Source organism: Paenibacillus monticola, from assembly GCF_009664975.1.
GTDB classification, from domain to species: Bacteria; Bacillota; Bacilli; order Paenibacillales; family Paenibacillaceae; genus Paenibacillus_AQ; species Paenibacillus_AQ monticola.
Genome location: NZ_WJXB01000021.1, coordinates 1 through 57671 on the forward strand (window position 1 = coordinate 1; position 57671 = coordinate 57671).

Consider the following 57671-nt stretch of genomic DNA (forward strand, 5'->3'; position numbering starts at 1 on the left):
GAGTCAAGAAGGCAGCGGGTGCAGGAGCCAAGGGCATCAAGAGCTTGTTGAAATCCGGAGCAAAGCTTACATCCAAGAGCGGCAGCATGATAATACGCAATGGTAAAATCGTGATCAAGAGCCTGCAGAAAGGGCTCATGAAGGGGGCCTCAAAGCTCAAGGGTCTGGTTGACCGGATTCTGCAGAAGTTCAAGTTCAAGAAGTTCAAGCTGGAGCGCAAGGGTAAGCATATCCGTCTTTACGGCGAGGTGAATCCTTGGGTGCTGCTGATTGACGGGGAATTACGGGACATCAAGGAGCAGAATCTCGAAAAGGAATTGAAACAGCTAGAACTTGACGGCAAGAAGCCAATCAAGCTTAGCGATGCAGAATATAGTAAACTCAGTAAGCTGGAAGATACAGAGTTAAAGGCTATTGCTGAAAGTGCAGATGGAGCTAAGAGCAAGATTCAACTTGAAAGTCTTAATACAATTGAAAAAAATAGTAAGGCTCCAATTAAATATGGAGAACATATAGATCAAAACGGCAACAAAAAAATACTGAAACCAAATGTAAAGTATACTTCACCAGAAGGTTATTCGTATGAAACGGATGAATTGGGTCGCATTTTTAATGTTGAAGCTGATTTGCAACTCGGAAATGGCACAAGAAATCAATACGCTCAAAGTAATGTGGGAGGAAATGAAAGAATCCGTGGGCAGTATCCTGAGCGAGATGATGGCGGACACTTGATCGGTAGCCAATTTAAAGGTTCTGGGGGAATTGATAATTTAGTTGCTATGAATTCGCAAATTAATGAAGCTGGCGGAAGATGGCATAAGATGGAACAAGAATGGGCAGCAGCATTAAACGGAGGAGGAAATGTAAAAGTTAAAATAAAACCCCAATACTCCGATAATTCTGTTAGACCTATCAGCTTCAACATAGAATACTCAATAAATGGGGGAAGGACTCAAAGACCTAATATAAAAAATCAAGTTGGAGGTTAGAATAATATGGAAAAACAATTAGATCCGCTATACGCTCAGATTGCAGAGCATTTATTAAATATGCTGCCCGGTGATCAATGGTATGAGATTTTTTTGCATGCTGAGGTTCTGGACGACTCTACCAATGTATACTTCTATTTCAAAACTGCAGAGAATATGGACTTTAAATACTCTCATGATATTCCTAGCGAATACGGTGTTAGCGAAGAAATTTATGATAACTTATTAATGGGTCTGCAAGCGAAATTTGAAGAATTAAGACAAATATTTATTAATAATGATCAAGAGAAATGGACGAATTTAACTCTGATATTGAAATATCCCGGAAAAATCAACATTAATTATGGGTATGAAGATTTCTTAGCATCTAAAATAACCCTGACTCAACGACAAATGATTTTTGAATATAAGCATTTAGGTTTACTTCCGAGCGGAGAAAAAAACAGAAAGTTCATTGAGGATTATGTGGAAAATCAAGGGTAGTTTGAAGTCAAATCATTAGAGTATTACCCTTGACAGCTTTGCATAAAGGACAAACGGATTGTATTTATTAAGGTCACTGGTGCGATAAACACCATGTGACCTTTTTGCTATGGTTTCAACAAAACTGTATCGATGCATGGAAGTATGATTTTGTGAAAAGAGACTTGTTGGAACATTGAAAATTTTCCCACCCAGTTGTAATCCCCCTCCCCAAACTTACTTTATATATGAATGAGAAAATATAGAGTGAGGACCTAACAGGCGATGAAATTCAAAAAATTGGCCAGAACCTTTCGTCAGGAAATGCCGGAAGCCGAGTGTGCGGAAAGGGAAGCTGCAACAGCTCCTGATCCAGCGAATAATGTTTCTGATCCAAACGTAACAGCATCCTCATCAGTTACTCTTGCTTCAGAAGCGCCCGTACCCGCTCATACTTCAGCAAGCAAACCAGCCGCCGTCCATACGCCTGCTCCCAATGCCTTTCTACAACATGAAGGCAGCGGACCAGTCCAGCCCTATAGCTCCAACCACGAGCATCTAGCAGATGAACTGCAACTGCTGGAGCTCCGGCTTCAGCTCAGGTTGCTTGAGGCACCGCAGTCAGACCCCGAGCTGGCGCTTATAGACGAAGAGATCCGCAGTCTGCTCGATGTCCAGCCTGAAGATAGCCGTTACATAAATCTCCTAACAGCGGAAATAGCTCATCTGGAACGGCAAATTGCTGTCAGGTTGAAGGCCAGCTACGGGCAATCCCACGGGCAGTTCGCCAACCAAGCTCCCCGGCTTATGCTCCCGCTGGTAGCTTCCGTGTTGAACCTGACGGGACTGGAAGTAAGCATCCTTGTCGCTTGTCTGGCCCCTGAGCTGGACCGGAAGTATGAACGTATCTACGCCTACCTGCAGAATGACATGTCGGATAAGCGTCCTTCGGTTGATTTTGTCTTGGGATTGTTCACAGGGGCAGAGGAAGAGCGGCTTGCAGCCCGACTGCTATTCGATGCAAATGCGCCGCTGATGAAATTTCTGCTGGAGCGAAGGGGCGAATACGGCGACAGCCGTACGCCGTTGATTGCCCGGCCGCTGAAGCTGGAGGACTGGGTGGTGAACCTGCTGCTTGGCTATGAGGTGCTGGATGAGCGTTTGACGAAGATAGCCAGCCTGAATACTGTTCCGATTCCGCTGCAGACCCGCTTTCCTGATGAACTGGAGCAGAAGATGCTGCGGTTTGTGAAGCATTACAGCGGTGGCGAAGAACGCAGTTCCGGCAGCCTACTATACTGCTGCGGCCCGGATGAGGCCGGGAAACTAGGCGGTATCCGGGGTGTTTGCGGCAAGCTGGGATTATCTCTGCTGGTTGCCGATATGGACAAGCTGCTGCTTCCCGAGATTGATTTCGGTGAAATAGTTAGGCTGCTTGGACGGCATGCGCTGCTGGAGAATACAGCCCTCTGCTTAACCAGCTTCGACAGCATGGTGACAGAGGACGACCGCTACAGGCTGAAAATCCATCTTTTGATAGACATGCTGGCTGCCTATGCGCCTTTGACTTTTATCCTTGGTGAAGCGCAGTGGGGAATCAGTTTAACCGGGGTTAAGCTGAACTTCATGCAAATCGACTTGCCCTTTCCAGATGCAGCTGCACGCAAGGAGACGTGGGTTGCCTTGGGTCAAGACTACCGCTTGTCTTCGCAGATCGAGCTGGCGGATTTCAGCGGCAGCTTCCGCTTCACTTCCGGGCAGATCCGGTCCGCGCTGACCGGTGGCGAGAATATTGCCGTATGGAATGGTTCCGGAGGGACCGAGGTGGCTGCCAAAGACTTGTATCAGGCGTGTTACTTCCAGTCCAGCCGCAAAATCCAGGCGCTCGCGACGAAGATCCGGGCCATGTATACCTGGGACATGCTGGTGCTTCCCAATGATCAGCTGAGCCAGCTGGAGGAAATCTGCCGTCAGGTGAAATACCGCTCGCTGGTCTACGGGGAATGGGGCTTTGCGGGACGGCTGTCCCTCGGAAGAGGGTTGAACATTCTGTTTTCCGGCCCGCCGGGCTCCGGGAAGACGATGGCAGCTGAGGTCATTGCGACGGAGCTGAACCTGGAAATCTACAAGATCGATGTCTCGCAGATTGTGAGCAAGTATATCGGGGAGACGGAGAAGAACCTGTCGCGGATTTTTGACGAGGCAGAGACCTCCAACGCCATTCTCTTTTTTGATGAAGCAGATGCCTTATTCGGCAAACGCTCAGAGGTCAAGGACGCCCATGACCGGTATGCGAATGTGGAAATCAGCTATCTGCTGCAGAAGATGGAGGAGTATACGGGGATCGTGATTCTGGCGACCAATTTGAATCAGAATCTGGACGATGCCTTTGCACGCAGACTGCACTTCAAGCTGGAATTCCCGTTCCCGGAAAAACAGCAGCGCAGGCTGCTCTGGCGGGGGATGTTCCCGGCAGGAGCGCCGCTCGATCCGGATATGGATTACGATTTCATGGCGGAGAAGTTCATTCTTGCCGGAGGCAACATCAAGAACATTGCCTTGAACGCTGCCTTCTATGCCGCACATGAGAGCTGTCCCATCGGGATGAAGCAGATCATGCTGGCGGCCAAGCGGGAATATCTCAAGCTGGGCAAAACCTTTTTGCAATCGGATTATGCACCCTATCACAAACTGATCGAGGTGAAATAAGCATGGCCGTAGATACCGGTACGGTAATAAGAGATGTCAGCACCAGCCTGAAGGCGCTGCTGAAAGCAAATGTGCCAGAGCTGAATGATGACAGCTTCATCAGCTTCGGCTCTCCAAGCGACATTGACAGCTCAACCATGAAGCTCTCAATGTGTTTGTATTATCTGAGCCATAGCCCGAGCATGCGCAACAGTGAGAAGGAAGAGATCAGCGGCACGAATGAGTTCTTTTATCCGCCGGCTTATCTAGATTTGTACTATCTGCTCACACCGTATGCCAAGGACAGAGAAACGGAGCAGCTTATCCTGGGCAGAATCTTTCAGCTGTTCCATGAGCATCCGGTGCTCAGCGGCACCGACCTGACGGGCAACCTTGCGGAATGTGGCAATGAGAAGATCCGGATCTCCTATAATAATCTGACGATTCAGGATATCAAGCAGCTGTGGGAGGTTTTTCCCGGGAAGCCTGCCAAGGTGAGCCTGTCCTATCTGGTGTCACCGGTAAGGCTGCCTGCGGATAAGACGATCATGATTCCACGGGTTGAGGTTAAGGATCTGGGCATTCATCCCATTTAGATAGACAGGCCCAGGCTCTTTCTTTGAAAGGAGTGATTCATGGAGGGAACTCGTTGCAAGGCACCCATAGAAGCGGATTATCCGCAAAATCTAGCAGATGCTTCAATCGAAGCATAGGCTAACAAAACTTAAGTTTATGCTTTCGAAGTCAGTTTTGTCGAAGCAATCTCACTGAAGCATAAGCTTACAAAACTTAAGTTTATGCTTCCGAAGTCAGTTTTGTACGAAGCTCTGTCACTGATGCATAAGCTAACAAAACTTTTAGGAGGGTAAGAGATGGCAAATTATCTATCGCCAGGAGTGTACGTGGAGGAAGTCTCAAGCGGTGTCAAGCCGATTGCCGGCGTAGGCACATCTGTAGGGGCGTTCGTTGGGATCGCAGAAAAAGGTGTGATCGGCAAAGCGGTACTGGTCACGAACTGGAGCCAATTCGTCAATGAATTCGGCCAATTTATCCCGAATGGCTATCTGGCTTATGCCGTGTACAGCTTTTTCGCGGAAGGAGGAACCTCCTGCTACGTAGTAAGAGCAGCTTCCACCGACATCCGGCCTGCTTCGCTTACGGTCAGAGATACAGATAACCTGGATCTGTTCAAGGTGGTTGCGCGCTCGGAAGGGGATTGGGGCAACCGGATTTCGGTGAAGATCAGCCAGTCCTCCAACAAGCAGCAATTCGGCTTCAAAATGATTGTGCAGTATCTGCTGGACAGTGATTTTGATGATGAATATACCGGAGAAGACGAAGAGGGCAAAATCGTCGAGATTTTCGATAACATGCTGTTGATCAATTTCGAGGAGAAGGTGAATCAGGTTTCCGCTTTTGTTAGTGTGAAGCCGCTGGTCGATCTGACCATTCTGGAAAACATGGAAAAAACACCGGCCATTAACGTAACGGCTCTGTCGCTCAGCGGTGGTGTGAACGGGATGTCTCCGATCGATTTCCTGGGGGATTCGGCCAGCCGGGCGGGCATCCACGCCTTCGATACGATTGACGGCATCAACATTGTAGCTGCTCCAGACCTTGCGGATATGGCCTACAGCCGGGGCACATTCCTGGACATGCTTAATTACTGCAAGCTGAGAAAAGACTGCATCTTCATCGTTGATCCTCCGCATGGGCTGAGCCCGCTGGAAGTCAAGGATTTCAAGGAAGGCGCAGGAGAATACTCGGGCAATTCGTTCAATACCTCCTACGGTGCCCTCTACTATCCATGGGTTTACATTAACGATCCGCTCACAGGGAAGCAAAAGCTCGTGCCGCCATCAGGCGCTGTTGCCGGTACTTATGCTTATGTCGATTCCGTACGCGGTGTCCACAAAGCACCGGCTGGTACAACGGACGGGTACCTTGATTCCGTAGTCGGCATTGAGAAGATCATCACCAAGGCTGAGCAGGAGCTGCTCAATCCCGACGGTATCAACGTAATCCGCTCCTTGCCGGAAGGTATTTGCGTCTGGGGAGCCAGAACCCTGTCCTCCGACTCCGAATGGAATTACGTCAACGTCCGTCGTCTGATGATGTACATTGAGGAGTCGCTGGATGAAGGTAGCCAATGGGTTGTATTTGAACCCAATGACCCTAGCCTCTGGGGCAAGGTGAAGCGAAACCTCACAGCCTTCCTGACCCGTGTGTGGAGAGACGGCGCACTTTATGGAACCACGCAGGAAGAAGCCTTTTTCGTTAAGGTGGACGAGGAGAACAATCCTCCTGCCGTGCGGGATGCAGGCCAACTGATTATTGAAGTCGGCGTGGCCCCGGTCAAACCAGCTGAATTCGTAGTGATCCGGGTCAGCCAGAAGACCCTATCCAAATAAGAGATTGAGAGGAGATTTATCCTATGGCAACCGGCAAAAGATTGGATCCGTACCGCAATTACCGCTTCCGGGTCGTGATTGACGGTATTCAAACCGCAGCATTTGCAGACGCGACAATTCCGGATACTTCCACAGAAGCTGTAGATTACCGCGAGGGCATCGATGCTCCGCATGCACGCAAGCTGTCGGGACTGACCAAATTCGGGAATATCACCTTGAAAAAAGGTCTTACCGATTCCCTGGAGCTCTACAACTGGCGCAAGTCGATTGAAGACAAGGGTGCGCTGAAGAACCGCAAGAGCTTGTCGATCATCCTGGTGGATGAAGAAGGCAATGACAAGGCACAATGGGATATCCTCGAGGCCTGGCCAATTAAGTATGATGTCAGCGCACTCAGCGCTAAAGGGAATGAAGTCTCCGTCGAATCGATGGAGCTCGTGCATGAAGGTGTACGCAGAGTGAAATAGCTTTCCCGCTCATCGTCGCCCTAGAATTTGAGGCGATACTCCAAAACATGAGATGGACGGTATGGGAATCAAATTCACTGTTGGGGATGCTGGAGGGAAGCCAAGGCACAAAGAATTTTCTGAAGAAGAAGCGAGGGAGATCATGGAATTATTGCAAACCGAATTCAGCTTTACCCTTCCCAAGGGGTACGTGGATGAAGCAGGCACTCTGCATAAGCAGGGCACCATGCGTCTGGCAACTGCTGCGGATGAAATCACACCGCTCCGGGACTCCCGGGTTCAGCAGAACCCCGCCTATCTGACCGTGATCCTGCTCTCCAGAGTGGTAACCACCCTGGGCGGGCTTGGCATGATCACGCCGAGAGTGATTGAAGAATTGTATACCTCGGATTTTGCTTATTTGCAGGATATGTATAACCGGATCAACCAGAACGGTACTAATTCAATTCATGCGAAATGCCCCAAATGCGAGCAGCCGTTTGTGCTTGAACTGGAATCGCTGGGGGAATAGTCGGCTACCCCCTTGACCGCCTCTATGAGGAGGTAGCCTTTCTAACCTACTATCTGCACTGGGACTATGCAGCCGTGCTGAACCTGGAGCATACTGAACGGGATCGCTGGTGCAGCGAAGTCAGCAAAATCAACCAAAGGCTGAGTGGCGGGGAAGAGAAGAAGAACTTCTTTGAGGCTTAGGAGGATAACATGAAGGCAAATATTCTAAATATCGGTGCGAAAAGAAATTGGGTGCCCGGTTACAGGGAAGATCCCTATCTTGCCTTTAACTTCATTGTGGAGATTGATGGGATATCTGTCGCCGGCTTCTCCGAGGTCTCTGGCCTTAGTATTGAGACCCAGGTGGAGCGCAAAACCTTCGGCGGCGAGAATCATAAGGAATTTGTTTTCCTCGGACAGACCAAATACTCGGATCTGACGCTGAAAAACGGGGTCACGAACGATGAATATCTGTGGAACTGGTATCAGAATGTGGTCAATGGAGTGGTCAAACGGCGCAGTGGGTCCATCTGTCTGCTGGATCATTCCGGCACGCCAAAGGTGTGGTGGAACTTTATCGAAGCTTGCCCCATCAAATGGGAAGGCCCGGCGTTCAGCGCCAGCAGCAGCGCGGTGGCTGTGGAGAGTCTGGTTTTGACTCATAACGGGCTGTACAGGTACCGGTAATGAATCGGAGCATTCGGACAACAGCCTCCCCTGCGAACCTTAAGCAAATGGATTTCATCCAGGCCATTCTGGGGAAGTACGGCATGACCAGATGGCGGAGCAGTTTTCAGAACCTGATCCTGCGGCAATATTCTTTGCTGTTCGCGGAGCCGGAAGCTGTGCAGCCTGCACACATGGTTATTAACAGCATCCATCCTGTTAAGCAAACGCATATACACCATACTACCTATTATCCCGTAACGCAGGTTAGGACGGTTTCGGGGACGGTAAACCGCATGCTGCACATTGCTCAGAGTAGACATGGAGCTGGAATCAGCAATCCGCCTTCCTCTCCAGGACACTATGAGGGTGAACAGAGCGGAGGCCACTCTACTGCGGGGAGACTAAGCCCCATCCAGGTATTACAGGAGAGAGTCCGGAAGAGGCAAAGCCGTGAACATCTGGTAACAACGGTATATCGCACTGAAAATTTGGCGAAGAGTACCGTGGAACCTGTTGCCGCCCAGGCTGCCGAGAGCAATCAGGAGCGGACGGCGGCCCCGTTAAGGTTTTACCTTCCGCAGATGCCGGGAGTGGCTGCAGCGGGAAGGAATCTGGTAGAGCGGCGCACTGGAAGCGGGCTTCAGCCTGATTCCGGAGATTCACGGCAGCGTGAATCCATTACGGATAAGGCTGCTCAGTATTTGCCCACAGCTCGTCATCAGTTGCAGACGATGCGGTCCTATATGTTAACTCAAGGTGCTGACACCGGAACCATTGATCAGCCATTGAGGCAGAAGCCTGAGCCGGGAACATTTCCTTATGAGCAGGCTGGGCCTCCAACTATGGCACTGAAGAGTAATAGAGAGGCAGTCTCAGGCTCTGCCGGGACAGCTGTGGAAGCACAGTACAGCACTCCATCCTTGATCTTCAGGCCAAATTCGGGTCCGCGCTCCCTGGCAAGGCCCGTTCTTCACCTGGGCTTAGGACAGAAACTTGCGGCTGCGCTGGAGAAGCTGGAGAGCAGGCAGGAGCTCCTGAATCCGCTGCTTGCTGAACCTGGAGCGATTTATCGGGGGCTGCAGCCGCCTTCCCCGCGGTCCCTCCTGCCTCATGGTATTCTGTCAGATCTACTATCTATGGTTCAGCAGTATGACTCCGCACCATTAAGCGGAGCTGCGAAGCCAGGATATCCGGGAGGGCGGCTTTCAGTTGCGCCGAAGCCCGGCTTGCTCTACACCGCCAAGGGGCTGGCATTGCCGCTAGCACCGCAGGGAAGAAAGCCCGGAAGCAAGCTCCTGACAGCTGGCCTTGAGCATGAAGAGTACCTCCAGGACGCAGGCAGCTACAGCAATCTGATCCTGCGGAGGCCTGAAGCGCCTAAGACTGCCCGGCAGGAGCCGGTTCAGCAGCGCCTGGAGCCGGTTCTTCAGGCACAGGCAGCTCTGCTTCCATCCCAAGCCTTCGCCAAGGCGGCTCCAGTAGCAAAAATGGATTCTGCAGAACTGAATCAGCTGGCCGAAAGGGTCTATCAGGTGCTTGAAAAGAAGATGGCAATTCGCAAGGATCGGAGGGGGCTAAGATAATGGCGGAGAAAGCGAAGATTATTCCTCTGGATATGCCCGTGGGAGCCATTGAGGTCATGTTCAACCCCAATGAGTACACCGTTTCATTCGAAGGGAAATATACGGGGGAGAAGAACAATAAGCAATTTCAAATTACAGAAACACCAGAATTTAAGGTTTCCTTATTCTATGATACCTATGAGCAGCGGACGGATGTGCGCAAGAAGACCAAGCTGCTGACCTCGCTACTTGACCCCAAGGTCAGCGGAAAAAGCACGAAAAAGCCGCCGGTGTGTATGTTCGTCTGGGGTGGATTCACGTACCGTGGACTTCTCAGCAAAATTGAGCAGAAGTTCACAATGTTCATGGATAATGGCACACCTGTCCGCTCTCTGCTCGATGTTACCTTCATCACGGATGAGCCGGACAAAAGCGTGGAGGACAGCCAGGGCCTTAATGCCTGCCGGAAGCTATGGGTTGTCAAAAGCGGCGACCGGCTGGACCTCATTGCGAATGAGGCGCTGAAGGAGCCGCTGGCGTGGCGCCGGATCGCCGAGCTGAACAGGATTGTCAATCCAATCGGCTTTCCTGGAACAAACGATATCGGGAGAACCTTGGTTATCCCGGATTAAGGCGGGGATTGTATGGGCACCAGTGTAGCGAATTACAAGATTGAGCTGAATGGGAGCAAACTGTCCTCTGAGCTGACAGCTGCGGTGGAAGGAGTCACGCTGGAGGATGAAATCAATCTGCCGGCTTTATTTTCGATTCAGATGAATATGGTTAATTCCGGAAGCGGTATGTGGCGGGGAACAGATCTCAAGAGCATCAAGCCGGGAGACAAATTGAAGCTGTCGCTTGGACTCGACAAGCCTGAGCCGATGATCAGCGGGGAGATTACTTCGCTTGATCTTAATTTCGCGGAGCATTCCGTGCTGGACATTCGCGGATATGACCTGCTGCACAGGCTTCGTATGGGGACGAGAAGCAAAGCTTATCTGAAGAAAAAGGACAGCGACATTGCTTCGGAAATCGCCAAAGAGCATGGACTGACCCCTGTGGTAGATGATACTGGAACCGTGTATCCCTACATATTCCAGAATAATCAGAGCAATTATGAGTTTCTGCTGGAACGGGCGGCCATGCTCGATTATGAGCTATATGTGGACGACAAGAAGCTGTATTTCATCAAGTCACGGTCGGTGAAAGCTCCGGGGCTGCCGGAGATGAGCTTCAAGAAGGATTTTGAACGGCTGAATCTGGAACTGAGAGCACTTACCAGGGGGAGCAAGGTGAAGGTCAAGGGCTGGGACGTGAAGGAGAAGAAGGAGCTGGAGGCCATCGCTAAGAGCGGAGACGAGACGACCAAGATGGGCGGGAAGGAATCGGGGTTCTCCTTAAGCGCCAAAGCCTTTGAGGAATCGCCGATCGCCATTATGGCGGAGAACCTGCTTGATATGAACGAGGCTAAGAAACTGGCTTCTGCCGCTTACAACAGCCGGCTCCGCGATTTCATCGCCGGGGAGGGGATGTGCTGGGGGAACCCGCTGCTCCGGGCCGGCAAGACGGTGAAGCTGCTGGGCATGGGCGACCGCTTCAGCGGCATTTATTATATTGTAGCTACGGTTCACAAGATAGACAGCAAGGGCTACACAACGACTTTTAAGGTGAAGAGGACTGGCCTATGAATGAGGGACCCGGAATTACCAATTTTGTCGACAGCATGATTAACGAGGGGCGGATCTTCGGTGTAATGGTAGGAATAGTCATCAATAATGACTCTGCGAACCATGCGGATAAACCCGGGCCTGGACGGGTGAAGGTGAAGATCCCTCTGATGGGGATGCCGGAATCCAACTGGGCACGCATGGCTTCCTGGATGGCAGGGAAGGAGCGGGGGGCCTTTTGTCTGCCTGAGGTGGACGATGAGGTGCTGGTAGCTTTTGAGAATGGGGATGTCAACCGCCCCTATGTGATCGGGTCCTTGTGGAACGGAAAGGATACACCGCCGGAGACCAACAAGGACGGCAAAAATAATATCCGTATGTTCAAATCCCGCAGCGGACACATCCTGCAGTTTGCCGACACCAAAGGAGAAGAGAGCATAACACTATCTTCCGCCAAAGGCCATGTAATCAAGCTGGATGACAAAAACGGCGCGGAGCACATCCAGATCACCGACAAATCAGGCAAGAACAAAATCGTCATTGATACCAAAGCGAATAAGCTGTCGGTATTGTCCGGACAGGATATTGAAATTTCGGCCCCAAGCGGAAAGCTGTCCCTCTCTGCCAAATCGATTGAAATGAAATCATCGGCTGAGACCAAGATCGAAGCTTCGGCGGGGATGGATGTCAAAGCGGCAGCCAGCATGACCTTCAAAGGGGCTACAGTCAACATCAATTAGTGAGGGGGCTTCATTCATGGGACAGCCTGCAGCTAAGAAAGGCGACCGCATCCTGGCTACCGATACGCATATCGTGATGATTCCGGCCGGATCGGCGCTCGTTCCTACGCCTTTGCCCCATCCCTTTACGGGCATTCTGGACGGTGCTCTGAGCGCAAACGTCAAGATTATGGGGCAACCGGCTGCTACAGTGGATTCCACCGCCACGAATACGCCGGCGCATGTTCCGCAGGGAGGCCCGTTTCAAAAGCCTCCGGCAAATCAGGGGAAAATTATCGCCGGCAGCGCGACGGTAAAAATCAACGGAAAAATGGCTGCCAGAAACAGTGATCCGGCGCTGACATGCAATGATCCGGCCGACCTCCCGGCAGGCAAGGTGGTTGCGGCGGGAACGGTCTTAATAGGAGGCTGAAATATGGAAGTCGTAGATTTTTTGGGACGGGGCTGGAAATACCCCTTTGCTGTCCAGCGGGGCAGCATCAATTCTTCGGGTGGAGAGGACTCCATCAGAGAATCCATTATTATGATTCTTTCAACTGCCCGCGGCGAACGGGTGATGAGGCCGGATTTCGGCTGCAGGCTGAATGAGCTGGTGTTCTCGCCTAATACAATGAGCACTGCAACCTTGCTGAGAAGCTTCATTGAAGAGGCGCTGCAGAACTGGGAACCCCGGATTGAAGTGGACGACATTACGGTCACGCCACGCTCCGACCAGTCTGAGCTGGAAGTGTCCATTGACTATTCGATCAGGGCCAGCAACAGCAAATATAATCTGGTCTATCCATTCTTCCTTGAAAGTGTGGGGAAATAATGCCAAACATTGTGCCTACCATTGATAAGCGGAATCAGGAACAGCTGGTTCCGGAACTAAGACGCTTAATCTACCAATACTGCAGCAAGGAATGGACGGATTTGACGGAGGTGGAAGCAGACAAGAAGGTAGATGCTCTGGTCCATATCTTTACCGGTATGATGGGCAAAGTCATCAGCCGGCTGAACCAGGCGCCAGAGAAGAACTTTACCTCCTTTTTGAATCTGATCGGCATTCATCCAACACCGCCCAGAGCAGCCAAAGTACCGCTGCTCTTCAAGCTGAAGCCGGATGCTGACACCTTCAGCACGATTCCGGCAGGGACCCGGGTATCGGCCCAGCCCGAGAATCAGGCAGAGGTGATTTTTGAAACCGAGAAGGATTTGACGGTCATCCAGCCAAGGCCGGTCAGGGCCGTAAGTCTTGACCCCGAAGAGGACCAGTGGAGCAATCAGGATTATCTGTTTGCAGAGGAGCCTACCGGCCAGAGTGCCAGATTGTTCAGAGGCGATTCGACGGTGGTTCACAGGCTGTACCTGGGACACCCGGAGCTGCTCGGGTTCGAGGAGCCGGGCAGTCGCTTGTCGGTGTATTTCAACAAGCCGGATGCAGCGCTGACTACAGCTGCGGAAGGGCAGGACGGAACCGGAGATCTGCTGATGAATATGGACTGGTTCTGCTTCGATGAAGAAGGGAACGCTGTACAGCTGTCCCCTTCAATGGCCGAGTCTGTGGAGGATTCCGCCTGGAGGGCGGTGGTACAGTTCGACCGCCTGTCCGGAGTGAATTCGAAGACACTTGCCGGTTACGAGCAGGCGGAGGTGCTGCGGGAATGGCCGGGCAAGTGGATATTTGCCGAGCTGAAGACGCCCATAACCGTGGACACCCTGATGCCGGATATCGAGGATATCCGCTTAGAGCTAAACGTAGTCAGCCCGCTGCCGCTTGCACCGGATGTGACGGTGAACAACGGCACGCTGCTGGATATGGGCAAGGATTATTATCCCTTCGGGGATAAGCCCAAAGTGAACGACACCTTCTATATCGCCTGCAGCGAAGCCTTCTCGAAGCCGGGTTCCCGGATTACGCTGAAGCTTGAGCTGTCCGAACCGGAAATCAGCAAGCTGCCGGATACCCCGTATGTGAGACTCGGCTGGGAGTACTGGAACGGCAAGGAATGGCTCGGTATCAGCAGTATGGAAGAGATGCTGGACGAAGGGGTTGCGGCTTCAGGAGACGGGGCGGGCAGTGCGGCCTGCCTAACTGCCAGTGGAACGCTTAGCTTCGAGTGTCCGGGGATCAAGCTGCTGACGTTGGGTGGTGAAGAGCGCTACTGGATTCGTGCCCGCATCACGGGCGGCAATTATGGTGAGGATGCGAAATATGAATACCAGGATGAAGAGGTCAAGCTGGGAGAAGGGAGCATCAATATAGCTAAGCTGAAGGTTACGCAAGCGACCTATGCTCCCCCTTCCATCCGCAAGCTCGGTATTGCTTACAGCTACACACTGGAGGCGCATCCTCAAACCGTGCTTACAGAGAATAATTTCAGCTTTGCGGACAAGTCGGCTGCATGTCTGGCGGAAGGGGAGTATTTCAAGCCTTTCTATCCCTGTGCAGAGCTTGAGCCTACGTTCTATCTGGGCTTTGACCGTGATATCAGCAATCTGCCGGTTTCGCTCTTTTTTCCTTTAACTGGTGAACAACTGGGGCGTCCGGTAGTAGCCTGGGAGTACTGGGACGGTAGAAGATGGCTGACGCTAAGCGTAAATGACGAGATCAGGGGCTTCACACGCAGGGAAATCCTGCAGTTTGCCTTCCCGATGGATATTGAGAAGCGCCCGCTGTTCGGAACAGAGCAATATTGGATTCGTGCCCGGCTGGAGGAAGGACGTTTTGAGATTTCTCCCAAGGTCGATGCTATTCCCTTAAACGCAGTATGGGCCCGCAATTCGAATTCTGTAGCCGGTGAGATTCCGGGCTCCAGCAATGGTGAAGAGAACCAGAGCTTTCAGTTATCGAAGACGCCTGTGCTGCCTGGACAGAACCTCAGAATCCGCGAGGCGTCGGGGCAAGGCGAATGGGTACTCTGGGAGGAAGTCGACACCTTTTCGTTATCTGGCTCGGACGGAAGACACTACCTGCTGGACAGAAGCAGTGGAACGGTTATTTTCGGGGATGGAAGGAACGGTATGATCCCGCAGGCGGGAACCGATAACATCCTATGCGATTATAAGCATGGCGGCGGAGTATCCGGAAACGTTGCCGCAGGCGCGATATCCAAGATATGGGACAGCTTCAGCTGGCTGGATTCGGTGACGAATCCAGTGGCGGCGGACGGCGGATTTGACCAGGAGGAAGCGGAGCAGGCAAAAATCCGCGGACCGCATACGCTGAAGAGCTGGAACAGGGGCGTAACCGCCGAGGATATGGAATGGCTCGTGCGTGAGGCGATGCCCCAGATTGCCAAAGTGAAATGTCTCAGTGCCATGAACCGTGATCTGGAATTCGTCCCGGGCACAGCCACAATCATTGTGGTGCCGGAGACAGACGATCCGAAGCCTGTCCCCAGTCAGGAATTGCTAAGTGAAATTGAAGCCTATCTGTGTGAACGGACCTCGGCGATACTGAACACAAGCGAACCGGGAATTGAAGTGATCGGCCCGGATTACGTCCGGACCTCTGTGGAGGCAACAGTAGCGTTCACCTCGGCAGACCAACGGAAGGTGGCGGAGGGTCGGATCATAGACAACCTGAAGCAGTTTTTTCATCCGCTCTATGGCGGAGACGGTGATACGGGCTGGGATCTGGGTCAGAACCTTTATATATCCGAGGTCTATGCCGTGATCAAGAATACGCCGGGTGTTGATTATGTATCCGATATTGCCATCAAATCTTCGGTGCAGTGCTTTACGGTGAAGCTTGAACCCTTGGAGAACGGGCCATATAAGCCTCTGGCGGCATACCCGAAATACAGTGTGGTCCGCTCTGACGACAACTCCATTCAATTTGCGCTTGCAGAGCCGGTGGAAGCCGGAAGTGAAGTGAAATCGCTGGTGCTTAAGGGGTTCAAGGAGAATGGAATTATCAGGCTCCGCTACAGAACCTATGAGCCGGTAGAACTGATTGTCCTATCCATCGACGGCGATATTCTGGAATGTCAGACCCTTGATGAGGGGCCGCTGGAGCGGAGTTATCCCGAGGGCAGCGATCTTGAATTTGATATCACCGATGATCTAACGGTCCGCACCTATATTCTTAACGGACTGGACTCAGGTGCTGCATCGTTTTTTGTAAAGACCGCCGTGTTCGAGCAGAAGGATATTGTCTTCTTGAGCCGGACGGATGAGTATGTGAACACCACGCCGCTCAAGATCCATGGAATCAGCACGGAAAATATTTTCCTTGAAGAGGATGAGCTGATCTGCGGCGGGATGCATCTGGTGAACAAGCCGGAAGAGCATATCTTTCCATATCTTATGGATAAGCATTCGGGCCTGCTTCATGATGTGACCGGGACTACGGCAGACTGCAAGCTGGAAGCCATCCTCAAGGAGGACCGCAAGTATTTCACAGAATTGACTGCTGTTCCTGAAACAGCGGTACGTTGCCCTTATTGTTTTCCTATCGAGCTGTAATAAGACATTGAACTAAGAAAGGAGGAAGAACCTATGCCGCTTCCAGTACCGAATTTGGATGATCTTAGCTTCGACGAGCTTGTAGCGGATGCCAAAACGCTTATTCCGCTCTACGATCCGGATTGGACGAATTATAATCCCTCCGATCCCGGCATTACACTGGTGGAGCTGTTCGCATGGTTCAGTGAAATGGTTCTCTACCGGATTGACCAGGTGACGGATGAGAGCAAGCTGCAGTTTCTCAAGCTGCTGGGTATAACTCTGGGCGAAGAGGAGGAGCTTACAAGCGGGATACAGCGCGGGGCGAAGCAGTTCTCGGAGAGCTACAGGGCCGTAACGGTAGCGGATTTTCAGCTGCTCTCCAAGCAGAGCCTGCTGGAAATCCCAGGCATTCTGGATACTTATCCCGACCTCGCGGTGCGCACGCTCTGTCTGATTAATACGGATATGGAGAATGGCACCGGAGTGAGTAAAGAAGCCTTCGGGCACGTCTCGGTGATAATGGTGCTGCAGACTGAGAATCAGAAAGATCTGCTTCGTGAAGTAACGGAGATCAAGCAAAGTGTAAAGGCCTATCTGGATGCCCGCAAGCTGCTGACTACCCGTGTCCATGTGGTGGAGCCCGATTACCGGGATGTTGTGATCGAGATGACGGTTTCTGCCAAGAACCAGAGCATCGGCAGCATCGTTAACGACAGCATTGTACGATTTCTGGATCCGGTAAGCGGCGGAGAGGAAGGCCAGGGCTGGCTTCCGGGAAGAAAGCTGTATGCGTCTGATCTGTATCATCTGGTAGAAGGCATAACCGGAATCGATCATGTGACGAGTGTGACGCTGGACTCCCCCGACCTGCTGCCGTTCCAATTATTTAAGCTGAAGGACCTGAAGATTGAGGTGGAATCATGAGCAGCCAGAACGATTACAGTTATGTGCAGTATCTTCCAAGGGTGTTCCAGCAGAAATCAGGGGAATCGGACGAACAATTTTTTCTAGGACGTTTCCTAGGGGCTTTTGAAGCGATGCTCTCCGGTAAAACGGGAGCGGCCGGCGAGGAGTCAGTGGGGATTGAAGCACTGCTGGATGGGCTGCATCAGTATTTTGATCCTGAAATGGCGCCTTCCCAGTTTCTGCCCTGGCTTGCAGGCTGGGTAGGCCTCCAGCTTGCTGAAGGTGTGGAATATGACGGCGAGCAGGATAACCGGGAACGTGCACTTGCCCCTAGGCAGATTCTCCCGCTTGCGGCGGCCCGCAGCACGGTCAACCGCAAGCTGATCGGCAGTATTGTCCAGCTCTACAAAAAACGCGGAACACTGGACGGCCTCGCGGAATATTTGCAGGTCTATGCGGGTGAAGAGGCTGCCATTCAAATCAATAATTACGAGGAGCCTGTCCGCTGCGGCAATGCTCAGCGTGTCGGAATTAATACGATGGTGGGGGCGGCAGAGCCGAACTATTTCTCCGTTCATGTCATCCTTCCGGCGTACAGCCGGAGTCTTCTTCAGCGCAAGGTGCGGAACCTGCAGGAGGTGCTCCGGAAGGAGAAGCCATTTTATACCAATTCCAGCCTGAATATAGAAGTCCCGCATATGTGCCTGGGGGTCTATGGGCGCGTGGGTATGGAAACCTTACTCGGGGGTATGACAGAGCAATAGAGATTATAGATCGGGAGGCCAAGCGAATCATGGGAAAAGAATTAAAAAGAATGCGTTACTTTGACGGACTCTTCCTGAATGCGGAGGATTACAAGCTCGATCAGGATTTCAACCTGCGCCTGCAGCGGCTGCATAACCGTTATTTGCATACCTGGGGTATTGTCTGCGGGCTGAAAGTGCTGCCTTTGGTGGACCTGGCAGAATACATGAAGGTGAAAATTGCGGAAGGGCTTGCTCTGAATCAAGTTGTGGTAGAGGACAAGAACAATGGGAAGCACGAGAGCATCAGCCAGGAAATTCTCATTTATGAGGGGCACCCGGACAATCCGGTGGATCTCTCCGAGTATAACGCCAATGAAAGTATCTATATCTGGATCAGCTATGAAGAGGCAGAGGCCGAACGCAATATTGAGCGTGGTCAGGGACAGGAGATTCATACCTGGGAGCGAGGACGGATCAGCCACAGCACTACTAAACCAGACAGCTCCGATAAAATTGTCCTGGCCCGGGTGGTTCCCCGCAAGGAGGGCACTGGAATTGTGATCGACAGTGCGTGCATTTTCGATTATGACAGTGATGTGGCCCGCACGCCACTTAGGACCTACGCAGGTGCGGCTGGCAAGAAGCTGGTCACGGAGAAGCTGGTCATCAAGGCTAAAAGTGAAGACAGCATGGACAGCGTGGAGCTGAATGAAGCAGCTCTGGCTGCCATGCCGTCAGTGTATACACTGCAGGAAGGCAAAGTCCTGGAGGTTAGCGCTCCAGAAACCCATTTCACTGGCGCCATTAACATTGCCGGAGATTTGACGCTGCAGGGAGAGCTTATCCTGCAGAGCAAGGATAAATCCCAAAGTGAAATGCGGATCATGAACAGCTTCGTCGAGGTTAACAGTCCCAACACAGATGATCCAGACTATGAATTTCCCGGTCCGCGTGACGGTGGTCTGGAAGTATACCGGGGCGATGGCGGCACGCATGACGCACGGATTGTATGGGTGGAGGCGGATCAATGCTTCAAGGCGGGCATCGGGACCGATCTGAAGAAAATCGCCTACGGCAACGAATGGGACAGCTTGATTAAGTATGAATTTGCCGATCTGCTGCACAGGCACAGCAAGCTATCGTCAACAGGAGGCTCCTCCTTCGGATTCACGGGGGCAGGCAAGCTCTACAGCGATGCTGATCTGGCACTCAAGGATGACAGGATCCTTTGGCTGAAGGGCACGAACCCGGATACTGTTGACAGCTCGCATGGTCTGGGCTGGTTCGGAACCGGCAAGCCGTTCGCCGCTGCTGATGTGGACGGACCCGTATTATTCGGGAACAGCGGCGGTGTTCTCGGCACTAGGACGGTTAATAGTGACAGCTCCCGGACAGACAAGCAGGTGCTCTCTTGGAATAAGAACGGCTATGTCGGAATCGGCCCGCAGAAGGCGCTGGAGGATTCTCTGGATGTCGATGGCAGCGTGCGTATTCTCAGCGGAAGGAATCCTGTCCGCTTCACCTCCTCGTGGACGGGCTTCCCTGATAATCAGATCAACGGCGCTGAGATCAGCAATGATATCACGGATCACAAAGCGCTGATGATCGTCGGCAACCAGTCTGCCGGACAGGGGAGAAAGGTCGCCGTCTGGGATCGGCTGGATGTGAATGGATTTCTGTATGTTAACGGTAAAATGCAGGCATCACAGGAGATTATTCCGAGTGCGGGGAACGGAGCGCATAACGGCATTATTTTCCCGGCCAATCCGGGCGGCGGCGGATCAGATCTGGCGTGGATCAAGTACTATCCCCGTACGGGAGAGGATTGCACGCTGGAAATAGGCACCTCCAATGACGGAAGTGACCATATCTCCCTGAATGCTTCCGGCAATGTGGGTATCGGAACACTAACACCGGCGGATAAGCTGGATGTGGCAGGTGAACTGCGTGTCCTGAGCGGGCAAAATCCGATCCGCTTCACGTCCAGGTGGTCAGGCTTCACGAGTCCATCCGTAAATAATGCTGAAATCAGTAATGATACCACAAGCTACAATTCACTAATGATTGCGGGAAACGGGAAATCGGGATCACGCAGGGTATCGATCTGGGATAATCTCGATGTGAACGGCTCCCTGCAGGTGAATGGCGGTGCCCTCATTAAAGGAGACCTCCAGATTCTGGGCAGCATCAAAACAGATGTGTTCAACTTTGCCGGGAAATTTAAAAAGCTGGATGTGGCCGAAGAATTTGCCGCCATTGTACGCTGTGCCGATTTCTACATCGGCTATCCGGGCCGCCGTGGAGCTCCCGGCAGAGCTCTGGTCGATAACGGCAGCCATCTGGTGCTCAATTACGGCAACGACTGGTCGTATGCTTCTGTTCACAGCAGTCTTGAAGTGAGAAGTGCCCTGATCCCTAGCGCGGGCAGCGGCAATAACGGTATCATCTTCCCGTCAGATCCTGGCGGTGGTAGCGGCGACTCTGCCTGGATCAAGTTCTATCCGACCAGCGGGGAGAACTGCGTGCTGGATATCGGCGTGTCCAATGATGCCGGCGACCGCATTTATCTACATGCCAGCGGCGGTGTCTATGCCAACGGCAGCATGTACTGGTGGTCCTCGCGTGAGCTGAAGGATAATATCGCGGATATACCTGTCAAAGAAGCGAAGCAGTTGCTGGATGGGCTGAACCCCGTCTCTTTTAAGTACAAAGGAGGCACGAAGCCAAGAACACTCGGGTTCATTGCTGAAGAGGTGCCGGCAGTTCTGGCAGACCCTGACCAGAAGGCGATCAGCGGCATGGATATCATTGCTGTTCTGACCAGCGTGATGAAGGATCAGCAGAAAGCTATAGCGAGAATGCAAAAACAAATTGACACCCTGCAGGGTGCTTAAACCATAGGAGGATGAACTCATGAAAGAACAATTGGAAGCACGCATGAATGAACTGAAGGCAGAACTTGAATCCGGCCGGCAGATGATCCAGGAGCTGGATGAGAAACGTACCAATTTGGGGTATACCCTGACGCGGATCAGCGGGGCCATCCAGGTGCTGGAAGAATTGGTTGCCGGAGAAGCAGAGTCCGTTCAGGCCTGAACATGCAGTAACTATGAAGAGCCGGGAGGAGTGGGATTGTGCCAAAGGATATGAAACGCATGAATTATTTCAATGGGCTGCTGCTAAAGGAAGATGATCTGACGCTGGATCAAAATTACCATAAGCGCGTGCGGCGGCTGCATAACCGTTATTTTCATGATTGGGGAGTCGTAGATGGTCTTGAGGTTACTAAGACAGACACAGACCAGATAAAAGTTGAGATCGCTCCGGGCTTTGCCCTCAACCGTGTTACCGATCCGGAGAACAATGAAGAGATCAGCCAGGAAATTCTGGTTAGTGACTCACATCCTGACAGGGTGCTCGATCTTTCCGGATACAGCACATCGGACCAGATCTATATTTCGATCAGCTACAGAGAAGAACTGGCGGACCCCGATCTTGTCAAAGGGGGAGGCAAAGCGATTCATATGCTGGAGGTTGCGGATATCCAGGCAAGCTCTCTGAAGCCTGCGGATGTGCGTAAGAACATCCTGCTGGCCCGTGTGACTTTGAAGCATACTCAAGATGGAGCCTTGAGTATTGATCAAATCTATGAGACCGATGTAGACGGGTCGGAGCTGGTGACCCGGGCTGTAGGCGGAACCAAGCTTAAAGCAGATAAAATCATTATCGGCTCCAAGGAGGACCCTGAGATTCCCTTCTTCAGCAATTCGAAGGAAGAGGATGGTGAGGAAGGGAACCGGCTCAATGTTCACGCTGCACTGACAGAATTTACGGGGAATATCAGGGCGGGAGCCGTCAGCACCTATGGTGCCGTGGATGTAAATGGGGAGCTTTCCGTTACCTCCGGCAGTGAGACGGTGTTCAAGGTCAATGATTCCGGCGATATAGAAATTGCCGGTGCGGTCACTGCCCGAGGTCCGTTCTCCGTGAGGAATGGGATTGAAGTCAGCGGGGGAATGGCGGTGCTGGATGTCCCCCAGCTAGTGATTGGCGGAAGCAAGGTTACACTCAATCAAAATGCGAGTGAGGTAGACAGAATTGGCGTTGAGATCATTCGTAAGGATCAGCCCAGCGCTAAGCTGCAATGGGATGAGAATGATAAAGCATGGATGATCGGAACCGATGTGAAAGAGGGCGACAAGGCCAGTGGCATGTTCAAGGTTGCCTACGGGGCAGACTGGGAGCAGCTGCATCACGGAGCGAATGCGGATATCCTGCATACCCACAGCCAGCTGATTGCTGCAGACGGCAAGCCGGTGCTCCGTACTGACGATCAGGGGAATATCCAGGTAGATAGGGGGATGAGCGTATCCGGAACGCTGGTATCCAACAAAGACGGCCTTGAAGTCTTCCGTGGGGCAACACTACCCAATGCCAAAATTGCCTGGAATGAGGCTGCGAAATCCTGGCAAATCGGCATGGCAAACGGGGATATGACCGATATCCCGGACGGGAAGCAGTGGGAAGAGCTCACCGCCGGCAGCAGTAATGCAGATGCCCTGCATACCCACAGACAGTTTCATAATGAAGATAAAAGTCTGCTTGCGCTGGAGATTGGCGCTGATGGCAACGTGAACATTCCCCATGAGCTGATGGTTGGCGAGACGCTCACCGTGAACAAGCTGATTGTCAGGGAAGAAGAGATCGTGATCAAGAAAGTGGAGCAGGAGGTGGCAGACAGCTTCCTGACGGTTAATAAAGCGGAGGATGACGCGGCTCTAGGCAGCAAGGGGGGGCTGGATGTATACCGGGGCAGCCAGAATCCGAAGGCCCGTATGGAATGGAATGAGACTGACCGCAAATGGAAAATAGGAATCGAAGGCAGCATGTCCGATATTCCGTACGGAACCAAGTGGGACTCGCTGACGAACGGATCTGTGTCCGATGCTTCCCACAAACACAGCACGCTGAGCACACCGTCAGGTGGAACTATTTTGTCGGCTGATGGGCAGGGGAAGCTGTCCGCATCCGGGAATATGGAGCTTGGCGGAACCCTGCTTGTCAAGGGCAGTGCCGATCTTAAGACCGATCTGAATGTGGGCGGTTCGGCTACGATTGAGGGTAACCTGACAGTAAAAGGCAACACTACGTTCATCAAAAAGGAAGATCTGGTCGTGGTCAGCAACCGGATTGAGATGAATAAATTCGAAGGCAACAGCTCAGCCCTGAAACAGAGCAGCATCGAGGTCTACCGGGGCAAGCTGAATCCAAGTGCCAAGCTGCTCTGGGATGAAACTGAAGGCAGATGGAAGCTGGGCCTAGGAGATGAGCTGTCCAATATTGCTTACGGCAGCAATTGGGACGCGCTGACCGGAGGGGTGAGCTCAGATGCCGATGGCCTGCACCGGCATAATTCCTTGAGTGACAGCGAAGGCAACACGGCCATCCAGGCAACAGCCGAAGGTGATATTGAAATTATTAACGATGCTGAGGTACAGGGAACACTTACTGTCAACAATGGAGCCGATATCAATGGCGGCCTGGCGGTCCAGGGCCTAGTGCGGGTAGATGGCAACTTGATCGTCAAAGGCACCACGACAACTGTTGAACGTGAAGACCTCGTCGTCACCAATAACATCATTGAGATCAACAAGTTTGAAGGCGACACGCCGCCCGCGAACGAGAGTGGGATTGAGGTCTACCGGGGAGAATCGCAGCCGGCCGCCAGAATGATCTGGAATGAAAGTGAGCGGAAATGGAAGGTCGGCATCGGCAGCGCGCTGGAGAATGTCGCAAGCGGCAGCTCCTGGGACAAGCTGACACAAATGGCAAGTGCGGATTCTCTTCATATCCACAGCCAGCTGTACAATCCGCAGAGTGACATACTGGCGCTAAGTGCCAGTGCCGAAGGGGATGTGGATGTCCATCATGATCTCACGGTTGGCAGCAGCCTGACGGTAGCCGGTGACCTGGAAATCCGGGGGACATCTGCCAGTATCGCCACAGATGAGCTGGATATCGGCAGCCCTTGGATCACAATCAATAAGGATGCCGATGCTGTCACCTCTCTTTCCGGCGGCGGATTGGAGATTTACCGTGGCGTAGACCAGACTTCGGCTAAGATTTCCTGGGATGAGGATAAAGACCAGTGGCAGCTTGCTACCCCTACAGACAGTGCCGCGTTGGTTGTGGATTCCTCAGGCAATGTCAACGCCTCTGGCGGAGTGAAGGCTGCTAATGCCACTATCACAGGAGCAGTGACTGCAGCCAGTGCCGCAATTGCCGGAACGGTGACGGTCGGAGACGGAATAGAAGTTCTGCAGGGTACAGAGACCAGTGCGCAGATCAAGTGGGCGAAGGACCGCTGGAAGCTGGGGACTGCTGGCAAAACTGTGCTCAGCCTGACCCGCAGCGGAAAGATGGGGGTGGGCACCGATAATCCTACCGAAGTACTGGATGTGGCAGGCAAAGCGATCTTCCGTACAGAGACAGAGGTCTCTGGAGCTGCATCCTTTTCGGGTAAGCTTACCGCTCATAATGAAGCGACATTTGAAGGTAATGTTTCGTTTAACAAGGTAATTAATGCAGTGAATGCTGCAATAAGCAATAATGTAGTGGTGGCCGGCAACGTGGTGGCCGGTGGTTTTGAAGCTCCGCGCGGACTGGACAGCAACGGGGAGGCACTACCGAATGCCCGGATTGTCTGGAATAATGAGCAGAAAGCCTGGTTCTATGGTGACGGGGATACCTTCTCGGAATTCGGCACAGGTAAGGGCGGCCAGAACAAGCTGTTCAATTCACTCGGCAATACCATTGCTGTGTATTCTGATGCCCAGGGAAATGTCGGTATCGGAACAACTACTCCGCTTGCACTAGTGGATGTAAAGGTTTCGGGCGGAGACACTGCGTTCAGTGTAACCGGAACCGGGAAGGTCGGTATCGGGACCTTTAATCCCGAAGCCAAACTTGATGTTCAAGGCAATGCGGCGGTTAGGGGGGATCTCAGTGCTGTAAATGCGGTCTTCTCCAAGGATTTGACCGTGAACGGCAATTTGACCGTCAATGGTGATATAGTGACGATCAACGCAGCCACGCTGGAGGTCGAGGACAACATTATAAGAGTCAACAAATATACACCTCAGGCTACCCCGGTTGTCAAAAATGCCGGACTGGAGGTGTTCCGCGGAGGAACTGCCCTTCCTGCCCAGCTACTGTGGGATGAGACCGCCGATGAATGGCTTGCCGGTGTCTCGAACACACTGAAAGCCATTGAATTCAAAGGCCACACCCATCCTGAGTTTGCTGCATTGTCCGGTGCCATGACCGTGGATGCAGGCAATGTCGGGATTGGTACTTCAGCACCAACGGCTAAGCTGGATGTGAACGGCAATGTGGCCGTTACCGGGAAATTGACTGTTATTGATGCAGCGCTTAGCGGTGTATTAACGGCTAAAGATGCGACGCTGAGCGGCACGGCTGCACTTAAGGATGTCATAGTCAGCGGGGCGTTGACAGCTAAAGATGCCACAGTCAACGGAGCGTTGACAGCGAAGGATGCTACGGTCAACGGCACCTTTACTACGAAGGATGCTACGGTCACTGGCAGTCTTACTCTCAGTCAGGGGATTGCAGTGGGCAGGGGAACAGACCCAATGGCGCAAATGCTCTGGGACGAATCTCTTGATGCCTGGCTTGTTGGCATTGCAGGAAGCATGAAGCAGCTCTCATACAGCGGCCATACGCACCAGGAGTTAACTGATCTGACCGGTGTTCTGAAGATTGCTTCCGGGAATCTAGGGATTGGAACGGCAGCGCCAGCCGCCAAGCTGGATGTGAATGGAAATGCGGTTATATCCGGCAGATTGACCGTTACCGACACCGTTGTCAGCGGTTCATTAACGGCCAAAGATGCTATGATCAGCGGCGCATTAACGGCTAAAGACGCGACGCTGAGCGGTACGGCCCAACTTAAGGATGTTACCGTCAGTGGTGCGTTGACGGCTAAGGACGCTGCGGTTAGCGGAACGTTGACCACAAAGGATGTTGCAGTCACCGGCAGCCTTATCCTCAGTCAGGGTATTGAAGTGGGCAGAGGCACAGACGCGAAAGCACAGATTATCTGGAACGAAGCGATTGCTGAATGGCAGGTTGGGATTGCGGGCAGCTTGAAGCAGCTTGCTTACAGCGGTCATACGCATCAGGAACTTACGGATCTGACCGGTGTGCTGAAGGTTGCTTCCGGAAATATCGGGATTGGCACCACAGCACCAACCGTCAAGCTGGATGTGAACGGCAATGTGGCAGTGTCCGGGAAGCTGACCGTAGCGGATGCAGCTCTAAGCGGCGCACTGACGGCTAAGGATGCGATACTCAGTGGCACTTTGACAGTTAAGGATGCAGTAGTCACTGGCACACTGTCAGCGGAGGACATTTCCCTCAGCAATAAACTGACGGTGAAGAATGCTGTAATCAGCGGCAGCCTTGTGGTCAGCCAGGGCATTGAGGTTACCCGCGGAACGGATAAGATAGCCCGGATTCTCTGGGATGCTGCAACCAATGGATGGCAGGCTGGAATAGAAGATAATATGCAGAATCTAGTCTGCAAGGATTCCGTCTATGATGAGCTGGTCCAGGTGGCAGACGCGGTAACGGTAGATTCCAGCAGCAATGTAGGGATCGGCAAAACCCCTGCCGATGATTACAAGCTGGATGTGAACGGCAACCTGCGGGCGACCAACTTCGCGCAGACTTCCTCCAGAACCTACAAGGAGAATATCGCCAGCCTTCCAGTGAAAAAAGCTTTGGAGCTGCTGAACAAGCTGAAGCCAGTTACCTTCAACTATAAAGCGGAGAATGCCAAGAAACAGAACATTGGCTTTATCGCCGAGGACGTGCCACAAATCTTCTCAACCTCCGATCACAAGTCCGTTGTACTGATGGATATCATCGGTGTGCTGACTACCGTTGTCCAGAAGCAGCAAAAAGAAGCTCAGGATATGCGCAAGCAGGTTAATGAACTTCAGGTTCAGGTTGCGGCCTTGGCAGGCGCTTAATCGAAAAGTACTTATATGCGAATAGATACGTGAAGCAGCTCCTGCAGCCATTGCTGCAGGAGCTGCTTATTTTGTCAATCTATAAGATTGAAACTAAAGATGAACGTGCGTAATAGATCCCCCGCGTCTGCAACCTTTATCATGGGAGCGGGTCTAGAGTACGGCGGATTTAAGCATGATAATTAAGCTCAGGTTCCGCAGTACGTCCGGAAAGGACGTTCTGATGGCACAGCAGGCGTGGAATATTCGGCTTGCTCCGCAGTGTGCGCATAGGGGTCTGATAGAGCCACCATAAGCTCAGTCATCTTCGTATAATCACCTTGTGTCACCGCAGCTTCCAAGGCTTCTTCCACTCTGTGATTGCGGGGAATGACTGCCGGATTACTCTTTCGCATCAGCTGTTGGGAGGCGGCGTCTGATTCCTGCTGTCTGCTTTTTCTGGTGTTCCACCGTTCTAGCCATTCCGTAAACGCTGTTGTGCCAGATAAGACGGTATCTTCCGGTTTGTCATAGGTCAAGGCCAGAAAGGTATTGGTGTAGTCCGCACCATGCTTTTGCATCATCCCTAACAAATCTTCGATAAGCGCCTCATCCTCATGCTCTTCATTAAAAAGACCCAGCTTTGCCCTCATTCCCGAGAAAAAGTGCTGTTCGAAGTATACGGGGAATTGAGCTATGGCTTCCTCCGCCAGCGTAATGGCTTGATTCTCATCGTCATGCAGCAGCGGAAGGAGCGCTTCGGCCAATCTGGACAGATCCCATGCAGCAATATTAGGTTGGTTCCCAAAAGCATAACGCCCACCGCTGTCAATGGAGCTGAATACAGTGCCAGTATCATAGGTATCTATGAAGGCACAAGGGCCATAATCAATGGTTTCGCCGCTAAGAGTTATGTTATCCGTGTTCATGACCCCGTGGACAAAACCGACAAGTTGCCATTTAGCAATTAATGAGGCTTGCGCCTTGAGTACAGCCTGAAGCAGGGCAAGATAGCGGTGTTGCTCAGCTTTAGCTTCAGGGTAATGTCTGTGCAGCGTATAATCGGCTAACGCGCGAAGATCTTCGATAGTCCCCCACTTTGCAGCGTATTGAAAGGTGCCCACACGCAGATGACTAGCCGCTACCCGAGTCAAAATGGCGCCCGGAAGATCGGATTCGCGCGTAACAACCTGTCCGGTATCCACCACCGCCAGACTACGGGTAGTAGGAATGCCAAGCCCATACATCGCTTCGCTGATGATATATTCACGCAGCATCGGTCCAAGCGCAGCTCGGCCGTCTCCTCCGCGAGAATAGGGAGTTCTGCCGGAGCCTTTGAGTTGAATATCCAATCGTTCCCCTGCAGGCGTGATCTGTTCCCCAAGGAGGAGTGCCCGCCCATCGCCCAGCATATTGAAAGAACCGAATTGATGTCCTGCATACGCCTGGGCAAGTGGCGAGGCGCCTTCGGGGATGCTATTCCCTGCGAGTACCGCCAGCCCGTCACTGCTGTGCAAATATTCTAAATTCAAACCTAAGGATGATGCCAGCGGCTCGTTTACAATCGCCAGTCTTGGCGCTCGTACAGAAACTGGGTTCATTCGGTTAAAAAGCATTTCCGGGAGAGCGGCATAACTGTTATCGAAGTTCCATCCTGTTTCATATCCTGTTTGTTTCTCTGTCATTATAACTTCTTCTCCCTCAGGTATTGGTTTTGGGATTTTCCTTAGCAATGCTCTATTTAGTATGAATTTTATCACACATCTATTCCCCATCAAAACCAAGGGACTGCTGTGAATGGCTACTGGGATGACTGGGCGCTGCTGCATACGGCTATCATAAAAAATTGACACCCAAAAAGAACGAGTATATACTAAATCCATTAATATGAGTAAAAACTCACAAAAATAAATAAATGAAAATGGAAGGAGAACACACATGATGAGTACTACAAAACATGAGAGTATATTTGTCCATAATGGAGTTGAAACAGCCACAAGATCAATGCCTGCATTGTCGGCACAGAAGCTGCGCGGGATTTGTAAAAATAAGTCCTCCAGGAATGTTTTTTTGACTACGGTAAGCATGGTTGTACTTAAAAAATATGATCTGCTTGCCAACGATTGTGTCTGCCAACCCGTTACGAATAAAAGCCATGAGCTGTATGATAATGTATTTGAAATAAAAATCCCTGAACATTTGGACATAACATTTGCGGGATTGCTTTTCCACATTAAAGATTGTTTCCAACAACATACTTTGAAGAAAATGGAAGAATGTGAGCTGACCCCGCTCATCTACTTGGCCGGATACAATGACATAGCGTTGAATAACGTGAGTTGCTCAAGCCTTAGTGTTTGTTTTGAAGAGAAAGATGACGATTTGCTCATACATATAAACTACGTAACCCAATTATATAGACCCGAATTGATTACCTTTCTAATTGAGAGCTTTGAGGCTATATTTACAGTCATTTGCGACAATCCGAAAATAATGTTAAATGAACTTGATACGGTCTCGAAAGAGCAGATGACTCTGTTTAGTATATTTAACCGGACGGAGGCACTCGAAAAAGAACATTCACTGATCGAACAATTTGCTGATATTGTCCAATCCAAACCGCAGGATACAGCACTGATTTTTGAAGATGTTAAGTATAGCTATATGGAATTAAATGATGCAGCAGATAACTTTGCCAGTTATTTGAGCGATAGTGGTGTACAGTTTGGAGAAGTAGTCCCCATTTTACTTCCCAGAAGTGAGAAGTTCATTATTTCCATGTTAGCTATTTTGAAATTGGGTTGTGCATATTTACCCCTTGATCTAGATTTTCCGGAAGAAAGAATCACATATATTCTTAGAAATTGCAAAGCAAAGCACATTGTTTCTGACTTTGAGTCTGATCACATGCAAGGGATGTCCTTGATTAAATATGCAATTGGAACACCAACGTTTGAGGGGGAATCGTTAAGGTCTGTGCCCGTTGAGAATTTAGCATATGTGATTTATACATCGGGTTCGACAGGTAAGCCCAAAGGAGTCTGTATTTCCAATAAGGCTGTCAGCAACTTTATTCATGCTGTAGTTTCGGAGATACACCTTAAGGAGAACATGAATATTTTGTCCCTAACTACCGTTTCTTTCGATATTTTCGTGTTGGAGAGTCTTCTGCCCTTGTTATCGGGGATGACTTTGGTTTTGGCAGCGAGTGAGGATGGAAGAGACCTTAACAGGATTTGCAGCTTGATAGATAAGTATGATGTGAATTTGATACAAACCACACCTACCAGAATGAAGTCCCTGATCAATGATACCTATTTTACCGATGTAATCCATAAAGTAGACTATATTTTAATTGGTGGAGAGCCTGTAAGCGCTCAATTAATAAATGATGTCCTGCACTATACAGATGCACAGATATTTAATATGTATGGGCCAACAGAAACTACAGTCTGGTCGACCATGCAGAGGATGGATAACCGGAAAAAGGTCAATATTGGGAAACCGATTGCGAACACAAAGGTGATGATACTCGATTCCTACAACAAGGTGATGCCCATTGGTGCAAAGGGTGAAATTTGTATCAGTGGTTCAGGACTTTTTAGCGGATATCTTTATAATGAAGCTTTAACGAAATCAAAGATCGTACATCTGAAGAATGAGCATTTTGAGGATGATTTCTATAGAACTGGTGATATGGGGCGGTGGGGGATAGACGGAGAGATCGAATGTTTTGGGAGATTGGATAATCAAGTGAAAGTTCGTGGCTATCGGATTGAACTTGAGGAGATCGAAGAAGCTTTGCGTACATATGAAGAGATAAAAGATGCAGTAGTAACAACTTCAGAGAACACTGGCGGAGAAAGTTATCTGGAAGCCTATCTTGTAGGCAGTACGCAGCTAAGGACGGATGAACTGATTGAATATGTATCGCGTATTCTTCCGAAATATATGATTCCCAGTAGATTTTATAGAATAGAGTCGGTTCCCTTAACGCCCAATCTGAAAATTGACAGGAAAGCATTAAAAGGAGATATTCAAAAACAATTATTATACTCATATCAGAGAGAGGAACCTAAAAACGAGATAGAGTCTTTGTTATTGGATGCCTGGAAAGAAGAGTTAGGTACTGAACATATTGGCCTTGAAGATAACTTCTTTGCCATTGGAGGAACATCACTAAAGGCTATTCAGCTCACAAGTAATCTTTTTTCAAATTTTGAGATTAGCGGAAACCTGCTTTTTGAATATCCTACGATACGTCAATTGGCAGCGCAGGTTAAATATAAGAAAGAGAACATAACGGATTATTTATTCACTCAAAAAGAGTATGCTCATCAATTGTTAAAAAGTCGAACTTCGAAACAACCTTTATATTCGATGCAGATGCAGGAGTACAATGAAAAAATATCGGCTTTTCAGCAGACGAGCAATCTAAATGTAAGGAATCTGTATAAAAATATTCTCTTAACAGGCTCAACTGGCTATTTTGGGCTGCATCTATTGAATCGCTTATTGAAAGAAGACGCTCAGGAAATCTTTTTACTAATCAGGTCACAGGACGGGATTGACAATAGTGAGCGCTTAGATCAGAAATATGCTTACTACTTTAAAGATGAGCCTCCTGTTAGCAGCTATGCTAATATTCATATCATTTCAGGGGATATAACCCAGGATAACTTGGGGATGGACGAACAAACTTATAGTCAGTTCGCACAATCAATCGATTGTGTGATTCATGCAGCCGCATTGGTCAGTCATTATGGGTCATATAATAATTTTTTTATGAATAATGTCCAAGGGACCTCTAATACGATCAAGTTCGCCCAGCAAGATAAGCAAAAATTTATTTGTTATATTTCTACCCAAGGAATGGGTACAAAACTTAGATCCCCTCTCAAAAGAGGGATTTTCACAGAATTTGATGTCATAAGCGAGGTAGAAGCCGATAATTACTATCTGCAGACAAAAGCGGAGGCGGAGAACCTGGTCAGAGAAGCTGGCGGTCCTTATATGATCTTCAGATTGGGCACTCTATTCTCTAACTCTGGAACAAAAGTAATTCCTCATAACTCTAAAAACTTAGCGGCATATAGGTTGTTGAATGCATTTAAAAGCTTGGGAATAATACCTGATTTACCTGTTCCCTTACAGGACTTTTCTTTTGTCAATAATGTTGTTGAGGCCTTTCTGCAGTTGTACAATGTGACGGACTTAAATAATCAGACCTTTCATCTAAGTTCTAATGTACCGGTTTTGATATCGGAGCTGAGTGAGATTATGAGAGATCAACAAACAGAGATGGAGATGTTCGGAAGTCAAGATTTTTTTGGTGAAATCCAACAAAGATATTTAAATAAAGAGAAGATATCCTACATTACAGACTTACTTGCCTTCTTTCACATTAGTAAATTTTTTACTGACCGTGAAAGTCTGTTTACCAGTACTATATTACACAACCTGGGTTTCGAATGGGAAAGATTAGATAAGAATAATTTTCTGATCTAGTCTAATCCAGGATGTATTTTGAACATACAAAAAAGCTGTGAAACAAATGCGTTGTGGCGCATGTTTCACAGCTTTTTGTTGCGTGTTTTGCCTTAGTCATTAACAATCAACATCTTATACAGACAATCCACGCCGACCTGAAGAATACGTTCTTTTTCAATCGGGTGATTCTTGAATACGATTCTGTCGACAAGAGCGGTTATGTAGTCATAAAAAATAAGGGAGACCGCTTTTATATCATTTGAAACTAAATCCTCACTGTGGATTAGAAAAGCTTCATAGGTCATTAAGCTAATCCTATCCTGATCTTCATCGAGTATCCGGGCTACTTCTGGCTTAGTATAGTAAAGGGAATTGAGCTCTTTAGCAAATTCCTTCTCAGGTTCATGGAGTTCAATCAAGTATTCAACAAAGGACCGCAACCATTTCTTTTTGTCTCTTGAATACAATTCCTCATTAATTTCTGATCTGACGGTTTTGAAAACATTCCTGAAATGGGCGTTATACTGTTTGACCAATTCCATCAGAATAGCATCTTTGTCAACAAAATAAGAATAAAGACTTCCAATAGATATCCCTGCAGTTTTTGCTATTTCATTAGTGGTTACGTTGTAAAATCCTTTATTACAAAATAACTCCTTTGAGGTCTCCAGAATCTCCTGCTTCTTAATGACTCCTCTTTGTTGCTTGGGTTGCCGCAGTGTTTTTTCTTCCTTCATTTATTCACTTCCCACCTTCTTGATTAAAACATTTTATAACTAACAGAAGGCTAAGTCAACGAAAAATAAGCTTTTGCTCATTTTTGTTGACTGTTCCAAAAAATGAGTATAAACTCAATAATGAAATATGAGTTTTAGCTCACTAAATATAATTCCTATGGCGCTAGACAAAATACCATTCAGATTGAAGGTTGCTGCAATGAAAAATGACAAAGTAAGAAAGAGATTAGGTTTACTTGCGCTCTCATTAGTAATGTTTATGGTGACACTTGATTCAACGATAACGAATATCGCCTTGCCAACGATAACGGATTATTATGGGGCGAATTTAACGGACAGCAACTGGATCAGTACGGTATATGTATTGGTAATGTCCGTATTTATCATTCCTGCTTCGAAATTGGCGGACCAGTTCGGTCGTAAAAAAGTAATGCTGGTAGGCCTCTCCTTATTTGGTGTTGGTTCAGTTCTATGTGCACTCTCCGGCAACCTGCTCTTATTAATCGCGATGCGGGTAATTCAGGGGCTGGGCGGAGCAATTGTGACTCCTGTGATGATTCCACTGTCGGTGGAGAATTTCGGTAAAGAGAAGGCGGGGCGCGCTGTCGGGGTCATAGGTGCTGTAACAGCAGTAGCAGCGGCGGCAGGACCACCAATTGGTGGACTTCTGATCAGATATTTCAACTGGCAGTCCATTTTTTATGTGAATGTGCCAGTTGTAATCATTACTTTCGTATTGATAGGGATTTGCTTTATTGAATCCTTTGATCTGACAATCTCCAAAAAAATAGATTGGCTTGGGATGTTGTTCTTATCCCTGGGGTTATTTCAACTTACTTTTGTTCTGGTGAAGGGCTACGATCTGGGCTGGATGTCAACTAATATTCTGTTGTTGATTGCGGGTGCAATCATTTCTTTAACTGTATTCTTTATTGTTGAGCTTAAGGTGCCGGAACCTTTAATGGAGTTTTCATTATTCAAAGAAATTACATTTTCCTCTTCAGCCATTGTATATTTTATTTGCGGTTTTGCAGTAGTCTGCTCCTCTTTAATTTTTAACTTTTTTTTACAAAATGTGCGTGAATATACTGCTTTGAACGCTGCGTATATCATAATGTTTATGTCATTTACCGTCATGATTTCCATGCCATTAGGCAGCAAATTAGCTGAGAAAACAGGATTCAGGCCCATCATATTTACAGGGATATTATTGATGTGTGCCAGTTTGTTCATGCTGACCCGATTAAATATGGATACAACTCGGGTGCTCATGATCGGTGAGATGATGATCCTTGGCTTTGGCTTTGGATTCTCTTGCTTATCCATTGTTTCTGCTGTTCAGTATATTCCGCAAACCAAATCCGGGATTGGATCAGGTATTGTCAATGCGGGCAGACAACTGGGGACTTGCCTTGGGATCGCACTTCTTGTAGGTCTGACAACACATCATGCAGATGTGGCTAAAACCTCTATTGAGAGAAAAGCTATAAATGAGGTGAGTAGTTCTAGTGTGACTGCCTCGCTTAAAACGGTTTTAATTAACGATATTCAGAAAAATGGTCAAAGCACGAGCGGGAAGGGTAAGGATGTGCACAAAATCATCGAGAAAGATATTGAACAAGCGATGCTGAGCGTGGAGGATTACCCGGAACCGGCAAACAATGAGCTTCTTCAAAAGCTGTTTGAGGGTTCGGAAAAAATGACCCTCCAGTTTGAAAAGGGGAATAACGTTACCGGGAGCACCATATATGATGGGATCAACGGGATTAATCAGGGAAGTCAAAGTCTTGCCTCAGGTATTAAAGGTTATGTGAACCTGGTTAATGAAAGTCTTTTTCAAATAATCAAAAGCAATCCATACGCACCAGAACTGCTGGCAGGATATAAAAAGGAAATGGAGAATACGCAACACACTTATAAAACAGCCACTCAGCAACAAAAGAATCAAATGGAAGCCAAAATTGAATTTCTTACCTATTTGATTAATATCTATTCAATCGGAACAGATCCTGCTATAGCAACTGGAGAGCAATTTCAGAATGCGGTAGCGACGAAAAGCAATCCTTCTTCGAACAATGTTACCGCAGCAAGCACTCAACTCATTGAAGGAGCGGACCAACTAGCTGCTTCAGCTGAAAAGATTGATGCACAATTTGCAGACAACGGTGATTTTAAGACCGGAGCAATGAATCTGAAGAAAGGCATTGGCCAAGCGGGACAACTAAGTGAAATTAATGAAGTTGTCACACGAATTGAGAACATACAAAATAATGAAGTCGTAGCGGCATTTACGAAAACATTTTTGGTGGCGGCATTAATTATTCTGCTTTCTGCTTTTGCTGGTTTATTCACTGATCGTAAAAAGGTAAATGAGGTTGTCTCCACGCAAAGCGATCATCCGGGGTATTAATAGGGGATGAAATGAAATTGGATTTAAGTGTAAGTTATTGCTCACTTTTATTGACAACCAAATTAAATGAGCTTATACTCGATTTATAATAAATTATATAAAAATTAACATTTAATGATTTTTATACGGGAGATGAAAATTTATGGATGAAGAGAGGGAAAAGATCTATTATTGGAAAAATGACATTAGGTGGAATATTGAGGATGGGATTCTGGATATAGAATCCAGAAAGTACAAAGGATTTCCGGTAAGTATTTTTTCGCAACTTTATCATGATTTTCTAAAGGGAAAGCCGGAAGGTGAAATGGAAGAATACTTCTCTCAATATGAGAGAAGGGAGACTCGTATTATGAAGCTCTTTGTCCAGGATCTGATAGCAAATAACCTTCTGGTTTCAGCTATTGCTGCACCGCAAGAACTCTTTCAATCCCAATATCAGTTTATAAAGGATGATTATCCGGATCATTTTTTTCTCGTCAAAGAAAATGTGGAAGAATATGTGGAGGAAAAACAACGTAGATTCGATTCCATGCAGGATTCGAATTCAATACTTCATATGAACAATGTAAATCTTCCTGACGTTATTCATAGGCGGGCGAGTACCAGAAGATTTGATGTGGGGAAGAAGGTGAGCATGCAATTATTCAATAATTTGATGTCTAGCATGTGCCAAAAACCTAACGAGGAGAATATCACTTATTACTATCCAAGTGCAGGTGGACTGTATCCGATCAACATCTATGTATTTGTAAAGGAAGGCAGAGTGGAGGGGGTTTCGGGAGGTTTATACATACTAAATCCGGCTAAGCATGCGCTCGTTCCTCATCAATTAGACGTGGATATTAACTCTGATGCACAATATTTTACGAATAAAGAAATAGCGAAGGGATCTGCATTTACGATTTATTTTACATATGATGGCGAAGTAAATATGCAAAAATATAAAGGACAGGGATACTATTATGGAATTCTGGAAACCGGTATTTTAATGGGACTGGTTAGTTATTATGCAGAATATCTGGGACTGGGAAGCTGCATTATCGGTGATTTGGAATTTAGAAAGATTGAACCCTATTTTAAATTGAAAACGAATGAAGTCTATATGCAGTCTATTGAACTTGGGATGAAAGTGATGATCCCATAAGACTAGTGAAAGGAATGACCTATACAATGAAAGATGAAGTTATCCTTAATTTATGCGAGATTATTCAAAAGTACATCACGGAGGAGATTAATCTCTCCAAGGGAACAAGTCTGTTTGAATTAAATATTTCCTCTCTGAAAATCATACAAATAGTAGGAGAAATCGAGAGATTGCATAATAAAAAAATGGATATTGCTGATTTCATAGAATGTGAGAGTATTGAGGATATTGCAGACTTCTTGACAGATGCAGATTCTGTACCCATTATCCGGCCAGAAACGGCAATTTCCGGAGGCGTCCATTCCCCACGCTTAACCAATGTCCAGTTGGCCTATCTTACGGGCAGAAATAAAGAGTTCGATCTGGGGGGGATTTCGACACATATTTATATAGAGTTTACTACCAGACTGGATCTGAATCACCTGAATTGGGCTATTCAACAAGAAATCGAACGCCAGGAAATGCTGCGCTGTATTTTTGGGGATAATGGAACTGCAGAGATCATTCCCTCCTCAAATTTGAACTATGAAATGCTTGTTCATGATTTATCTGACCTGGGAAAAGAAGAACAGCATAAATTCATTCTTCAAGAGAGGGCTTGTCGTGAGCATAGAAACTTTGATCCTGCACAATGGCCATTGTTTGCTTTTGAGGCTATCAAGATAAATTCTGAAGAAACGTATATTCTATTTGATATTGATGCTCTTATCGCTGATGGATTAAGCATTCAAATAATGTTTGAAGAAATACTGCAGCTGTATTCAGGACAAATCTTACCCGATCTTCCCGTTACCTATACAGAAATTGCAAACATCGATTATAGAAGTGAAAAAGAAATGGATAAAAGCTATTGGCTCGCAAAGCTGGATAGCATTTCCCCAGCACCGCAATTACCTTATCTAACAAAAATACAGAACGTTGAAATTCCTACGTTTAACAATATACATAAAGTTCTTCCTGCGAATCAATGGAAGGATATCTTGAAAGCATGCAGTGCGCATCGAATTAGACCTACTATATTTCTTATGACATGTTATGCCATAACACTCTCTAAATGGAGCAATCAGGATAAGCTAACCATAAATACAACGTTTTTCAGCAGAGATATCGCTAAAGAGAACATCGAAACTATTATTGGAGATTTCACTTCTCTTCTGCTAGTATCCTTTCAGAATCATAAAAAGCAATCCTTTTGGGAAAAGGCAGCGGAATTTCAAGCTGTATTTCTGCAGGATTTAAAACATAGCAAATTTGACGGTTTAGACATTGTAGGGGAGCTTTCTAGAAAAAACATTATTAACCGGAATGATATTTTTGCTCCGGTAGTTTTTACAAGCATGCTGTTTGACAAGGACAAAAACAGCTTGGATGTCTTGGGGAAGGTTGAATATTACACCTCGCAGACTCCTCAGGTTACACTGGATCATCAAGTACTTGAAGTGGATGAAGGAATATTGCTGAACTGGGATTATGTAGCGGAATTGTTTGATAAGAAACTGATCTGTTCGATGTTCGAGGACTATACCTGCTTGATTCGTTCTGTTGTTTCTGATCAAGCTATTCAAGATCATGTTTTGGAGACAACCATTGAAGCGTATAATAGCACATCGCAGATAGTCGGGAATGAGACTCTAATTTCTTTATTTAATAAACAAGTAGCCTTACGGCCTGATCGAGTAGCTATTGAAAAAGGGAATGAAAAGCTAACGTACAGTGATTTAGAAGTTCAAGCAGGAAAGTTTGCGCAGTACTTGAGAAGTGAAGGAATACAGGCCGGGGATTATGTGGCGGTTCATGGCGAAAGAACGATTGAAGTTATCATCGGAATCCTCGGAATTCTTAAGGCGGGTGCTGCTTACATACCACTTTCTCCGGATATCCCTGAACAACGAAGATGCTGGATTCAGGAAGAATCCCAATATAAACTTCTTATAACAACTGATATGATAAGGGATTCCATTCAACAATTATATCCAGAAAATCTGGATAGCCGGATCTGTTCTGATGATACTGCTTATGTTATTTATACTTCGGGAAGTACCGGCAGGCCCAAAGGGGTTGTTATTTCACATCAAGCCGTTGTGAATACGATCTTGGATATGAATGATAGGTTTCAGGTGAATGAACATGATATTGTGATTGGTCTTTCCAATTTATCTTTTGATTTATCGGTATATGACATCTTTGGCACATTATCTGCTGGTGCTTCATTAGTGTTGATTGATGATCAAAGAGACTCAAAAACAATCCGGGAAGTGATTCTGGAGAAACATATTACAATCTGGAATTCAGTTCCAATGATCATGGAGATGCTCGTGAAATATTCGGAGACAATAGTCGATGAAATCATGGATTTTGATCTTCTGCCCAATCTGAGGCTTGTACTGTTGAGTGGTGATTGGATACCGCTTAACTTGCCGGAACGTATCAAGTCTATATTCTATGACTGTAAAGTGATTAGTCTGGGGGGAGCGACCGAGGCTGCCATATGGTCTATATATTTTCCCGTTGAAGAAGTGGATAGCAAGTGGAACAGCATTCCTTATGGTTACCCTCTAAGCAACCAATCCTACTATGTGCTCAATTATGAAGAAGAGCTGTGCCCGATTGGCGTAAAGGGTGATCTGTACATTGGAGGAACTGGACTTGCGAAGGAATATTTATTCAATCCAGCTAAGATGCAAGAGTCCTTCATAAATCATGAAAGATATGGAAAACTGTATAAAACAGGTGATTTGGGAACTATGACTGAAGCCGGCTACATAGAGTTTCAAGGGAGAAATGATTTTCAGATCAAAATTAGAGGGTATCGAGTAGAACTAGAAGAGATTGAAAAGGGACTGCTTGCCATACCGGACATCAAGAGCGCAGTCGTTATTTGTGCCCCTGATAGTAGAGGGATGGATGCATTATACGGTTATTTTGTTAGTGAATCCAAGCTGTCTGTTAAATCAATTGTGGTCTCCCTTGAAGAAAGATTGCCAGACTACATGATTCCTAACAAAATTATGCAAATAAATGAAATTCCAATTACCGGAAATGGAAAAAGAGACCGGAAGAAGCTCATAGACTTGGCTGAAGCCTATACCCAAAATTCAGCCAATGAGGGTAGATATAAAGCTCCCTCCAATGATGTCGAGAATACATTGGTTGAAGTCTGGAAGGAACTGCTGGGAGTTAGCCAGATCGGAGTAGAGGATAACTTTTTTGATATTGGAGGCAACTCTGTATTAGTCATGGAGATGTTCAACAGGATTGAGAAGATATACCCGAATCAATTAAAGGTCGTGGATATTTTCAAATATACTACGATTCATAAGCTGGCCGGTTTTATGGAGTCGAAGGGACACTCTTCGCTAACAATGAAGTCAGTTCACATTCCTGCCAGCTATCTGATGAACGAGAAACCAACCAATGAGTATAAGATTTATGAATTTTCCGTTGCTGGCGATCCGTTTGTAGGACTTAAGGATTTTATATCCAAATCGAAGATATCCATTGAATGTCTTATCGTTTCAGCATTTGTATATTTTATTTCTGATGAATTTACACCTGCCGTATCTTATGTTTACTATCATGACGCAAAACGCAAAAGCTTTTCAGAAGTGGGAATTCACTTTGATAGAATTAAAGACTATACGTCATTGCTGAACAAGGTTAGCAGCCAGCTTCAACCCACAGGGAAAGTAAGCTATCCGGCAGACAGCGCGCAAGCTTGTCCCAAAGACGCTTTCTTACCCGTTGTTTTTAATCTGGATGATCATGCATTATATCCTAAAGACATCGAAAAATTCGGTTTTGCGCTAGGATATAGCATGAAACAAAGCAAAGAGCTTAGATGCAATATCCAGTTGGGCAGACAATGGAATGAGGAATTGGGGAAAAGATTTGCCGGAAAAATGTTTAAGATCTTAGTGTCAAGCACGAAATGAAGGGGAGGGAAATACATGGATAAGTGTTCAGTGATTTTCCCAGGGCAATCTTCTCAATATGTAGGAATGGGCAGTGAACTCTATCATGAGTATGGATTTATTAAAGAGCTGTTTGAGAATGCTGAAGATATTCTGGGCATACCGATTAAAGATATTTGCTTTGAGGAAGGAGAGTATGATTTAAACAACACTCTATACACTCAGGTAGCAGTCTTTTTAACAAATATCTCGTTCTATAAAGTCTTTAGACATGAAACAGGTATATATCCTGTCTTCATGGCAGGGCATAGTTTAGGTGAATATGCTGCTCTATGCTGCAGTGGTGCCATACCCTTCGAGGATGCTTTGGCGATCATTAAAAAAAGGGCTCACTTAATGGACATTTGCAGCAAGAAGATTCAAGGGGAGATGTGGAGTGTGAATCATTTCCCTGTGATGCAATTGGAAAATCTGATTCATCAAACGAATAATACGGTTACGATTGCGTGTTATAACTCGGTTAATCAAGCAACGGTCTCGGGAGAGTGTTCCGAAATCAATAAATTCATTCAAGAATTAAAATTAGAGAATATAGCTGTAACTAAACTTAATGTAAGCGGAGCATTTCACAACTCTTTGATGGCACATGCTGCGAATATGCTGTATAAAGAGTTGACCCAATATCCATATAAACAAATGCACACACAAGTGATTTCTAATGTATACGCAAGACCGTATCTCCCTTACCGGACAGGGGCAATCCTGGCAGAGCAAATCACAAACCCCGTACGCTGGGGGGCGACCATTCAGTATTTTCAGCAGCACGGTATTACTCATATTTTTGAGCTGGGTCCGAAAGAAACACTAAAGAAAATGCTGCGCAGCGAAAAGGGCAACATGGAAGTCTGGTCCTATGATAACCCGGAGGATAGAAGGAGAATATTGGATTTCTCTACAAAGGAATCGGACAAAGATGTAAAAAGTGAGGAGGCAGTAGTATGAATATTCTAGAATTAGATGATCTTGAACCCATAAATATTGAGGAGAAAACAATACATTCAAATGAGATTGCGATCATTGGATTGTCCATCAAGCTGCCTCAGGTAGAGAATTTAAATGAGCTGTGGGAATTATTAATGAACGAGACTGAAGTTGTAGATGATATTCCGGAGAAGAGAAAAAATGATATTTTAAGATATCAAAAATTTATAAGTGATATAGACCCTGAAATACATAAATACGGATATTTAAACGAAATCGACAGCTTTGATTATAACTTCTTCAAAATTTCATATGCTGAAGCATGTGCTATGGACCCTAAGCAGCGTCTTTTTTTGCAAAGTGCATGGAGCGCAATTGAGGATGCCGGCTATAACAGCAAGGAGATAAAGGGCAGCAATACAGGAGTATTTGCGGGAAACAGTAATCTGGGTGAGTATAAGTATAGTGAGATGTATGAGAAAGTTTTTCCTTCCACCGTTCTCAACGCTGTAACAGGTAACTTGCCAGCGCTTCTGCCAAGCAGACTTTCTTATATATTTGATTTAAAAGGTCCCAGTATGGTCCTAGATACCGCTTGTTCATCGTCCATGGTTGCTATTGTGCAGGCATGCCAATCTATAAAAGATGGCCAATGTGATCTGGCTGTAGTAGGAGGAGTGAGAGTCTATCCATTTCCGGTTGATAACGGGCTTCGCTTAGGGATGGAGTCTTCTGATGGTAGAACCAGAACTTTTGATGCCCGATCTGATGGTACAGGTGTTTGTGAAGCGGCGATATCCGTGGTCTTGGCTCCTCTTAATGAAGCTATTATCAATAGAAAGCATATCTATGGGGTGATAAAAGGTTATGCAGTGAACCAGGATGGCAATTCAATTGGCTTGACTGCCCCAAACGGTACTTCTCAAAAAGAGGTCATCCAAAAAGCCTGGAAAAACGCAGGGATTTATCCGCCGAATCTGACCTATATCGAGGCACATGGTACGGGCACCAAGCTTGGTGATCCTATTGAGATTGATGCGATTAATCAGGCATTTCATGATTATACGGATCATAAAAATTTTTGCGGAGTTGGTTCCATTAAAACAAACCTAGGCCATGCCTATGATACTTCAGGTCTGGTGTCTTTGGCTAAAATCCTGTCGATCTACAAATATAAAGAAATACCGGCAATGATCAATTATCAGAGCCCTAATCCACAAATTGATTTTGAGAATTCTCCTTTATATGTAGTGGATTCCAGTCGGAAACTAGATAAGAATCTTAAAAGTATTCTTTGCGGGCTCAGTTCTTTTGGTTTTAGCGGAACCAATTGTCACATAGTATTGGAGAACTATGAACAGACCCGGGCGGTCGAAAGCAGCATCCAGGAGTATCCCATGTTCCTTTCTGCCAAGAGTATGAAGTCTTTGCAAGAGATGATTCTGAAGTATTACAAATTCATGTTGGAAGAGCCGGAACATAGACTTGGTGACATTTGTTACTCAGCCTCGCTCAAAGATGCTTATGATTATCGGATTTCTTTTTATACAAATAGTAAGGACGATATGATCATGAAGCTACATACATTACTGGATGATGTACAAGGCTACCCCATGAATAAAGGATTTTATTATAGTGAAAATATTATTAAGGATCAGAGCCAGAGCGATGTTAACAATGCTTGCTCATTTTATGCTAGGGGAGGTTCGATATCCAAGCCGTTGTTTCTGGATTGCAACAAGGTTAGCATCCCAACGTATAGCTTTGAGAAGAATCGTTGCTGGTTGAAGGTTCCTTATATTCAGGAGTTCAAGAGCAGCCTCAGTATCCATCTGACTGGAAAGAATGATGATGATTATACAGACTATGAGCGGGAAGCGGCATTTCTTTGGGGAAAGACGTTGGACTGTAAAGAGATCTCTATAAATCATGATTACTTTGAGTTGGGAGGGGATTCAATTCTGGCTATTCAGATCGCGAACCTGGCCAGAACAGAATATGAGCTTGGTTTGGAGGTCAATGAGGTCTTGAGCCATAGCAGTTTTGGCCGGTTTGCAGAATTGTTGGAATCTAAGCATGCAAAACTGCGGAAGCCCACCCTTACAAACTACCCTGTTTCATCGACCCAGAAGAGAATGTTTATAGAGCAGTTAAAGGATACGGCTTCTCTTGTGAATAATATTACAATGGTGTGGAAAATAAGTGCAGAACTAGATCTGCAAAAGCTCCGTAACGCGATTAAGCGCACGATAACACGCCATGCGATCTTAAAATCATCCTTCTTTTTAATGAATGGTGAGGTTTATCAAAAGCTGAATGACCTGGAAGTAGAGATGATCACGTTACAACCGGATGGACGAACCTTGGAGACTATCATCAGCGAGCTGATTCGGCCTTATAATCTGTCAGTACCTCCGTTATACAAAGTGATTATTATGGAGGCTGGAGACGGAACGCATACTGTAATTTTTGATCTGCATCATATTGTGACGGACGGAACATCTAACGCTATCTTAATGAAAGAAATACAGTGTCTATACCATAATGGAACCCTAACGGCTCTGGATAAGGACTACATTGACTATGTAGTATGGCAAAAGGATTTCAATAAGAGTCAAGCCGCGCAGGATCAAAAAATGTATTGGATGAAGCGGTTTGAACAGCCCCTTCCAAAGCCCCACCGTAAAAACGGGAGTTCTGGGGATCATGATGTTCAGGCAACGCTGTATAATGACCGGATTACAGAAAAAGAATATTCCATTCTAAAAGGGATCTCAGTAGCACAAAAGGCCAGCATGTTTAATGTATTGCTTGCTGTATTTATGATTGTACTATCCAAGATAAGCAATAACCAGGATGTGACAGTGGGCGTTCCGATTAGCGGCAGAGAACACACGCCCTCGGAAGGGGTAATAGGTCCTTTTATTAATACACTTGCTCTAAGAAATCAAATACAATCAAATGACTCGTTTGTGGAAGTACTCCAACAGGTCAAGCAACATTCGCTTGAAGCCTTTCAGAATCAGGACTATCCATTCGATGAGTTCATTCAATTTCTGAACCAACAAAATGGTTATCAGGAAAGTTATATTCACACCCTGTTTATCTATCAAAATATGACTGCTGCCAGCGACTCAGCAACCCATCGTTTAGAAGACTATCAAGTGTATTTTCATCACCAGTCGAATTATGATCTATCGTTTGAAGCAACACCTGTTAAGGATACTTTGCAATTAAGAATAATTTATAAGAATAGTTGCTATTCCCAAGAGGAAGTGGAACAAGCAGTGTTGCTACTTCATAAGGTTATTGATGCCCTCCAGGATGAGGCCAAACGGAGACTGGCGGTTAACGATTATCTTCATTTCGGAGACGGCGAAGGAGCATCAGAGTTCGATACGGATGAAATACTTTTTGACTTTTGATGGGGGGAGAACGTTTTGATTAAACTGAAATTATTCTGTATACCTCATGCCGGAGGGCTGGCCTGTTACTTCAATGAATGGAAATTAAAGATGAAAGAGCGATCAGACATAGAAGTGTGTCCCTTAGAGCTGGCTGGCAAAGGCAGCCGGTCGGATGAGCCGATGTACAACTCGATCGAAGATGCTTCAATAGACATCTATAATATTTTACGTGCAAGTCATTTGGACGACTGTCCATACGCAATTTTGGGTCATAGTATGGGAGCGATCATACTTCTCGAAGTATTGCATCAAATACATTACCGCAGACAAATTCAATTGCCTGTTCATGTATTCTTTTCTGGAGAAGGTGCTCCCAAATATACTGTTTTAGATCCTATGAGTGAGTTGCCCCTTGAAATCTTCATTAACCGGATCAAGAATATGGGAGGGATCCCAGAAGAGTTATCCAAGTACCCTGATTTTCTTGCTGAATATATTTCAATTATTCAAAATGATTACAAATTGATAGATAAATATGATCATAAGAAAGAATACTGTTTTGAAAACACAAAAGTATCCGTTATGAATGGGAATTTAGATACTTCTATAAATCCGCTAAATAAATCCGGATGGCAGGATTATTTCACTAGCCAGATCAATATAAAAGATTTTAATGGCGGACATTTTTTTATCAAAGAAGATAATGATAAAGTTGTAAGCTATATTGTAAACACTTTAAACAGCGGCATTGAAATGGAAATGGGGATTGTCCAATGAAGAACATCTCTCAATTGATCATGGATGTCTCAAATGTACAAGATAAAGGCATCACTTTTATAACGAATAATAAAGAAACGTATGTTTCCTATAGTGAGACTTACAGTAAGGCACTCAAGATGCTGAATTTCTTACAGGGCCAGAATATGGGCAAAGGTTCGCATTTGTTATTCCAGATTGAAGATAACGAAGCTGTTGTCATCCTTATATGGGCTTGCCTGTTGGGCGGAATTGTTCCCGTTCCATGTGCCTGTGGTTATAATGAGAAGCATTTGAATTTTCTGCAAAGTATAAGTAAATCATTGAATAATCCAACTATTGTCATTAGCAACAAACATGATTCATTTTTACGTAAATTCAGCAAGCGGCAAAATATCTCCTTTGATTTGCTGTGGAGAAAGAAAATAATCATGGATGACCTGTCCTTCTTAGAGGATGAGATAGCAGGCAGTGTAGAAGTGAATGAGAAATTTGATGAAACATTGATTTTGTTCTCGTCTGGAACGACCGGACAACCCAAAGGCATCGCATATAACAATTACAATTTAATGGAAAATATATTAGCTGTCACGGAATCACTGAAATTCAGGAGAGATGACCGTGAGCTGAGCTGGACGCCTTTGCATCATGTTTTGGGTCTCATCTTTCATTTTTTGGCTATTTTCTCACAAGTGAATCAGTATCTGATGTCTTCAACCAGCTTTGTTCAGCATCCATTGTTATGGCTGGAATTGATCAGTAAATATCAGATTACAATCAGCTTCTCTCCCAATTTTGGGTATAAGCTGTGTGTTGACAGCGCTGAGGAAGACGACACTACCACGAAACATCTAAATCTAACGTCCTTAAGAATGCTTATAACTGGGGCAGAACCTATTTCAATGGTCATTATTAACCAATTTATCTCAAAATTCGAAAAGTACGGTTTGAAAAAAAGAAGTATATGTGCGGGCTATGGACTAACAGAGGCATCCGTAGTAACCATGTCGGAAATCGATGAAGAGATTAAAGTATTATGTATTGACAGAGAACAGTATCAATTGGGTCAATCCATTAAAATATCAGAATCGGAAAATAATATTATCGTGGTTAGCCAAGGAAAGTTCTATGCTTGCAGCGAAGTATTAATAACCGATGAAGAAGGACGCAAGCTTCCGGAAGGAACCATTGGCTACATACAGATTTGTGGCAACTGTGTTGCCGATAGATATTATAGTGAACGGGGGATTTTCCCACTTAAAAGTGAAACCGGATGGTTGGACACGAAGGACTGTGGTTTTTTATATAAGGGAGAACTGTATGTTACTGGAAGAATGAAAGATATGATTATTATCCATGGGAAAAACTATTTTCTAAATGATGTTGAGCAAGTGATTGAGTCACTTCAAAGGGTGGAAAAGGGTTCGGTGGTTTGCCTCAGCCATTTTAACGCCCAAGAGGGAACGGAAAATATCATTGCCATGATTGAATGGAATGAAACTGAAAAGGAAACTGAATTCGCAGTAATCAGTAAAGAAGTGAAGTTTGTAGTAAACCGGAATTTAGGGTTGGAGATAACCCGAGTACTTCCGGTTTCTAAAATTGAAAAAACGGCGAATGGAAAAATTCAAAGACATGAGATGCTTAAGTTATATGAAGAATATTTGATCACCCAGTAATCAACACAATAAAAGAGAAATGATAAGTCCCCATATCTATTGCAACATGCACACAATCCAGTGAATGGGTTTCCTTGGGGAGACGAAGCTTTTGCCAAAGCTAAGTCCGAGAATAAGCTGATTTCTTATCCATCGGCTATTGAACCTGTCATTGGTGGGATGTTCGTGTGAATCAACGGTTTAGTGGTGCTGCCATTGGATCAATGATTGGGATAGCGCCCTTGTCTTGTCTAACATAACAAAAAGGGTTGGAGCAGGGTTACCCCCCCCCCGATCCAACCCATTTTAATTACCTCCTTACGGCTCAATCCCCCATACAAGCTGATCGTCCATATACCCGGTAACCTGTTCATTGTTTACGAACTGACTGCTGGATGCTTTGAACGAGTAATCGTTAGTCTGGTTGTAATTGGACCAGTTGGTTTTGGAGAACCGTGCTTGAATTTCTGCACTCTGGCCGGGATTAAGCGTTCCAGCGGAACTCGTAAAGCCAACTTCCAGATAATAATCGGCTCCGGCAACTGAAGTCGGTAGTTTAACAAAGCTGCTGGTTACTTTCTCACTCCCGATACTGGCCCAGTCGGACCAGAAACTCTGTGCGTTATCCCCGTCAATCGTATAGTAATACCGGAGTTTGACATCACTCAACTGAATCGTCGAATCACCGGTGTTGACTACTTTGAATTTGGGTGAAATTCCGTTGGTGGAAGCACTCGTGTTGCCGTTAAAGGCTTGGATCGACAAAACTCCCGCGGGTACAGGAACACTACTGTCCACTACATTTACTGTAAGAACAGCGTTATTTCCTCCACTGAAATGAAAGATTATCGCACTCTGGCCCAGCGGCAGCGTGGAAAGATAGGATTTACCCAGAACGATAGCAGTGCTTGATGCCGTATAATCCTGGTCCGGTATAAGCGTATAATTTCCATTCGTTATGCTAGCAAGCAGGTGACCGTTTAAGGTAAGGGATATGGAAATATCCTGCTGCAGATTCGCCGCTTTATCAAATGCCGCACTCACTGGCGAAATCGCAGCGCTCGGTGTTGAATCGACAATTTTGACTTTTAATACGGGATCTTGCCCTTGATTAAAATCAAAAACGATCGAATGCTCGCCAACCGTCAGCCCAGCCAGGAATGCTTTTTTCAGCAGCAGTGTATTTCCGCTCAAGGTATAATCCTGGTTCACAGTCAATGCATTGGCGCCTGCCCGCAGAGCAGTTAATGTATTGCCGTTAGCATTCATGGTTATGGCTGTGTCGCTTTGACCCAGCGCAAATTTGTCAAATTCGACGTTTCTAGGTGTGATGGACGCGCTTAGGGTGGGATCGTCCACCTTTAAATCGGGCAGCTCATCCAGGGTGATTACATAATTACTTTGATAAAGCGTTGTCAGAGTGGCCGGATTATTAAAGGCAGAACTCATGAGATGCTCACCATACCACGGGCAGAAGTAGAGCCATCCCGATTTTTCCTCTGTAAGATTCTGTACACTTGGGACGGTGTCGTTCTCCGTCATGGCCACCATTTTCGTGCCATCGGTTAAATCAACAAGCTGATAGAAAATCGAGGTAATGGCATCCTCATTGGGTACGCCGGACAAACCGTCATAGCGGTTGTAGATCGTATTGTATTTATCATAGCCGACAATATCCACCTTATCGTCACCGGGATACCATGCTGGAGAAGTGCTGTACACGTAGCTGTTGTAGGTCCAGATCAAGTTGTGCAAGCCGTATGTCTCCGTAAGTTCGGAATAGAGCTGATCCCACAGCTGCTTGTACACCTCTGCGCCTGCCGAAGCCCACCAGAACCAAGCGCCTTCCCCATTCAACCCGCCGTTGCCCTCTGCCTCATGAAAGGGACGGAATATCACCGGCACCTTGTTATTTTGCAGAATCTGCAGCTGTTCCGCCAAATCCTTGATGGCCACCATCACGTATTGATATTCTTTTGTACCGGGAACCACCGCATTGGCTGTATTAAAATTGGTTTCCGTCGGCTTGTAGGTGGCTTCCTTCCAATCTACAGACTGCCCGAGCTGATAGGTGGTGAAATTACGCGGCACAGTGATATGCCAGCTGTTTGTCGCGATCCCTCCCCGGTTATTCACCCAATCGATCATCCGAGCGGTTGTGCCGTCCTCCCAGCCGTAAAGCGGATTGTAGTTCATAAGATCGAAGCCGCGGATTGCCGGATACTCTCCGGTTAGATTATGGATCCAATCGAATTCCAACTCAGAATTGCCGTCATTTCCACCTCCGTAAATCTCCTGCTGACCGGAGATCATATGATTGCCGTAAACCTCTGTTAAATAATTCATCAAAGCCTGCGTTTCCGGTGTGGCCTCAGGATCGGTGAGGACAGGCTGCACATCCAAAGGATCAAGAGCGGCATAATCCACAGTGAAGGTGTCAAAATAGGCGAATCCCCAACCGGCCTTCAGCTCAATGGTGTTGCTTCCTTGCTTCAGTTTATGAAAGCCAAAATCGAATTTCGACCACGATTTCGTGTAGGGCAACATATACGAACCCTTGGTAACGCCGTTAACAGTTAAAGATTGAGACCTGCCGTCTGGACTGAGCTCCTGCATATACTGGGTGGAGATCGAATACATTCTGGCTTCCGGGGCGGTCACGGTGAAGGTTAATGTGCCGGAATTCTGCATCCAGACAAATCCGCTCCCGGAGAATCCGGGCTTGGGTTGTCCGTAAATTTGTGTCACTACTTGAAGATCGGAGGTGAGCTGAGCGTTTTCGCTTTCAATCGTGAAAAGTGCGGTGTCTGCATGAACGGGCGCTGTCATCCATCCAATCAGCAGGGTAAATGCCAGCATCATTGCACTTGCCTTTTGGAGCAAAGTTTTCATTTTCATCTTCCTTTCCATGTGGAATATGATGAATAACTTATCAATCTATCGATTCATGATGGCGCTTTCAAAGAAAACATAGCATATGTATCAATTTTTGTAAATATATGGACAAAAAAGTTCCAGACTTTTTATGTAAGAGTTCTAAGCTTGTTGTTCCTTTGAGAGAGACACGCACAGTAGCTGGTTTGACTTTTTTTGATGAGGATAACCGTATTGGAAGAGTAGGATCATAACCGACCTCCCTGCATTTTTCGGCGTTGCCGTCAATTTGAGGCCGACTTCTCAATGAACATCCATGTAGAGGTGTGACTGCCTCAAATATTATCAGGCAATTGTTGATAAGTATCTTAGTGGGATCAACCTTGGGCATATGGCTATTTGGTTGACGGGACAAGGAATGGTCCAATGTGACCGTGCAAAGGCTGTTACTAAGCGAGATCCATCTCGGATACATCACCTATGAAAAAACGCGAACTAAGTGAGGCCAAGTGGAGATTGTTCCGGAAGAACATGATGCCATCGTAGAACGTTTAGTGAAGAACAGGCTGATGAATCCCAATAGTCGGAGAAATATATTTCCTCAGTCGGGGCTACTCTACTGTGAGAAATGCGGCTGTAGAATGCAGTTCAGAGTTGGTCAGAATAAGAAACAGGGTCAATACTGGAGTGCGTTATGTTATCACTATTATAAAAATGGAAGCAAGTGGGTGGGGTACTGGTTTGGAATAACTCCGAGTGCAGTAGAAAAATATGTTAATGAAGGCACGACACATTTTTGCTTAATTTTAGGTTATGAAGGAATATTAAAGCTACCCTGCCATTGATGTGATGTTCGCGTAAATCAATTTTTGTTATCTGCTGATATTATGGGCGGTTTTTTTTGTTTGGAAGCTACGATGTATATTTGCAGGGAATTGGTTGAATCGAACGTCAAAGGTAAGAAGAGCACTATGTTTTGAGAAGAGGCGTACTTTGAACTTGATGTACGAATCCAAAGGAGAATGACAATGAAAATGATAATTAGGAGAAAAGGGACTATTAAAAGGAGTGTAATCCTGCTGATCGTGTTCATCACTACTGTTGCTTGTTGGCATGAGATTGGAACTTTATTCGCATCAGGGAATTATGATAATGAGCAAAACATGGTGGAATCCATAATGGCCAAAACAACGACTCCAGGCGTAGCTATCGTATCATCCAAGCAGAGCAAGACAGAATTTAAGGTATACGGCTTTGCCGATGTGGAACAAGAAAAGCCGGTCACTGAGGAATCTCTCTTTGAATTGGGCTCGACTACCAAGGCATTTACGGCTCTGGCTATAATTTTGTTGAAAGAAGAGGGAGGCTTAGCTTATTCTGATTATATTTCAGATTATCTTCCATGGTTTGCGCCAACCTATAATGGAGAGAAGACTAAGATTTCGATTAACCAACTGTTGGCTCATACAAGCGGTATTCCGTCATGGAGCATCAGGTTAATTCATGAAGGCACTACTGAGGAAATGCTTGGAACAACCATACATAAGATTTCTAACATTGCGCTAGATACATATCCGGGGACCGAACATCAGTATGCAACTGTTAATTATGATATTTTAGCAATGATTATTGAACAAGTTACAGGCATAAGCTATCAGGATTATGTGACTCAACACATACTGATTCCGCTGGGGATGACAGACAGTTATTTTTCAACAGGACAGGAAAAGAAGCCGGATCAGCTTACCCAAGGCTATCGCGTGTTTTTTGGAAAAAGCTTAGCATATAATGCCCCCAGATATTATGGGAATATTGCTGCGGGATATTTGGTAACGAATATAAAGGATTTGGAGCACTGGATCAATGCCCAGATGGGAATAAGCGATGTACCAGATGATCTGAAGAACGCCATTCAACAATCTCATGAGGTTGACATCCCAACTGTCGGATATGAAGCTAAGAATCAATACTATTCCTTCGGATGGAGCAATGATCGGGTCAATCGGGTGATTAGTCATAGCGGAAGTAACCCGAATTATTCCTCTCAGGTTATTATCGACTTAGAGCGGCAGGAGGCGGTATTCGTGTTGGCTAATTTGAACTCAACGGCACCCTCGCTGATTGCTCAGAATAGGTATGAGCAAATGAATGGGAATCCTATGCACACCTTCAAATATGACGATAGCTACATAATAATTGATTTGGTATCATCGTTCTTAGTCCTGTTAGCCGCTATTGGCATTACTCTTAAGGTAATTAAACTAGCCGGAGGGAAAAGCCAAAACATAATAGATGAAAAAGCTAGACGCAGGAAAAGGATCGGGGCTCGTATTACTCTGCTCTTTAGAATGCTGTTGTTGGTATTGGTGGTGATCTGGCCTTATCTGTTGAACTATAATTACGATATGATTAGTGTATGGATGTCCTATTCAGTATTGTTGTGGATGGGGCTTGCTACTATTAGCTGCATCTTATCAATTATATTGGCCCGCATCAACTGCTCATGCTCGAAAAAAAGTTGTAACATGTCGATCAACTGAATGAAAACTAAGGGGAGAATTGGTTTGAATTCATATCAAAGTATGTAACAGAATTTAATTAGCATGATTTAATGTAGAACAATGACACTATTGAAGAAATAGCTTGTTCTCCCCTGCGCCTTCCCCCACCAAATTGGGTAAACTAACCCTAAACAATACTTTACCCAAATCCAACCCAAAAGAGGTGATGTCCCATGACAACTCACAAAGTACCCAATAGATTAGCCCAGGAAATCACCGTACCTGCTGCAAAACGCACACAATCTAGTGAACCGGTTCCCTTGGGAGACGAAACTTTTACCAAAGCTTGGGTACCACTGGGCAAGTTAATAATTGCTTCCATTTTTAGTAAATCGGGTTCCTTGTTCGGGCAAAGTAAACCTATATACTACTTCAATATGAGTCTGTTCGTGCGGAAGTGATTTTGAAATACAAAATCACTTCAGATCAGTCATCGCTCGAAAGATTTGTTAGATTGATGCGAGTTGTAACATTAAAATTTCCGTTTTGATCCATTTTTAAATCAATGTTATATTTACTTTTTGTTCCAGCGGGTATTTTATAGCTGAAGCCATGTTTTTTCATCCCTAAGGCAATACATATCAATAGTAAAATAGCTAACCCAAATATCCTGTTTCGCACTCTGATCCCTCTTAACTTTGTGGATATCTCTTTAGAGAAATAGGAAGCGACAAAACTTAAATATAAGACACTAATGCAATTTTTGAAAAATCGAATATTCAAAAGACACTAACCTATTATTAGTGTCTTTTTGACTTTCAATGGGTGATAATAAAGAAGGCCAACAGCCTAATCGACTAATATATGAAAGGTCCCAATATCTATTGCAGCACGCACAATCCCGTGGGTTGGTACTCCTGGGGAGACGAGGATTTTGAAATCGCCAAGCGTGACAACAAGCCCATCCTCTATGGAGCATAATCACGTAATGGCCCCATGTACCGATCATTCTAATATATAATGAAGCAGGTGCCAATAAGTCCATGAATAATTAAGCGATGTACACTTGTTGTACACAGCTTAGTTATATACTCGGAGTATAAAATATATTTGGAGGAATCAATGATGACAAACACTAGCATGAAAAAAGCCGCAATTATTCTGAGTTTCTCAATTCTTTTAACAGCATTTTCCGGTCAAGCTTGGGCTGAGCAAAGTACAAAACCTTCAACACCGGCTTCGGTAACGAGTTTAGATAGCAAAAATCCTTATGAGATTGCTGGCATAAACGATCCAGCAGAATTCACCACTTATTTTGCCAAATTACAGAAAGCTGTTAAGGATAACAAACCAGCAGAAGTGGCAGATTTGATCTCCTATCCAATGAATTTAAACAAAGACAATAAAACTTATGTGATTTATAGCAAGGCTGAATTTATTAAGAAATACGATCGCATCTTCACTTCTCTTGTACGCGACAATCTGCTCGCCCAAAAAGTCGATAAATTGTTTGTGAACTATCAAGGGATTATGGTTGGATATGGCGATTTGTGGATGGGTAAACGAAACAATAAAATTGGAGTTATTGCGGTTAATATCTTTAATAATCCATATGAAGTCGCTGGCATCAAGAATCCGATCGTATTTGAGCATAACTTCAGTTTGCTTCAGAAATACGTTATAGAAGCGAAAAAATCCGAAGTCGCCAATTTGATGGTGTACCCTTTGAAAGTGAATAATAAGGGAAAAACTACGGAAATCAAAACCCAAAAAGATTTTATTGCAAAATACGACAAAATCATGACTGCTAAAGTTAAGAAGGCGTTAATAGTGCAAAAAGTCGATAAAGTATTTGTCAATTGGAAAGGTGTTATGATTGGTAACGGAGAACTGTGGATAGGCCAGTTTGGAGAACAAGTGGGTGTGTTCGCTATAAACCAGTAATAGGTGTTACAAATAAAAAATTAGCAGTATGTTTGAAAAAGCCGCCTATTAGGCGGCTTTTTTGTTGCTTTTAGTTTTAATTAACTTATACCTGGTCTTTAAAAACGCCTGTGTTGTATAATTACTCCATTCGCAGTCAGATTGGAGCAAACTCGATGACATTAGTGAGGGATATTCTTAAAATAGTAAAGTTACTTTGAGAAAATGGAATAATTGATTACAACACAAAGTATTTCATATTTTGGGAACAACCCACTACAATCGGGGTTCAAAATAGATTGGATGACACTTTTAGTTAAAGATTTGCTTAATGATTACCATATCACCTATCAAACAGAAGGCTGGGGAGATTAGGACATCTACGTGAGTCCTGGCGTGAATTTAACGAACGAAGCTTGGAAGACGCTAGGAGTAACCTCGGAAGTGTACTTCCAATTGAAGATTATCACAAAGTAAATTCTTTAATCGAAGGGATTTCCAAAGTTGACGAAAAATATCTATTGCACGGAGACACGGGTGTCCATAATTTTGTGTTTAAACATAACGAATTAGTGGGTGTAATTGATCCATCACCTATGGTGGGTCCATTTATTTATGATTTTACTTATGCTTCACGATTTAGATGATTACTTATTATTTTTAACAGGAGGCCCAAAAGATGAATATAAGAATCGATCAGAAAAATGGTTCGAAGGTAGCCATTATAGAAAGTTCCGAGATATTAATCCGAAATGTTCAGGATGCTTTGGATTTAATGGCATCCATTAACCATATTCATGATAGCAATAAAATTATTATTCGCCAATCCAACATTACGGAGGAATTTTTCGAATTAAAGACAAGATTAGCAGGTGATATTCTCCAGAAATACGTGAACTATCATACTAAGTTAGCTGTTCTAGGCAATTTCGAAGTGTATAACAGTAAGAGTCTTAAAGATTTTATTTACGAATGCAACAAAGGGGAGCAGTTTTTCTTTCTTGAAGATGAACAGTCAGCTATTCAAGTTCTACACTCGTTACACTAATAGGCAGCATAAATTAATAAGAATTTAGTTGATTAAAACTCGATAAGCGATTGGTAGGTAAATAGTCATAAACTGAAGGGGGATAATGATTTGAATCAAGTATTATTAATCATCGATGCTCAACAAGAACTAATGGATGGGAATCAAGCGGAAGATGCGGTATTTAATAAAGAGCAGCTTATCCAGAATATTAATAAAGTGATTGAAAAGGCAAAAGAAGCCGATGTCGAAGTTGTGTTTGTAAGGGATCTCGATGTAGCTGAGGGAAAAGGTGCAGGCTTTCAAGTGCACAATGAAATCAATCTGCCTGTGGATACACAAATCTTTGACAAGCTAGCCACAAATTGTTTTCATGGGACAGGCCTTTTACAGTATTTAAAAGATAAACAGATTGAACATGTGGTCATCATGGGTTGTAAAACACAACACTGTATCGATACTGCAGTCAGAAGTGCTACTGTTAGTAACTTGGATGTGACATTAGTCGGTGATGGACATTCTACAACGGACAGTGAGGTTTTAAGTGCAGAACAAATTATCAAGCATCATAATAAAACGTTACATGGACACTACAATGTCGAACACTTCTCAATGGTTAGAAGTTCTGAGGAAGACTTATTTCTTCCAACACATGACTCATATAGATCATAATACAAAAGAGACACTAACCTCCTGTTAGTGTCTTTTTGCTCTCTACGGTAAGGTAAACAGTCGTCTATTTCTTTAAGATACTATCGCCATTAAGGCATCGGGAATAACAGTTGTGAATTCGTAATAGCTGTTTCCATTTCATCTCGCTCCCAAAAGGTCCAGACGAATTGATTGTTCCCTCACGTGCAACACGCTCATAACCCGGTGAACTGATTCCCTTGGTCGGAAGAAGCTTTTGAAATCCCCAAGCGTGACAATAAGCCTATCTTCCTTTCTATTAGGTATAGCTAGTTGTTGATTCACACGTACCTGTGTCATTGGTGGGATGTTCGTGTGAACCAATTATTTAATGAAGCTTCTGCTGTTATTTTAGTGGGAGTTTTTTTGTTAGAAAGTAGAATTAATAATCGTCATATTCTTCCATTTCTTTGTATGATATGCTTATAGTTTAACGGGACATTCGAACGAAGAGTCGATAAAGTAGTTATCAATTGGATAGCTGTTATGATTGGTAACGGAGCGCTGTGGATTGGGCAGTTTGGAGAGCAAGTGGGTGTATTCGCTATAAACCAGTAATTGGTGTTACAAATAAGAAATAGGGGCTCACCCAAATAGCCATTTCATGGCTTTTGGTGAGCCCCATTTGTTGCGGGTTATTCTTTTTTACCGGCGGAACGTTTAGGATTGTCTGTCTGACCAAGAATATAGTCGATACTGACTTTGTGGAAATTTGCTAACGTGATAAGTACCGCACTCGGAACATCCAAGTTGCCATTCTCATAGCGGGAATAAGTGGCTTGTGTGATATGTAGAAGCTCAGCCATTTGCTGCTGCGTTAAGTCCTTATCCTCACGTAAATTACGAATTCTCTTATACAATGTTCATCACCCAAGCCAAGTTTACTTTATGCGAAAAATG

At 46.0% G+C, this 57671-nt stretch carries 41 protein-coding genes and 1 pseudogene; 38 read left to right on the forward strand and 4 right to left on the reverse strand.

All coding sequences use genetic code 11. The annotated features are described in order from the left end of the window. Positions 1-137: 137 nt before the first annotated feature. From GJB61_RS29715 to GJB61_RS29810, 21 genes are all read left to right on the forward strand, one after another. Positions 138-989, forward strand: a complete 852-nt coding sequence (locus tag GJB61_RS29715; protein ID WP_229522525.1) for a DNA/RNA non-specific endonuclease — start codon at positions 138-140, stop codon at positions 987-989. Between the two features lie 6 nt (positions 990-995). Continuing rightward, positions 996-1472, forward strand: coding sequence for an antitoxin YezG family protein (locus tag GJB61_RS29720; RefSeq protein ID WP_154122643.1), 477 nt, complete (start codon positions 996-998; stop codon positions 1470-1472). 264 nt (positions 1473-1736) lie between these two features. Then, entirely contained in the window at positions 1737-4160 is a 2424-nt protein-coding gene (locus GJB61_RS29725) for an ATP-binding protein (protein WP_154122644.1), read from the forward strand. 2 nt (positions 4161-4162) lie between these two features. Next, positions 4163-4735, forward strand: coding sequence for a Pvc16 family protein (locus tag GJB61_RS29730; protein ID WP_154122645.1), 573 nt, complete (start codon positions 4163-4165; stop codon positions 4733-4735). A 276-nt stretch (positions 4736-5011) separates the two neighbouring features. Beyond that, positions 5012-6550: a phage tail sheath family protein gene (locus tag GJB61_RS29735; RefSeq protein WP_154122646.1), complete on the forward strand. Its 1539-nt coding sequence runs from the start codon at positions 5012-5014 to the stop codon at positions 6548-6550. A 23-nt stretch (positions 6551-6573) separates the two neighbouring features. After that, complete coding sequence (locus GJB61_RS29740; RefSeq protein ID WP_019910188.1) at positions 6574-7017, forward strand: phage tail protein; 444 nt, start codon at positions 6574-6576, stop codon at positions 7015-7017. A 61-nt stretch (positions 7018-7078) separates the two neighbouring features. After that, positions 7079-7528, forward strand: a complete 450-nt coding sequence (locus GJB61_RS29745) for a hypothetical protein (protein ID WP_338116196.1) — start codon at positions 7079-7081, stop codon at positions 7526-7528. After that, complete coding sequence (locus GJB61_RS32660) at positions 7525-7710, forward strand: DUF6760 family protein (RefSeq protein WP_420819783.1); 186 nt, start codon at positions 7525-7527, stop codon at positions 7708-7710. Before GJB61_RS29745 ends, GJB61_RS32660 begins: the two co-directional genes overlap by 4 nt. A gap of 9 nt (positions 7711-7719) precedes the next feature. Further along, positions 7720-8196: a phage tail protein gene (locus tag GJB61_RS29750; RefSeq protein WP_154122647.1), complete on the forward strand. Its 477-nt coding sequence runs from the start codon at positions 7720-7722 to the stop codon at positions 8194-8196. After that, positions 8196-9761 carry a hypothetical protein gene (locus GJB61_RS29755; protein WP_154122648.1) on the forward strand — a complete coding sequence of 522 codons (1566 nt, stop codon included), beginning with the start codon at positions 8196-8198 and terminating at the stop codon, positions 9759-9761. Before GJB61_RS29750 ends, GJB61_RS29755 begins: the two co-directional genes overlap by 1 nt. Beyond that, positions 9761-10372 (forward strand): CIS tube protein, encoded by a 612-nt coding sequence (locus GJB61_RS29760; protein WP_154122649.1) that lies wholly within the window; start codon positions 9761-9763, stop codon positions 10370-10372. Before GJB61_RS29755 ends, GJB61_RS29760 begins: the two co-directional genes overlap by 1 nt. Before the next feature lie 12 nt (positions 10373-10384). After that, positions 10385-11428 (forward strand): phage late control D family protein, encoded by a 1044-nt coding sequence (locus GJB61_RS29765; RefSeq protein ID WP_154122650.1) that lies wholly within the window; start codon positions 10385-10387, stop codon positions 11426-11428. After that, positions 11425-12147, forward strand: coding sequence for a phage baseplate assembly protein V (locus tag GJB61_RS29770; protein ID WP_154122651.1), 723 nt, complete (start codon positions 11425-11427; stop codon positions 12145-12147). The genes GJB61_RS29765 and GJB61_RS29770 overlap by 4 nt, the downstream gene beginning before the upstream one ends. A gap of 76 nt (positions 12148-12223) precedes the next feature. Beyond that, positions 12224-12559, forward strand: a complete 336-nt coding sequence (locus tag GJB61_RS29775) for a PAAR domain-containing protein (RefSeq protein ID WP_229522532.1) — start codon at positions 12224-12226, stop codon at positions 12557-12559. Between the two features lie 3 nt (positions 12560-12562). Next, complete coding sequence (locus GJB61_RS29780) at positions 12563-12958, forward strand: GPW/gp25 family protein (RefSeq protein ID WP_154122653.1); 396 nt, start codon at positions 12563-12565, stop codon at positions 12956-12958. Further along, on the forward strand, positions 12958-16596 hold the full coding sequence (locus GJB61_RS29785; protein WP_154122654.1) for a putative baseplate assembly protein: 3639 nt from the start codon (positions 12958-12960) through the stop codon (positions 16594-16596). The genes GJB61_RS29780 and GJB61_RS29785 overlap by 1 nt, the downstream gene beginning before the upstream one ends. A 33-nt stretch (positions 16597-16629) precedes the next feature. Then, entirely contained in the window at positions 16630-17502 is an 873-nt protein-coding gene (locus tag GJB61_RS29790; protein ID WP_154122655.1) for a baseplate J/gp47 family protein, read from the forward strand. Continuing rightward, complete coding sequence (locus GJB61_RS29795) at positions 17499-18248, forward strand: phage tail protein (RefSeq protein ID WP_154122656.1); 750 nt, start codon at positions 17499-17501, stop codon at positions 18246-18248. Before GJB61_RS29790 ends, GJB61_RS29795 begins: the two co-directional genes overlap by 4 nt. Before the next feature lie 29 nt (positions 18249-18277). Then, positions 18278-21124, forward strand: a complete 2847-nt coding sequence (locus GJB61_RS29800) for a tail fiber domain-containing protein (protein ID WP_154122657.1) — start codon at positions 18278-18280, stop codon at positions 21122-21124. A 19-nt stretch (positions 21125-21143) separates the two neighbouring features. Continuing rightward, on the forward strand, positions 21144-21326 hold the full coding sequence (locus GJB61_RS29805) for a hypothetical protein (protein WP_154122658.1): 183 nt from the start codon (positions 21144-21146) through the stop codon (positions 21324-21326). Positions 21327-21364: 38 nt separating this feature from the next. After that, on the forward strand, positions 21365-27283 hold the full coding sequence (locus GJB61_RS29810) for a tail fiber domain-containing protein (protein ID WP_154122659.1): 5919 nt from the start codon (positions 21365-21367) through the stop codon (positions 27281-27283). 188 nt (positions 27284-27471) lie between these two features. Here GJB61_RS29810 and GJB61_RS29815 read toward each other — a convergent pair whose 3' ends face one another. Further along, entirely contained in the window at positions 27472-28947 is a 1476-nt protein-coding gene (locus GJB61_RS29815; RefSeq protein ID WP_154122660.1) for a protein adenylyltransferase SelO, read from the reverse strand. A gap of 253 nt (positions 28948-29200) precedes the next feature. Between GJB61_RS29815 and GJB61_RS29820 the strand changes: the two genes are divergently transcribed. Then, entirely contained in the window at positions 29201-32770 is a 3570-nt protein-coding gene (locus GJB61_RS29820) for a non-ribosomal peptide synthetase (protein ID WP_154122661.1), read from the forward strand. A 92-nt stretch (positions 32771-32862) separates the two neighbouring features. On the opposite strand, the gene GJB61_RS29825 is transcribed toward GJB61_RS29820, so the two are convergent. Next, complete coding sequence (locus GJB61_RS29825; RefSeq protein ID WP_154122662.1) at positions 32863-33489, reverse strand: TetR/AcrR family transcriptional regulator; 627 nt, start codon at positions 33487-33489, stop codon at positions 32863-32865. Between the two features lie 199 nt (positions 33490-33688). On the opposite strand from GJB61_RS29825, the gene GJB61_RS29830 reads away from it, so the two are divergent. The 8 genes and pseudogenes from GJB61_RS29830 to GJB61_RS29865 form a co-directional block, all read left to right on the forward strand. After that, the gene (locus tag GJB61_RS29830; RefSeq protein WP_154122663.1) at positions 33689-35899 is read left to right on the forward strand and encodes an MFS transporter; all 2211 of its coding nucleotides are present in this window, start codon (positions 33689-33691) and stop codon (positions 35897-35899) included. Positions 35900-36248: 349 nt separating this feature from the next. Continuing rightward, positions 36249-37043 carry a SagB/ThcOx family dehydrogenase gene (locus tag GJB61_RS29835; protein ID WP_229522526.1) on the forward strand — a complete coding sequence of 265 codons (795 nt, stop codon included), beginning with the start codon at positions 36249-36251 and terminating at the stop codon, positions 37041-37043. Between the two features lie 14 nt (positions 37044-37057). Continuing rightward, entirely contained in the window at positions 37058-40975 is a 3918-nt protein-coding gene (locus GJB61_RS29840) for a non-ribosomal peptide synthetase (protein WP_154122665.1), read from the forward strand. Positions 40976-40990: 15 nt separating this feature from the next. Beyond that, positions 40991-41956 carry an ACP S-malonyltransferase gene (locus GJB61_RS29845; RefSeq protein ID WP_154122666.1) on the forward strand — a complete coding sequence of 322 codons (966 nt, stop codon included), beginning with the start codon at positions 40991-40993 and terminating at the stop codon, positions 41954-41956. Then, positions 41953-45360: a condensation domain-containing protein gene (locus GJB61_RS29850; RefSeq protein ID WP_154122667.1), complete on the forward strand. Its 3408-nt coding sequence runs from the start codon at positions 41953-41955 to the stop codon at positions 45358-45360. The genes GJB61_RS29845 and GJB61_RS29850 overlap by 4 nt, the downstream gene beginning before the upstream one ends. Positions 45361-45375: 15 nt before the next feature. Next, entirely contained in the window at positions 45376-46119 is a 744-nt protein-coding gene (locus tag GJB61_RS29855) for a thioesterase II family protein (protein WP_154122668.1), read from the forward strand. Next, positions 46116-47777 carry an AMP-binding protein gene (locus GJB61_RS29860; RefSeq protein ID WP_154122669.1) on the forward strand — a complete coding sequence of 554 codons (1662 nt, stop codon included), beginning with the start codon at positions 46116-46118 and terminating at the stop codon, positions 47775-47777. Before GJB61_RS29855 ends, GJB61_RS29860 begins: the two co-directional genes overlap by 4 nt. 39 nt (positions 47778-47816) lie before the next feature. Then, positions 47817-47935 (forward strand): annotated as a pseudogene (locus GJB61_RS29865) (DUF255 domain-containing protein); the annotation flags it as partial. Positions 47936-48074: 139 nt separating this feature from the next. On the opposite strand, the gene GJB61_RS29870 reads toward GJB61_RS29865, so the two are convergent. Further along, positions 48075-50648: a glycosyl hydrolase gene (locus GJB61_RS29870; protein ID WP_154122670.1), complete on the reverse strand. Its 2574-nt coding sequence runs from the start codon at positions 50646-50648 to the stop codon at positions 48075-48077. Between the two features lie 551 nt (positions 50649-51199). Between GJB61_RS29870 and GJB61_RS32665 the strand changes: the two genes are divergently transcribed. The 8 genes from GJB61_RS32665 to GJB61_RS29905 all read left to right on the forward strand — a co-directional run bounded on the left by GJB61_RS32665 (position 51200) and on the right by GJB61_RS29905 (position 56753). Then, positions 51200-51475 (forward strand): recombinase zinc ribbon domain-containing protein, encoded by a 276-nt coding sequence (locus GJB61_RS32665; RefSeq protein ID WP_420819784.1) that lies wholly within the window; start codon positions 51200-51202, stop codon positions 51473-51475. Positions 51476-51658: 183 nt separating this feature from the next. Then, a complete protein-coding gene (locus GJB61_RS29875; RefSeq protein WP_195724524.1) occupies positions 51659-53170 on the forward strand; it encodes a serine hydrolase domain-containing protein in 1512 nt (503 codons plus the stop codon). A 194-nt stretch (positions 53171-53364) separates the two neighbouring features. Further along, positions 53365-53592 (forward strand): hypothetical protein, encoded by a 228-nt coding sequence (locus tag GJB61_RS32045; RefSeq protein ID WP_229522527.1) that lies wholly within the window; start codon positions 53365-53367, stop codon positions 53590-53592. 403 nt (positions 53593-53995) lie between these two features. Next, a complete protein-coding gene (locus tag GJB61_RS29885) occupies positions 53996-54112 on the forward strand; it encodes a DUF255 domain-containing protein (RefSeq protein WP_229522528.1) in 117 nt (38 codons plus the stop codon). Between the two features lie 159 nt (positions 54113-54271). Next, entirely contained in the window at positions 54272-55075 is an 804-nt protein-coding gene (locus tag GJB61_RS29890) for a hypothetical protein (protein ID WP_229522529.1), read from the forward strand. A 530-nt stretch (positions 55076-55605) separates the two neighbouring features. Continuing rightward, the gene (locus GJB61_RS32050) at positions 55606-55701 is read left to right on the forward strand and encodes a hypothetical protein (protein ID WP_338116197.1); all 96 of its coding nucleotides are present in this window, start codon (positions 55606-55608) and stop codon (positions 55699-55701) included. A gap of 32 nt (positions 55702-55733) precedes the next feature. Further along, on the forward strand, positions 55734-56102 hold the full coding sequence (locus GJB61_RS29900; RefSeq protein ID WP_154122672.1) for a DUF4180 domain-containing protein: 369 nt from the start codon (positions 55734-55736) through the stop codon (positions 56100-56102). Positions 56103-56192: 90 nt separating this feature from the next. Further along, positions 56193-56753, forward strand: a complete 561-nt coding sequence (locus GJB61_RS29905; RefSeq protein ID WP_154122673.1) for an isochorismatase family protein — start codon at positions 56193-56195, stop codon at positions 56751-56753. 653 nt (positions 56754-57406) lie between these two features. Here the strand turns inward: GJB61_RS29905 and GJB61_RS29915 are convergent. After that, positions 57407-57631, reverse strand: coding sequence for a helix-turn-helix domain-containing protein (locus GJB61_RS29915; RefSeq protein ID WP_154122674.1), 225 nt, complete (start codon positions 57629-57631; stop codon positions 57407-57409). Positions 57632-57671: the final 40 nt, after the last annotated feature.

What these genes read in the sequence shown, in the direction of transcription:
- GJB61_RS29715 (WP_229522525.1), top strand. Translation starts at nt 138, where the DNA reads ATGAAGGGGGCCTCAAAGCTCAAGGGTCTGGTTGACCGGATTCTGCAG.
- GJB61_RS29720 (WP_154122643.1), top strand. Translation starts at nt 996, where the DNA reads ATGGAAAAACAATTAGATCCGCTATACGCTCAGATTGCAGAGCATTTA.
- GJB61_RS29725 (WP_154122644.1), top strand. Translation starts at nt 1,737, where the DNA reads ATGAAATTCAAAAAATTGGCCAGAACCTTTCGTCAGGAAATGCCGGAA.
- GJB61_RS29730 (WP_154122645.1), top strand. Translation starts at nt 4,163, where the DNA reads ATGGCCGTAGATACCGGTACGGTAATAAGAGATGTCAGCACCAGCCTG.
- GJB61_RS29735 (WP_154122646.1), top strand. Translation starts at nt 5,012, where the DNA reads ATGGCAAATTATCTATCGCCAGGAGTGTACGTGGAGGAAGTCTCAAGC.
- GJB61_RS29740 (WP_019910188.1), top strand. Translation starts at nt 6,574, where the DNA reads ATGGCAACCGGCAAAAGATTGGATCCGTACCGCAATTACCGCTTCCGG.
- GJB61_RS29745 (WP_338116196.1), top strand. Translation starts at nt 7,079, where the DNA reads ATGGGAATCAAATTCACTGTTGGGGATGCTGGAGGGAAGCCAAGGCAC.
- GJB61_RS29750 (WP_154122647.1), top strand. Translation starts at nt 7,720, where the DNA reads ATGAAGGCAAATATTCTAAATATCGGTGCGAAAAGAAATTGGGTGCCC.
- GJB61_RS29755 (WP_154122648.1), top strand. Translation starts at nt 8,196, where the DNA reads ATGAATCGGAGCATTCGGACAACAGCCTCCCCTGCGAACCTTAAGCAA.
- GJB61_RS29760 (WP_154122649.1), top strand. Translation starts at nt 9,761, where the DNA reads ATGGCGGAGAAAGCGAAGATTATTCCTCTGGATATGCCCGTGGGAGCC.
- GJB61_RS29765 (WP_154122650.1), top strand. Translation starts at nt 10,385, where the DNA reads ATGGGCACCAGTGTAGCGAATTACAAGATTGAGCTGAATGGGAGCAAA.
- GJB61_RS29770 (WP_154122651.1), top strand. Translation starts at nt 11,425, where the DNA reads ATGAATGAGGGACCCGGAATTACCAATTTTGTCGACAGCATGATTAAC.
- GJB61_RS29775 (WP_229522532.1), top strand. Translation starts at nt 12,224, where the DNA reads ATGATTCCGGCCGGATCGGCGCTCGTTCCTACGCCTTTGCCCCATCCC.
- GJB61_RS29780 (WP_154122653.1), top strand. Translation starts at nt 12,563, where the DNA reads ATGGAAGTCGTAGATTTTTTGGGACGGGGCTGGAAATACCCCTTTGCT.
- GJB61_RS29785 (WP_154122654.1), top strand. Translation starts at nt 12,958, where the DNA reads ATGCCAAACATTGTGCCTACCATTGATAAGCGGAATCAGGAACAGCTG.
- GJB61_RS29790 (WP_154122655.1), top strand. Translation starts at nt 16,630, where the DNA reads ATGCCGCTTCCAGTACCGAATTTGGATGATCTTAGCTTCGACGAGCTT.
- GJB61_RS29795 (WP_154122656.1), top strand. Translation starts at nt 17,499, where the DNA reads ATGAGCAGCCAGAACGATTACAGTTATGTGCAGTATCTTCCAAGGGTG.
- GJB61_RS29800 (WP_154122657.1), top strand. Translation starts at nt 18,278, where the DNA reads ATGGGAAAAGAATTAAAAAGAATGCGTTACTTTGACGGACTCTTCCTG.
- GJB61_RS29805 (WP_154122658.1), top strand. Translation starts at nt 21,144, where the DNA reads ATGAAAGAACAATTGGAAGCACGCATGAATGAACTGAAGGCAGAACTT.
- GJB61_RS29815 (WP_154122660.1), bottom strand. Translation starts at nt 28,947, where the DNA reads ATGACAGAGAAACAAACAGGATATGAAACAGGATGGAACTTCGATAAC.
- GJB61_RS29820 (WP_154122661.1), top strand. Translation starts at nt 29,201, where the DNA reads ATGATGAGTACTACAAAACATGAGAGTATATTTGTCCATAATGGAGTT.
- GJB61_RS29825 (WP_154122662.1), bottom strand. Translation starts at nt 33,489, where the DNA reads ATGAAGGAAGAAAAAACACTGCGGCAACCCAAGCAACAAAGAGGAGTC.
- GJB61_RS29830 (WP_154122663.1), top strand. Translation starts at nt 33,689, where the DNA reads ATGAAAAATGACAAAGTAAGAAAGAGATTAGGTTTACTTGCGCTCTCA.
- GJB61_RS29835 (WP_229522526.1), top strand. Translation starts at nt 36,249, where the DNA reads ATGAAGCTCTTTGTCCAGGATCTGATAGCAAATAACCTTCTGGTTTCA.
- GJB61_RS29840 (WP_154122665.1), top strand. Translation starts at nt 37,058, where the DNA reads ATGACCTATACAATGAAAGATGAAGTTATCCTTAATTTATGCGAGATT.
- GJB61_RS29845 (WP_154122666.1), top strand. Translation starts at nt 40,991, where the DNA reads ATGGATAAGTGTTCAGTGATTTTCCCAGGGCAATCTTCTCAATATGTA.
- GJB61_RS29850 (WP_154122667.1), top strand. Translation starts at nt 41,953, where the DNA reads ATGAATATTCTAGAATTAGATGATCTTGAACCCATAAATATTGAGGAG.
- GJB61_RS29860 (WP_154122669.1), top strand. Translation starts at nt 46,116, where the DNA reads ATGAAGAACATCTCTCAATTGATCATGGATGTCTCAAATGTACAAGAT.
- GJB61_RS29870 (WP_154122670.1), bottom strand. Translation starts at nt 50,648, where the DNA reads ATGAAAACTTTGCTCCAAAAGGCAAGTGCAATGATGCTGGCATTTACC.
- GJB61_RS32665 (WP_420819784.1), top strand. Translation starts at nt 51,200, where the DNA reads ATGAATCCCAATAGTCGGAGAAATATATTTCCTCAGTCGGGGCTACTC.
- GJB61_RS29875 (WP_195724524.1), top strand. Translation starts at nt 51,659, where the DNA reads ATGAAAATGATAATTAGGAGAAAAGGGACTATTAAAAGGAGTGTAATC.
- GJB61_RS32045 (WP_229522527.1), top strand. Translation starts at nt 53,365, where the DNA reads ATGACAACTCACAAAGTACCCAATAGATTAGCCCAGGAAATCACCGTA.
- GJB61_RS29885 (WP_229522528.1), top strand. Translation starts at nt 53,996, where the DNA reads ATGAAAGGTCCCAATATCTATTGCAGCACGCACAATCCCGTGGGTTGG.
- GJB61_RS29890 (WP_229522529.1), top strand. Translation starts at nt 54,272, where the DNA reads ATGAAAAAAGCCGCAATTATTCTGAGTTTCTCAATTCTTTTAACAGCA.
- GJB61_RS29900 (WP_154122672.1), top strand. Translation starts at nt 55,734, where the DNA reads ATGAATATAAGAATCGATCAGAAAAATGGTTCGAAGGTAGCCATTATA.